Raw genomic sequence first — 57,481 nt, 5'->3', positions numbered from 1 at the left:
GGCTGAGTCAGCCGGCGGTCAGGGCTCGGCGTCGATGACCTTGTGGGGCCGCTCCTCGGCGGTGAGGCTCATCGGCGCGGCCTCGGCCGGCGGCTCGGAGCGGAAGCGGTTGGCGAGCCGGTGCTGTTCCTTCGGCGGGCGGTCGTTGGCCAGCAGCACGGCCAGCCAGGGGATGAGCACCATGCCCAGCGCGACCAGGGGCAGCCAGAGCCAGAGCAGGGGTGCTCGGGCGCCGACCAGGATCGCGCCGACGATCACGCACGCGACCCGGACGCCCATCATCATGATGTACCGCCGTTGGCGGGTGGTCAGTTGGTCGTCCTGGCTACGCGAGGCGTCGGTGATGAGGATCGGTCGGTACGCCTGACGCTTCACCCTGTACCTCCTCGGGAATCGTCCCCATCCTGTCACCGCGACCGGCCGAACGACGAGCTTCGTCGACCCGAAGCCCGTGTTACGTACGTGGTACGCTCTCGGCGTGGGCAGCAGGTTCAGCTTCACCGACGAGGCGTTGGCCAACCTGCGGGTCTACGACGTCACCCCGGGGGAAGTCTGGGCGGCGCTGCACAGCAGCCGGCGGGTCATCCGTCACCTCGGCGACGACGTGATGGTGGTGTACGCCACCACCGCGCACGGCCGCCGGATCGCCGTGCTGCTGGCCGAGGCCGACGGGGCAGACAACGACTGGGACGTCCTGTCCGCCCGCGAGTTGAGTGACGTCGAGGCCAAGCGCTACGACGAGGCCGTACGGAGATCTTCGGAGACCAGGAGGCGGTGACGATGGACCGTCACGACGCGACCAAGCAGTTCCACAGCGGCGGCGAGCGGCTCGCCGAGTTGATCGACGAGAACCCACCCGTGGAACTACCCGTCCCGGACACCGACACCCCGATGGTCAGCCGCTCGGTCCGGCTGCCGCTGGAGACGTACGAGCGGGTCCGGGCGGCGGCCGACGCCCGGGGCATCGGGGTGACCACCCTGATGCGGCAGTGGATCGAGGCCGGCCTCGCCGACCTGGACGACTCGGCCACCGTCTCGCTGGCCGACGTCCGGCGGGCCATCGCCTCGCTGGCCCAGCCGACCGCCGCCTGACGACCCACCCGGGCCAGGTCAGGCGCCGGCGGCCTTCGCCTTCGCCGCCGCCTTCATCTGCTGCTTGTACTCGCGGACCAGGCGCAGCGACTCCGCGTCGGTGACGTCCGCGACGGACCGGTGGACGTCCGCGTCGCCGTAACCGCCCGCCGCCTCCCGCCACCCGGGTGGCTGCACCCCGAACCGCTTGCCGAGCAGGGCGAGGAAGATCTGCGCCTTCTGCCGACCGAACCCGGGCAGGGCGGCGATCCGGGCGAGCAGCTCCCGGCCGTCCGCCGGGTCGGCCCAGAGCCGGGCCGCGTCGCCGTCGTAGTGCTCGACCAGCGCCCGGCACACCTCCTGCACCCGGGCCGCCATCGCCTTGGGGAAGCGGTGCAGGGCCGGCGGCTGGGCGAAGAGCGCCACCAGGGCCTCCGGGTCGTACCCGGCGAGTTCCCGGGCGTCCAGGTCGTGGCCGAGCCGCTGGGTCAGCACGTACGGCGAGGAGAAGGCCTTCTCCATCGACACCTGTTGGTCCAGGACCATCCCGGTCAGCAGGGCCAGCGGACTGTGCAGTAGCAGCTGGTTGGCCGCCGGGTCGATGGGCAACGCGAGCGTCATGGGTTCCATCCTGCCCCTTTCCGGTGGACGGACGTGATCCGGCACGCATTCCGATTCTCAGGTGAGGTTAGGCTGTGCTAACTTCGCTCGGTCGCCCTGACCGGGAGGAAGGAAACACGTGCTAGTCACTCGCCGTACCACCACTGCGCTGCTCGCCGCCAGCCTGCTCACCTTCGGCTTGGCCGCCTGCGGGTCCGGCGGAGACGACGCCACCGACCCCGGCAAGCCGGACGACAAGCAGATCACCGTCTACAGCGGGCGCAACGAGCAGCTGGTCAAGCCGCTGCTGGACAAGTTCACCGAGCAGACCGGCATCACCGTGAAGCCGCGCTACGCGAGCACCGCCCAGCTCGCCGCCCAACTGGTCGAGGAGGGCGACAAGTCCCCGGCCGACGTGTTCTTCGCCCAGGACGCCGGTGCGCTGGGCACCGTCGCCAAGCGCGGCATGTTCAGCACGCTGTCCGAGGCGACCACCGCGAAGGTGCCCGACACCTACCGGGCCGGCAACGGCCAGTGGGTCGGCGTGAGCGCCCGGGCGCGGGTGCTGGCGTACAACCCGGATCTGATCGCGGCCGACCAACTGCCGAAGTCGGTGTTCGACCTGACCGGCCCGCAGTGGAAGGGCAAGGTGGGCGTGGCGCCGACCAACGCCTCGTTCCAGGCGTTCGTCACCGCCATCCGGGTGCAGCACGGCGACGCCAAGGCCGAGGAGTTCCTGGCCGGGCTGAAGGCCAACGACCCGCAGATCCGCGACGGCAACGTCAAGATCGTCGAGGACGTCAACAGCGGCCTGGTTCCGGTCGGCCTGGTCAACCACTACTACCTCGGCGAGGTCGCCAAGGAGCAGGGCACCACCCCGGACGGGCTAAAGGTCAAGCTGCACTTCTTCCCCGGCGGTGACACCGGCGCCCTGGTCAACGTGGCCGGTGTCGGTGTGCTCAACCGTGCCGCCGCCGACCCGGACGTGCAGAAGTTCGTGGACTTCCTGCTCGACACCGAGGCCCAGACGTACTTCGCCGAGCAGACCTTCGAGTACCCGGTGGTGGCCGGCGTGCACGGTCCCGCGTACGTGCCGCCGCTGGCCGACCTGGCGGTGCCGCAGATCGACCTGAACGACCTGGACACCCTGGACGCCACGGTGACCACGATCAAGAACTCGGGGCTGGTCCCCTGACCGCTCCGCCGACCATCACAGGGCCGACCCGCACCGGGTCGGCCCTGTCCGGCGTACCCGCACAGGTGCGGCGGTTGGCGCCCCGGCCGGCGCTGCTCGCGGCCTCGACCGCCGCGGTGGCCGTCGCCCTGATCCCGCTGGTCTACCTCGCGGTACGCACCGCCGAAGCGGGCTGGGACCGGATCGCCGCGGAGCTGTGGACCGACCGGGTGGGTCTGCTCGCGCTGCGCAGTCTCGGCCTGGCCGCGGTGGTCACCGCCGGTTGCGTGCTGCTCGGCGTCGGCACCGCCTTCCTGGTCACCCGCACCGACCTGCCCGCCCGCCGGATGTTCGCGGTCCTGGCGTCGCTGCCGCTGGCCGTACCGACCTATATCGCCGCGTTCTCCTGGGTCTCCGCGATGCCCCGGCTGGAGGGCTTCTGGCCGGCGGCGCTGGTACTCACCCTCTGCTCCTACCCGTACGTGCTGCTGCCGGTCGCCGCCGCGCTGCGCGGCGCGGACCCGGCGCAGGAGGAGGTCTCCCGGTCGCTGGGCCGCAGCGGCTGGCAGACCTTCACGGCGGTGACCCTGCGGCAGATCCGGCCGGCCACCGCCGCCGGGGCGTTGCTGGTCGCCCTCTACGTGCTCGCCGACTTCGGCGCGGTGTCGATCCTGCGCGCCGACACCTTCACCCGGGCCATCTTCATCGCCTTCGACCTGGGCTTCGACCGCACCGGCGCACTGGTGCTCTCCAGTGTGCTGGTGGTGCTGACCCTGCTGCTGCTGACCGGCGAGACCGCCACCCGCCGACGCGGCGCCCGGTACGCCCAGCTCGGCGGTGCCCGGCGCCCCGCACTGCGGCTGTCGCTCGGGGCGGCCCGCTGGCCGGTGGTGGCGGGGCTGCTCGGCGTCGCCGGCCTCGCGCTCGGCGTGCCGGCGGTCAGCCTGGCGCGACGGCTGGTGGCCGGGGTGTCCCGCCCCGGGGCGCTGCCCGAGGTGCTCGCCGCGGCCGGCAACTCGTTGACCGTCTCGCTGGCCGGCGCGGCGCTGACCATGCTGCTGGCGCTGCCCCTCGGCCTGCTCGCCGCCCGCGCACCGGGTCCGCTGGCCACCCTGCTGGACCGGCTGGCGTACCTCTCCCACGCCCTGCCCGGCGTGGTGGTCGGGCTGTCGCTGATCTTCTTCGGCATCAACGTCGCCTACCCGCTCTACCAGACGCGGTGGCTGCTGGCCCTGGCGTACGCCACGCATTTCCTGCCGCTGGCGGTCGGCGCGGTCCTCGGCGCGGCCGCCCAGTCCCCGGCCCGGCTGGAGGAGGTGGCCCGGTCGCTCGGTCGTGGTCCGTGGACGGTGCTGCGCACGGTGACCCTGCCGCTGGTGCTGCCCGGTATCGGTGCGGGGGCCGCGCTGGTCTTCCTGGCGAGCATGAAGGAACTGCCCGCTACCCTGCTACTGCGTCCCACCGGGATGAACACCCTGGCCACCGAGCTGTGGACCAGTACGGCCGTGGGCGCCTACGCTGCCGCGGCACCCTACGCCGCCCTGCTGGTGGCGATCTCGGCACTGCCCACCTGGCTGCTGGTCGCCCGCAGCGGGTTGCTCGACAAGGAGAAGACGGCATGAGCGAGCGTCAGCGAGCGAATCATCGGTTCAGCGCCCTGGTGCCTCATGCCGTCCCGCAGCGCAGCGGAGGGACGGCATGAGCGAGCGTCGGCGAGCGAATCATCAACTCAGCGCGTTGGTGCCTCATGCCGTCCGGGAGCGCAGCGGAGGGACGGCATGAGCGACGTTGTGCTCGGTGGGGTGGTCAAGCACTACGGGCGGGTCACCGCGCTGGCCGGGGTGGACGTCAGTGTGCCGTCCGGCCAGCTGACCGCCGTGCTCGGTCCGTCCGGGTGTGGCAAGACCACGCTGCTGCGCTGCCTGGCCGGCTTCGAGCGGCTGGACGCCGGCGAGATCCACATCGACGGCACCCGGGTGGCGGGCGGTGGACGGCATCTGCCGGCGCATCGGCGCAACATCGCGGTGGTACCCCAGGAGGGTGCGCTCTTCCCGCATCTGAGTGTGGCCGACAACGTCGGCTACGGCCTGGACCGCGCTGCCCGGCGGTCGGACCGGGTCGAGGAGGTGCTGGCGCTGGTCGGGCTCGCCGGTTACGGCGGCCGGATGCCGCACCAGCTCTCCGGCGGGCAGCAGCAGCGGGTCGCGGTGGCCCGTGCGCTGGCACCCCGGCCGTCGGTGGTGCTGTTGGACGAGCCGTTCAGTGCCCTCGACGCGGGTCTGCGGGCGGGGCTGCGTCACGACGTACGCGAGGCGTTGCGCGCCGACGGCGCGACCGGCGTACTGGTCACCCACGACCAGGGCGAGGCGCTGTCGGTGGCCGACAAGGTGGTGGTGCTGCGGGACGGTCGGGTGGTCCAGGCCGCCGCCCCGACCACGGTCTATCGGGAGCCGGCCGACGCGTGGGTGGCCGGGTTCGTCGGCGATGCGGTGCTGCTGCCGGCGGTGGTCGAGCAGGGGGCCGCGCGGACCGCGCTCGGCGTGGTGCCGGTGACCGGTGTGGTGGCCGACGGCCCGGTGACCGTGCTGGTCCGCCCGGAGCAGGTGCGTTTCGCGGCCGGCCCGGATGCGGTCACCGCGACCGTCCTGCGGCACGACTTCCACGGCCATGACGCGCTGGTCGGGCTCCGGCTGGCCGACGGCACCCGGATCACCGCCCGGATCCTCGACGGTGGTGCCGCGGTGCCGCTGGGTGGTGAGGTGACGGTGCAGCTCGACGGTGCCGCGCGGGCGTTCCCCGCGCAGGCCGGTCCCGACCTGGCGACCTCGCCCCTGGTCGACCTGACGGCGTGAATCGGCCCGGCGGATCGGTGATCCGCCGGGCCGGTTCAGGTCACGGTCAGTTGACCACGAACAGCAGGCGGTTCGGCGAGCCCGTACCCGGGCTGGTGACCACGCCGGTGGTGGCGTTGTTGATCAGGTAGGTCTTGACCTGCGCCGGCGACCAGGACGGGTTGGCCGACAGGACGAGCGCGGCGGCGCCGGCCACGTGCGGCGAGGCCATCGAGGTGCCACTCAGCGTGCTGGTGGCGGTGTTGCTGGTGTGGTACGCGGACAGCACGCTCGATCCGGGCGCGAAGATGTGCACGCAGCTGCCGATGTTCGAGAAGGACGACCGGGCGTCGGTGCTGGTGGTCGAGCCGACGGTGATCGCGGTCGAGGTGCGGGCCGGGGAGTAGTTGCAGGCGTTGGCGTTCGAGTTGCCCGCCGCCACGGCGTAGCTGACGCCGGAGGCGATCGAGTTGGCCACCGCGTTGTCGATGGCGCTGCTGGCGCCGCCACCGAGGCTCATGTTCGCCACGGCCGGCTTCACCGCGTTGGCGGTCACCCAGTTCACGCCGTTGACCACGCTGGTGGTGGTGCCGCCGCCGGAGCAGTTGAGCACCTTCACCGCGACCAGCCGGACGGCCTTGGCCACGCCGTAGGTCGCGCCGCCGACGGTGCCGGCGACGTGGGTGCCGTGGCCGTTGCAGTCGGTGTTGTTGGAGTCGACCGTGTTGGTGCCCCAGGTGGCCCGACCGCCGAAGTCGTTGTGGGTGGTCCGGATGCCGGTGTCGATGATGTACGCCCGCACGTTGGAGGCGGTGTTCGGGTAGGTGAAGGTGCCGCTCAGCGGCCGGTTCCGCTGGTCGATGCGGTCGAGGCCCCAGGTCGGGTTGGTCTGGGTGGCGTCGATCGAGACCGCCTTGTCCTGCTCCACGTAGGCCACGGCGGGGTTGGCGGCGAGGCGGGCCGCCTGAGCCGCGGTCATCTTGGCCGAGAAGCCGGTCAGCGCGGCGCTGTAGACGTCGGAGACGTTGCCTCCGTACCGCTTGACCAGAGCGCTGGCCCGGTCCGGAACTGCGGCGCGGGCGGCCGACGAGCCGGCGGCGCCGACCGCGTCGGTACGAAGTACGACGAGGTAGCTTCCGCTGATCGCGGTCGACGCGCCGGCACCGCGGATCTCGCCGGTGGGTGCGGCGACCGCTGCGGTGGTGCTGGCCGCGGAGACGGCCGCCGCGGTGGCGACGACGGCGAACGCCCGGATGAGGCGGCGCCGGGCGGGGGACCCTGAGGACATCGTCTTGCCTCCCTTACCTGGGCGGCCGACCGGGCTTCTGGCCGGACGGTACGCCCGTGGATTGAGTTGCAGGAGATGCTAGCGTTAGATCGATGGATATAACAGAGATGTGCTTCGATTGATTTCTGATGTCACGGGTGGTACCAACCGGCGCCGCCGCGACCAGGCAGGATGACAGCGTGGACGGACACGACATGCTGCTCTCCCCCGCCGGCGTCGACGCGCTACGAACGGCGTTGACCAGCGCCGGCTTCACCGCCAACGGCATCGCCACGCGGCTCGGCTCGACGGCCACCAGCGGGGTGGCCCGCAACGACTTCCGGGCCGCGCTGCGCGCCACCGAGGACCGGGACCCGCTGGCCACCCTGATCCGCGTGTTCATCTGCGAACAGACCGAGCCGGAAGCCGCCGTGGCGGCGGCGCTGGCCCCACTGCCGATCGCCGAGGCGCTGGAGGCGGGGCTGGTCGAGCGGCACGGCGACGGGCTGCGGATGGGCCTGGACCTGGAGCCGTACGGCGACGACTGGTGGGTGTTGGCGGACGTGCCGGCCAGCGCCCGACCCGGCCGACCGCTGCACGCCGAACACGTGCTGGGCATCGGCGGAGCCACCCAGACCATGATCGGCGCCGCCGTTCGCCGGCCCGTGGACACCGCGCTCGACCTGGGCACCGGATCAGGCGTACAGGCGTTGCACCTGGGCACCCACGCGCGGCGGGTCACCGCCACCGACGTGTCGCGGCGGGCACTGCGCTTCGCGGCCACCACCGCCGCCCTCAACGGTCAGGACTGGGAACTGCTGCGCGGCGACATGGTGGCGCCGGTGGCGGGCCGCCGCTTCGACCTGGTGGTGAGCAACCCGCCCTTCGTGGTCGGGCCGGGCACCACCACACACGTGTACCGCGATTCCGGCCGGGTCGGCGACGCCATCGGTGCCGAGTTGGCCGCCGCCGCGCCGGCGCTGCTCACCGAGGGCGGCACCATGCAGTACCTGGCCAACTGGGTGCACGTGACCGGCGAGGACTGGGGCGAGCGGGTGGCCGGCTGGTTCGCCGGTACCGGGCTGGATGCCTGGGTCGTCCAGCGCGAGGTCGCCGACCCGATGGCGTACGTCAACCTGTGGCTGACCGACGTCGGCGAGGCCGCCGACCCGCAGCGGATGGCCGACTGGCTGGACTGGTTCGACGCGCACAAGGTGGAGGCGATCGGCTTCGGCATCGTCTCGCTGCGCCGGGCCGGCCACGACGACCCGGCGCTGCGGGTGGAGGACCTGCGCCAGCGGGTACAGGCACCGATGGGTGACCGGATCGCCACCTGGTTCGACCGGCAGGACTGGCTGCGCGGGCGGGACGCCGACGGGCTGCTGGACGCCCGCTTCCGCGCCGCCGACGGGCTCCGGCTGCACCAGGAAGCCACCATGGGCGCCGACGGCTGGGGGGTGGATCGCCAGGTCCTCACCATGCCGAACGGGCTGCGCTGGACCGAGGAGATCGACCCGCTGGTGCTGGCCCTGGTCGGCGGGGCCGACGGGCGGCTGCCGCTGCGCGACCAACTCGCGCTGCTCGCCGTCGCGCACGACGTCACCGTCGACGAGTTGGCCGAGGCCGCCGGCCCGATCGTGGCGCACCTGGTCGAGCGGGGCTTCGTCGAGCCGGTGGAGGCGTGATGCGATCGACGGCGGCGATCCGGCCGGTGCGGACGTCCGGGGAGCCGACCCGGCCGGCGGTGACGCGCTGATGCGCGCGGTGGTGCAGACCGTCGGACGGGCCAGCGTCACGGTCGACGGCGAGGTGGTCGGTGCGATCACCGACGGCCTGCTGGTGCTGCTCGGGGTGACCCACACCGACACCGCCGAGACCGCCCGGACCATGGCCCGCAAGGTGCACGAGCTGCGGATCCTCGATGACGAACGGTCCGCCGCCGACAACGCCGCGCCGATCCTGGTGGTCAGCCAGTTCACCCTGTACGGCGACGCCCGCAAGGGCCGCCGCCCCACCTGGACCGCGGCGGCCCCGGCCGAGGTGGCCGAACCGCTGGTCGAGGCGATGGTCGAGGCGCTGCGTCAGCGCGGCGCGACGGTTTCCACCGGCCGATTCCGCGCCCACATGCTGGTGGAGAGCGTCAACGTGGGACCTCGCACCATCCTGCTCGACCTCTGACGCTCCCCGGCCCGCCCCGCGGACGTCGGCGGGGCGGGGGCAGCGGACGGCGAGGGCTAGCCGAAGAGGCCGCGGCGTTGCAGGGACTGGCGCAGCCAGCCGTCGAGTTGGGCGGCCCAGTCGGTCTGGTCGAGGGTCGCGTAGTCCACCGTGAAGCGGCCGAAGGCGTCCCGACCCTCGGTGAACAGCCCGCCGCGCTTGTCCAGTTCGAGCACCACCTGCAGTTGCCGCGAGTCGGCGATGAAGGTGACCTCCAGTTGGTTCATCGCGCCGGCGTACTGCCGGGCCGGATGGAACTCGATCTCCTGGTAGAACGGCAGCTTCTGCTGGACGCCGTAGAGGTGTCCCCGTTCCAGGTCGGCCCGGGCGAACCGGAAGCCCAGCCGCAGCAGCGCCTCCAGCAGGCGTTCCTGGGCCGGCAACGGGTGCACCGCCACCGCGTCCAGGTCACTGGAGTCGACGGCCCGGGCCACCTCCAACTCGGTACGCAGACCCATGGTCATCCCGGTGAGGTGCCGCCCGTACAACTCGGTGACCGGGGTTTCCCAGGGCACGTCGAATCGGAACGGGATGTCGTACCGCTGCCCGGCTTCGAGCCGGAAGGCCCCGGTGACGTGCTGCCGGTGGAACTCCTGGTTGGTCGAGTACTCGTGGTCGCCGCTCTCCACCTCGACGCGGGTCAGCAGCCCCAGGGCCACGTACGAGACGTCGACCTGATGGTCTCCTCCGGTGACCGCGATGGTGCCGGCCAGTTCGCCGCCGGGCCGGCAGTTCGGGTTCGCCAGCACCGTCTCCACCGACGGGCCGCCGACCCCCATCGCCTGCATGAGCCGTTTGAAGACCACGGTTGCCTCCGTCGCTTGACCGAATCGGCGTCGCCAGCTGTCAGGTTCTCGATCGCCTCACTCCCGTTTTACGCCCCGACCGCCAAGCTGTGTGTCACCGGCAGAACTTGGCCGGGCAACACGGCACGGACGTGGAACGGGGAGACGGAGATGGCCCTTCAGATGATGGAGCACCAGATGCGCGCCGGCATCGACGCCGAGCCCGGCATGGACACCCTCACCGACCTGGACGCGACCGACGAGCGGGGCGTCTCCACCGACCTGGTTCGGGCCTACCTCAACGGCATCGGTCGGACGAAGCTGCTCACCGCCGCCCAGGAGGTCGACCTCGCAAAGCGGATCGAGGCCGGACTGTTCGCCGAGGAGAAGCTGACCACCTGCACGCCGGTCTCCGTCGAGTTGCGAGCCGACCTGGAGCTGGTCGCGCGGGAAGGCCGGGCGGCCAAGAACCACCTGCTGGAGGCCAACCTCCGACTGGTGGTGAGCATCGCCAAGCGGTACACCGGCCGTGGCATGGCCTTCCTCGACCTGATCCAGGAAGGCAACCTCGGCCTCATCCGCGCCGTCGAAAAATTCGACTACACCAAGGGCTACAAGTTCTCCACCTACGCCACCTGGTGGATCCGCCAAGCCATCACCCGCGCCATGGCCGACCAGGCCCGCACCATCCGCATCCCGGTACACATGGTCGAGCAGGTCAACCGGATGGTCCGGGCCCGCCGCGAGCTGGCCGTGTCGCTGGGCCGCGAGCCCACCGTCGCCGAGGTCGCCCGCGCGCTCGACGTGCCCGAGCTTCAGGTGATCGAGCTGATCTCGTACGACCGGGAGCCGGTCAGCCTGGACCAGGCCGTCGGCGAGGACGGTGAGAGCGCCCTCGGTGATTTCGTCGCCGCCGTCGACCCGTCCGCCGGCGTGAACGACGCCGCCGCCCAGGGCGAGCTGCGCAACGAGGTGAGCATCGTGCTGGCCACCCTGTCCCAGCGTGAGCAGGCGGTGATCCGCCTGCGGTTCGGGCTCGACGACGGCCGGCAGCGCACCCTCGACGAGGTCGGCCGGGAGTTCGGCCTGTCCCGCGAGCGAATCCGGCAGATCGAGAAGGTGACGCTGCTCAAGCTGCGGGCACCGGAGCGGGCCCAGCGGCTGGAGGCGTACGCCTGCTGATCTGGACCACACATGTCGGCCCCGGCGGTTTCGCCGGGGCCGACGGCGTTTCGCCCATCTACCGGGCGGGGCCGCCGCTGCGCTGATACGGTGCGCGCGGCTGGCGGTGCCGACGATCCGCGCGCGGGGTCACCGGCGCGGTGCACCCCGGCGCACGTCGAAAGTGGGCGACGACTTCAGGAGGACAAATCGTGAACTGGACGCTGGAAGTGGTGGTGGTACCGGTCTCGGACGTGGACCGGGCCAAGGCGTTCTACGCCGATCAGGTCGGCTTCACCGTCGACCACGACACCAAGATCAACGACGACGCGCGGATAGTGCAGTTGACCCCACCCGGCTCGGGTTGCTCGATCGTCATCGGCAACGCGGGCGGCCCGCAGATGCCGCCCGGATCGTTGAAGGGGCTCCAGCTCGTCGTGCCGGACCTGAACAAGGCCCGGGCCGAACTGCTCGAACGAGGCGTCGAAGTCAGCGAGATCCAGGTGATGGGCAAGAACCCCCGCCCGGTACCGGACCCGCTGGACAACGTCGGCTTCGTCTACTTCGCAGACCCGGACGGCAACGCCTGGGCGGTGCAGCAGATCTCCAGCCGGGGCTGACCCGGCTGGTCACAGCCGCCGAGGGCCGGTGTCGGGGCGGGCGGCGGCGGAGCCGACCCGGACGTTGGCATGCAGCACCGAAAGGCCGTCCGCACGGGCCAGCACCGGGTTCAGTGTCAGCGTACGGACCCGGGGCTGCTCGTCGGCCAGCCGCCCGACCCGCAGCAGCAGGTCGGCCAGCGCCGCCCGGTCCACCGGATCGGCGCCACGATGCCCGTGCAGCAGCGGTGCGGCGCGCGGCGCCGCCACCAACTCGGCGGCATCCCGGTCGGTCAACGGCACGGCCCGCCAGGCCCGGTCGCCGAGCAGCTCGGTCGCCACCCCGCCGAGCCCGAACCCGACGACCGGACCGAACGCCGGATCCTCCACCAACTCGACCACGCAGGCCACCCCGGGCGGGACCATCGGCTGCACCAGCACGTCCCCGCCGAACGCCGCCGCAAGTTCCGCGTACGTCCGGCGTACGGCGGTGGCATCCGCCAGGTCGAGCCGGACGGCACCGAGGTCGAGCCGGTGCCGCAACCCGCCGGCAGCGACCTTCAACGCCACCGGGAAACCGAGCCGCGTCGCCGCCGCGACCGCCTCCTCGGCCGAGCCGACCGGCACCGACTCGACCACGTCGATGCCGTACGCGGCGAGCAGTGCCCCGGTGTCGACCGGGTCGCCCCGCAACGCCGCCTGCGCCGCACCCGGGTCGACATCGGACAGCTCCGGCAGCACCCCGGATGGCCGGCGCAGCCAGTCGGCGTACGCGGTGACCCGGGCGAGCGCCCGAACCGCCTCCTCCACGCTCGGATACGAGGGCATTCCGGCCGGTGCCCGGCCGACCAGGAAGGTCGCCACCACCGGCTTGTCGGCGGTCAGCGCCACGGGCAGGGCGGCGGCGAAGTCCGCCTCGGTACCGGTGAACTGGCCGGGCAGTGGTGGCGCGAAAAGCGCCACCAACGCGTCGACGCTCGCGTCTTCGGCGGCGGTGGCGAGCGCCTCGGCGAACTCGACCGCGCTGGCCTGCGGTCCGACGTCACGGGGATAGCCCACCGCGACGGTCAGCCCGCCGGCCGCGCAGGCGGTCGCCGCCAACCCGGTCAGCGCCGAGGAGTTGCCGACGATGCCGACCCGGTTGCCGGCGGGCAGTGGCTGGTTGGCCAGCAGCACCCCGACGTCGAGCAACTCGGCGACGGTGTCCACCCGGATCACCCCGGACTGTGCGAACAGGGCGCTCACCGCCGCCTCGTCGGGACCGACGGAGTCGCCCAGCCCGGGTGGACGCGCCGGGGAGGCCAGCGCCACCACCGGCTTGTCCCGGCCGATGCGCCGGGCCAGCCGGGCGAACTTGCGCGGGTTGCCGAACGTCTCCAGATACAACATGATCACGTCGGTGGCCGGGTCGTCCTGCCAGTACTGCAACAGGTCGTTGCCGGAGACGTCGGCCCGGTTGCCCGCCGACACGAAGCTGGACAGGCCCAGGCCGCGCCGATCCGCCTCGGCCAGCAGCGCCACCCCGAACGCGCCGGACTGGCTGAAGATGCCGACCCGGCCCGGCACCGGCAGACGCGGGGCGAGGGTGGCGTTGAGGCGTACGGTCGGGTCGGTGTTCGCCACCCCCAGGCAGTTCGGGCCGATCACCCGCATGCCCGCGGCGTGGGCCGCGCGGACCAGAACCCGTTGCGCGGCGGCACCCTCGACACCGGACTCGGCGAAGCCGGCGGAGATGACGACCAGGCCGTGCACCCCGGCCGCGGCCGCGTCGGCGACCACCTCGGACGCGGCCTCCGGTGGCACCGCCACCACCGCCACGTCGACGGGCAGTCCCGCCTCGACCGCCGACGGGTACGCGGGCAGCCCGGCGACCCGGGTCGCGGTGGGATGCACCGGCACCACCGCCCCGGTGAAACCGCCGTCGCGCAGGTGCCCGAGCACGGCCGCACCGACCCCCTGGCCGCTGGCGCTGGCGCCGTAGACGGCGACACCGCGCGGCGCGAGCAGCCGAGCGATGGACCGGGCCTCGGTCCGGTGTTCCCGGCCGCGCTGCACCTCCAGGGTCGCCTCGGTGGGGGCGATCGGGAAGGTCAGGTGCACCACGCCGTCGGCGAACTGGCGTTGCAGCTGGTACCCGAAGTCGGCGAAGACCCGCAACATGGCGCCGTTGGCCGGCAGCACCTCGGCGACGAAGTTGACGATGCCGGCCCGCCGGGCGGCATCGGCAAGGTGCTCAAGCAGCACCGAGCCGATGCCCCGCCCCTGGTAGGCATCCTCGACCACGAAGGCGACCTCGGCGTCTGGCGCGGCCGGGCCGAGCCGCTCGTACCGCCCGACCGCGACGATCCGCTCGCCGGCCAGCACCACGAACGCCTCGCGGCCGACGTGGTCGACGTTGACGAAACGCTGTAGGTCCCGCTCCGGGATGCGCGGGTACGGGGAGAAGTAGCGCAGGTAGCGGGTGCGCTCGGAGAAGCGGGAGTGCATGGCGACGACCGCCGGGGCGTCCGAGGGATGGATCGGTCGCAACTGGACGGTGCTGCCGTCGCTGAGCAGCACGTCGACGGCTTGTTCGGCTCTGGTCACCTCGGGCGGCCCTCCCCGGCCGGCTCAGTCGCGCGGATCGTACGGATCGAGGCCGAGCAGCGGGAAGACCGCCTTGCGGGTCGCGGCGATCGCCCGGTCCACCGGATTCGGCTCGCCCGTCGGCTGCCACGGCTCGTAACCCGGGTCGACGTCGTCGGTCATCCGCAACGGCACGTCGAGGCCGGGACGCCGGGCGGCGGCCAACTCGCGCCAGGCCAGCGGCGTCAACGTGGCCGGCTCCAGCGGCGCCCCGGTGGCCACCGCCAGCAGATGCGTCCAGGCCCGGGGCACCACGTCGACCAGGGCGTACCCGCCGCCACCGGTGGCCACCCAGCGGCCGTCGCAGAGTTCGTCGGCGAGGGCCCGCAGGGCCAGGTAGGTGGCCCGCTGCCCGTCCACGGAGAGGTGCAGGTCGGCGAGGGGATCCCGGCGGTGCGCGTCCGCGCCGCACTGGGTGAACAGCACCTGCGGGCGGAACGCGCGCAGCACCGACGGGACGACCGCGTGGAAGGCCCGCTGCCAGCCGGCGTCGGAGACCCCGGGTGGCAGCGGGATGTTGACCGCAGTCCCCTCGGCGTCGGGGCCACCGGTCTCGTCCGGAAAGCCGGTGCCGGGAAACAGGGCGAGCGGGGTCTCGTGCAGGCTGACCGTCAGCACCCGCGGGTCGTCCCAGAAGATCTGCTGCACCCCGTCGCCGTGGTGCACGTCCACGTCCACGTACGCGATCCGCTCCGCGCCCAGGTCCAGCAGCCGGGCGATGGCCACCGCCGGGTCGTTGTAGACGCAGAAGCCGGCGGCGCGGGCCGGCATGGCGTGGTGCAGGCCGCCGGCCACGTTGACCGCGCGCCGGGCCGTCCCCCGCCACACCGCCTCGGCGGCGGCGACGCTCGCACCGGCGATCAGGGCGCTGGACTCGTGCATCCCGTCGAAGACCGGGTTGTCGGAGGTGCCCAGGCCGAAGCCGGCGAAGAGCGGTTCGCGCGGGGCGATCCGCACGGCGTCCAGATAACGTGGGTCGTGCACCCGGGTCAGCAGCGCGTCGTCGGCCGGCGTGGGCCGGACCAGCCGCACCCCGGGGCGCCGCAGCACGCCGAGTTCCCGGGCGAGCGCGATGGTCAGCTCCACCCGTACCGGGTCGAGCGGGTGGTCACCGAGGTCGTAGGCGAGCAGCGACTCGTCCCACACCACCACCGTGTCATCGGACATCTGCCCATGGTCGCACGCGGGAAGCCGAGCGGCCGGTCAGGCGTCGAGCGGCAGGTGCCGGGCGGACGGGGGCGACCGGTCAGGCGTCCGCTGGCGGGGCGACGGCGACCGGCCGGTCCGGGTCGGCGACCCAGTTGCTCCAGGAGCCGACGTAGAGCGCGGCGTCCGGCCGGCCGGCGAGGTGCAACGCCAGCACGGCCTGCGCGGCGGTCACCCCGGAACCGCAGTACGCCCCGACCGGCGCCCCGGCGGTGACCCCGGCGACGGCGAACCGGTCGCGCAGCGCCTCCCCGGCCGGGAACCGGCCGTCGGCGACGTACTCGGCCGCCGGCAGGTTCACCGCCCCGGGGACATGCCCGGCGACCGGGTCGATCGGCTCGTGTTCGCCCCGGTAGCGGGGTGCGGCGCGGACGTCGAGCAGGACGCCGTCACCGGCCGAGGCCAGCCGGGCGGCGCCCGCCGCGTCGAGCACCGGCAGGGCGCCCGGCGCGACGGCCACGTCACCCGCCACCGGGCTCGGCTCGTCGGTGCTGACCGGCAGGCCGGCGGCCAGCCAGGCCGGGAAGCCGCCGTGCAGTACGCGGACCGGGCGGTGTCCGGCCCACCGCAGCGTCCACCACGCGCGGGCCGCGGACATGCCGTCGCCGCCGTCGTACACCACCACGGGGTGACCGGCGCGAACCCCGGCGGCCCGCAGCGCGGTCTGCAACGCGGCCGGATCGGGCAGCGGGTGACGGCCGGCCGGGCCGGGCCGGCCACACAGCGCGGTGTCCAGATCGACGAAGACCGCGGTCGGCAGATGCCCCGCCGCGTAGTCGGCACGGCCCGGCGGGCCGATCAGCCGCCAACGCACGTCGAGCAGCGTGGGCGGGTCGGCCGCGTCAAGCTCGGCGGCGAGTGGCCCCGCCTCCACCAGAAGATCACTACCGGACATGGCGTCCAGTCAACACCATCGGTGAACTCCGGCTGCGGTTCGACGGCGGTCTTCGCAGGTGCGGCAGGGTACCATCGATCACTGGAGGGCCGCTGACACCATGAAGTCTCACGACCTGGTCGATACGACCGAAATGTACCTGCGCACGATCCTCGAACTAGAGGAGGAGGGCGTGCCGCCGTTGCGCGCCCGGATCGCCGAACGGTTGCGCCAGAGCGGCCCCACCGTCAGCCAGACCGTCGCCCGGATGGAACGCGACGGGCTGCTCACCGTCGAGGGTGACCGGCACCTCAGCCTCACCTCGCTCGGCCGCAGCACCGCCGTCTCGGTGATGCGCAAGCACCGGCTCGCCGAACTGCTGCTGGTCAACGTGATCGGGATGCCCTACGAGGAGGCCCACGAGGAGGCCTGCCGCTGGGAGCACGTGATGAGCGACGCGGTCGAGAAGCGGGTCTACGACCTGCTCAACCGGCCGACCCGCTCGCCGTACGGCAACCCCATCCCGGGCCTGGAGGAGCTGGGCTCGCCCGGTCAGGCCGAGCCGGTGCCGGCCGACGGCGAGCGCAACCTGGCCTTCCCCGGCCTGACCGGCAAGGTGATCGTCCGGCGGATCTGCGAGAGCGTGCAGACCGACGCGGAAGTGCTCCGACAGTTGCACGCCGCCGGCGTCGACCCGGGGGCCACGGTGACCGTGGCGCAGGAGCGCGACGCCGTCGCCATCGACCGCTCCGGGGAGAGCATCCGGCTGCCCCGCGAGGTCGCCTCGCGGGTCTTCGTCGCCGCCGCCTGAGGCTCAGGTCACGTACGGACAGTGCCGGCAGCCTCGGCCGCAGCAGGTGCCGCGACGGGCCAGAAAGCCGGCGGTGAGCACGAACAGGCCGGTGGCCGGGTCGAGGTATCCGGCCTCCCCGGCGGAGAGCGCGGCGGCGTGCGCGGCCAGGATCCGCTCCCGGTCCGGATGCTCCGGCGCCAGCCGGGACCGATGGGGCTCGGTCAGGGGCCGCGCCGCCAGGGGTCGTCGCTCTCCGCTCATCGCGGCAGTGTAGGAGTAGGGGTCCGCCGCCTGTCGAGCTGAGAGCGCAACCGGCTCAGCCGAAAATTCTCCCCGGACCCTGTCGATTCGCGCTGGCCTGGTCCGTCGGTTGAGCAGAGGATGACAGCGATCCGAGGAGGACTCCCATGGCCCAGTACGCGGTTCTGATCTACTCGCCGGCGCCGGCCGACCCGATGGAACTCACCCCCGACTACGTCGCGCTGCTCGACCGGTATCCGGCACAGGTGGCCGAGTTGGGCGGTCAGATCGTCACCGGGTTCGCGTTGCAACCGAGTACCACGGCCACGGCGGTGCGCGGCGATCTCGTCACCGACGGCCCGTTCATCGAGGCCAAGGAGGTCGTCGCCGGGTTCTTCGTGCTGGAGGCGCCCGACCTGGACGTCGCGCTGAAGATCGCCAAGCTCAACCCGGCCACCATCCACGGCGGCGTGGAGGTCCGGCCGCTGTTCGTACCGCCGACCGAGTGATCGGCGGCGACCAACCGGCCGCACCCGGCGCCGCCACCTGCGGCGACGAGCCGGCCTTGCCCGACGCCGCCACCTGCGACGCGGCCGGAGTCGACGCCGGCCGAGATTCCGTCGGCCGGCACGTCAATCCCACCAACGCCCCCGCCGACTTCGTTGCCAGCGGGGCGGGGCAGCACGGCGGGGCGGGGCAGCACGGCGGGGCGGGGCAGCACGGCGGGGCGGGGCAGCACGACGCGGCGGGACAGCACGACGCGGCGGGACAGCACGACGCGGCGGAGCGGGCGCTGGTCGACGCGCATCGGCGCGAGTGGGCCTTCGTGCTCGCCGCGACCGCGCGCGTCGCCGGTGATCTCGACCTCGCCGAGGAGTGCGTTCAGGAGGCGTACGTCGCCGCGCTGGGCGCGTGGGCGCGCGACGGCGTACCGGATCGGCCTGGTGCCTGGCTCACCGCCACCGCCCGCCGCAAGGCCCTCGACGTGCTGCGCCGACGGCAGGTGTTCCGCTCGAAGCTGCCCCTGCTCGTGGAGCCGGACGAAGTCGAGATGGACGAGCCCGACGAGGTCGCCGTACCCGACGACCGGTTGCGCCTGGTCTTCACCTGCTGCCATCCGGCGATCGCCCGCGAGGCGCAGGTGGCGCTCACCCTGCGCCTGGTCTGCGGAGTGAGTACCGGGGACATCGCCCGCGCCTTCCTGGTCTCCGAGCCGACCATGGCAGCACGGGTCACCCGGGCCAAGAAGAAGATCTCGGTGGCCCGGATCCCGTACCGGGTGCCGGACTCCGCCGAGCTGCCCGAACGGCTGGACGCGGTGCTCACCGTCGTACACCTGCTCTTCACCACCGGACACACCGCGCCGTCCGGCGGTGACCTGGTCCGCGCCGACCTGGTGGACCGGGCCCTGCACCTGACCCGGATGCTGCGGGAACTGATGCCGGACGAGCCGGAGGTACGCGGGCTGCAAGCCCTGCTGCTGCTCACCGACGCCCGCCGCGCCACCCGCACCGACGACCAGGGCCGACTGCTCCGGCTGGAGGATCAGGATCGTTCCCGCTGGGACCGCGCCGCCATCGACGAGGGCCACCGGCTGGTGGTCGACGCGTTCCGCACCGGTCGGGTCGGCCGGTACGCACTCCAGGCCGCCATCGCCTCGCTGCACGCCCTCGCGCCCAGCTACGCCGCGACCGACTGGCCGCAGATCGTCCGCCTCTACGACGCGCTGCTGGCCCGCTGGCCGTCCCCGGTGGTCGCCCTGAACCGGGCGGTGGCCGTGTCCATGGTGGACGGACCTGAGGCGGCGCTGGCCGAGGTCGACGCCCTGGCCCAGGACCCCCGACTAGCCGGCTACCACTACCTACCGGCGATCCGCGCCGACCTGCTCCGCCGCCTGAACCGCCCAGCAGAGGCCGCGCAGGCGTACCGGGCAGCGCTGGAACTGGTCGACAACGCCGCCGAACGCGCCTTCCTCACCACCCGCCTAACCAATCTCACCTAACCCTCCCCCACCCCACCCTCACCACGTCGCCCCCCTCACCACGTCGATCTTGCACTTTCGGTCGCCAAGACGCCCCTTGTACGGCTTTTGTCGAGGCAGAAAGTGCAAGATCGGCGGGGTGAGGGGCGGGGCGAGGGGCGGGGCGGGGGGCGGGGTGAGGGGCGGGGCGAGGGGCGGGGTGAGGGGCGGGGCAGGGGTTGTTGCTGGGGCGGGGCGTTGGTTATGGGGGGTGACGGCGCTGCGGGATCGGCAGGTGGCGGGGCTACGGTATGTGAGTGGAGTGTTACGTGTGCCGTCGAGAGGAGCGGTTCGCGTCGTTGCCGCCTTGGGAACGGATTGGGTTCGACCAGTGGTGGCGGGTGACGCACGCGTTCGACAGCCGACTGCTGGGCTGGCTGGTGTTGGTGCCGCGAAGGCACGTCACGTCGATCGCCGAGTTGACCGACGACGAGGCTGCCAGCCTCGGCATCTGGCAGGTCCGGCTGTCTCGCGCCCTGACCGCCGTGACGGGCTGCGCGAAAACCTATGTCATGCAGTACGCCGAGCAGGACGGCTTCGCGCACGTCCACTTTCACGTCGTGCCCCGGATGGCCGACATTCCCCGCGACCACCGGGGCCCGCTCGCCTTCGCCTACCTCAACGCCACTCCCGACGCCCGCATCCCCAAGTCCCACCTGGACGCCCTAGCCGCCCGGCTAACCACGCACCTCACGAGCCCCTAGCCCCAGCAATCTTGGTACGGATGCGCCCCTGGAGGGGCAGTTTCGTACCAAGATCCAGGGAGTGACGCGAGCGGCCCCGGGCGGTGATCCGCCCGGGGCCGCTCGCGTCACTCGGGTCAGCTGCAGCCGCTGGTGGAGCCGCAGCCCTCGCAGACGTAGCAGCTGCCGGCCGGGCGCATCTTCGTACCGCAGGTGAAGCAGAGCGGTGCGTCGGCGGCCTTACCGATCACGGCCTCCAGCAGTTCGGTGCTGGAACCGACCGACGGTGCCGGCTTGACGGCGGCAACCTCGGCCAATTCCTGGGCCGGCTGGGCGATCGGGCCGGCCTTCGGCTCCTCCGGCCGGGTCTCCAGCGGGGCGGAGGCGGCCATCGCGGTCAGGTCGGTGCCGTTGGCCTCGGCCTCGGCCTCGGCGGCCAGCTGGGCGGCCCGCTCCTTGGCGGTGAAGATGCCCAGTTCGGCGCGGCGCTCGTACGGCAGGAAGTCCAGCGCCAGGCGACGGAAGATGTAGTCCATCACCGAGGCGGCCATCCGCACGTCCGGGTCGTCGGTCATGCCGGCCGGCTCGAAGCGCATGTTGGTGAACTTGCTGACGTACGTCTCCAGCGGGACGCCGTACTGCAGGCCGATGGAGATGGCCACCGAAAAGGCGTCCATCACCCCGGCCAGGGTGGAGCCCTGCTTCGACATCTTGAGGAAGACCTCGCCGAGGCCGTCGTCCGGGTAGGACGAGGCGGTGAGGTAGCCCTCGGCGCCGCCGACGGAGAAGGAGATGGTCTCCGAGGGGCGCTTCTTCGGCAGCCGCTTGCGCACCGGGCGGTACTCGACGACCTTCTCCACGACCTTCTCGACCTCGGTCGTGACCGGGGCCGGCTCGACGGCCTTGTTGGGCTTCGCCACCGACAGCGGCTGGCCGACCTTGCAGTTGTCCCGGTAGATCGCCAGCGCCTTCAGGCCGAGCTTCCAGCCCTCGAAGTAGATCTTCTCGACGTCCTCGACGGTCGCCTGCTCCGGCATGTTGACCGTCTTGGAGATGGCGCCGGAGATGAACGGCTGGACCGCCGCCATCATCCGGACGTGGCCCATCGGCGCGATGGAGCGCTCGCCCATGGCGCAGTCGAAGACCGGGTAGTGCTCCGGCTTGAGGCCGGGGGCGTCCACCACGTGGCCGTGGTCGGCGATGTGCTCGACGATCGCCTCGACCTGCTCCTCGGGGTAGCCGAGGCTGCGCAGGGCGCGCGGCACGGTCTGGTTGACGATCTGCATCGAGCCGCCGCCGACCAGCTTCTTGAACTTGACCAGCGCCAGGTCCGGCTCCACGCCGGTGGTGTCGCAGTCCATCATCAGGCCGATGGTGCCAGTCGGGGCGAGCACGCTGGCCTGCGAGTTGCGCCAGCCGAACTTGTCACCGATCTTGTTGCCCTGGGTCCACTGCTTGGTGGCCTCGCGGACCACGGCGGTGGCCACCGTGCCGGTCGGCTTGATCTCGTCGTTGGCGGCGGCGTGCTTGCGCATGACCCGCTTGTGCGGCTCGGCGTTACGGGCGTAGCCGTCGTACGCGCCGACGATGCCGGCCAGCTCGGCCGAGCGACGGTACGCGGTGCCGTTCATCAGCGAGGTGATCGCCGCCGCGAGGGAACGCCCCTGTTCCGAGTCGTACGGCAGGCCGGAGGCCATCAGCAGGGCGCCGAGGTTGGCGTAGCCGATGCCGAGCTGCCGGTACGCCCGGGTGGTCTCGCCGATCTTCTCCGTCGGGAAGTCGGCGAAGCAGATCGAGATGTCCATCGCGGTGATGACCAACTCGACCGACTTGACGAACTTCTCCACCTCGAAGCCGCCGTCGGCGCGGAGGAACTTCATCAGGTTCAGCGAGGCCAGGTTGCACGAGGAGTTGTCCAGGTGCAGGTACTCCGAGCACGGGTTCGACGCGGTGATCCGGCCGGTCTCCGGGCAGGTGTGCCAGTCGTTGATGGTGTCGTCGTACTGCAGGCCGGGGTCGGCGCACTCCCAGGCGGCCTGGGCGATGGTGCGGAACAGCCCCTTGGCGTCGATGGTCTCGATGGTCTGCCCGTCGAGCCGGCCGCGCAGGTCGAAGCCGCCACCGCTCTCCACGGCGGTCATGAACTCGTCGGAGACCCGCACCGAGTTGTTGGCGTTCTGGTATTGCACGCTGACGATGTCGGCGCCGCCCAGGTCCATGTCGAACCCGGCGTCACGCAGCGCGCGGATCTTGTCCTCCTCGCGCGCCTTGGTGACCACGAACTCCTGGATGTCCGGGTGGTCGACGTCGAGGATGACCATCTTCGCCGCGCGTCGGGTGGCACCGCCGGACTTGATGGTGCCGGCGCTGGCGTCGGCGCCGCGCATGAAGCTGACCGGACCGGAGGCGTTGCCGCCGGAGGAGAGCAGTTCCCGGGAGGAACGGATGCGGGACAGGTTCACCCCGGAGCCGGAGCCGCCCTTGAAGATCAGCCCCTCCTCCTTGTACCAGTCGAGGATGGAGTCCATCGAGTCGTCGACGGCGAGGATGAAACACGCGCTGACCTGCTGGGGCGACGGCGTACCGACGTTGAACCAGACCGGCGAGTTGAAGCTGAACACCTGGTGCAGCAGCATCCAGGTCAGCTCGTGGGCGAAGACCTCGGCGTCGGCCGGGCTCGCGAAGTAGCCGTACTCCTCACCGGCGGTGCGGTAGGTGGTGACCACCCGGTCGATCAGCTGCTTGAGCGACCACTCCCGTTCCGGGGTGCCCACCGCGCCCCGGAAGTACTTGGTGGTCACGATGTTGGCCGCGTTGACGCTCCAGCTCTGCGGGAACTCCACCCCGCGCTGCTCGAAGTTGATCGAGCCGTCCCGCCAGTTGGTCATCACGACGTCGCGCCGCTCCCAGGCGACCTCGTCGTAGGGGTGGACACCCTCGGTCGTCCAGACCCGCTCGACCTTCAGGCCCGCGCCCGCCTTGCTCCGTGCCCTGCTCGTTGTCACGCCATCCCCCGGCATCTCATCCGCCCCCTCGTCCGCGCGGCCCGCGCGATCCGACTGTCACTACCACTGAAGAAAGTTCACTGTGCGGAGCCGGCGGCGCTGGCCGCCTCGGCCCCGGCGCCCGCCCGGGCGCGTGCGGCGGCCCGCAGCATCTCGATCTCCTGCTCGAAGTCAGCGAGCGAGTCGAACGATCGGTACACGCTGGCGAACCGCAGGTAGGCGACCTCGTCCAGGTCCCGCAGGGGACCCAGGATGGCCAACCCCACCTCGTGGCTGGGGATCTCGGCGGCCCCCTTGGCCCGGATGGTCTCCTCGACCCGCTGCGCCAGCAGCGCGATCGAGTCCTCGTCGACCGGCCGGCCCTGGCACGCCTTGCGCACCCCGCCGATGATCTTCGTACGGCTGAACGGCTCGGTCACCCCGCTGCGCTTGACGACCGCGAGCACCGCCTCCTCGACGGTGGTGAACCGCTTGCCGCACTCCGGGCAGGAGCGCCGCCGACGGATCAGCTGGCCGTCGTCGGCCTCCCGCGAGTCGACCACCCGGGAGTCGGCGTGCCGGCAGTACGGACACCGCATCGCCCGACCTCCTCGATCGACCACTGGTACGCCTCCGGCCGCCTCCGGGCACGCTTCAGCCCGGCGGAGCCATCTCCGAAGATGGCCGCCGACCTGACGGTACGGGAGTGCGGTCGGTAGTCGAACCCAACCTGTAGGCGACTTACGCCCGTGTGACTACTACATCTAGGGGTTGACCGTATGCCGCTGGCGATCCGAGGTCAAGTTGGCCGGCGTGTCCGGCGCGTCACCTGACAGCCCAGCCGCATCCCGACTCCGACGCAACCCGAGAGCCCAACGCGGACCGCCGACGCCGGTTACCACCCGAGCGGATCCGATCTCGGAAGAACCACGCCTGATCGAACATTCGTTCGACCCGACGTACCATTTACCAGAACAGGCGTACGAGTGTCACCGTTTTGCGTGTCGACACGCGGAGAACGTCGTACAGATGTTTGAAAATGGCCGATCTCACCTATACGGTCGTGAACAGCCGGAGGTGACCATGGTCGACCTGCTGTCCGGCAGACCACCGCATGCACCACGAGCCGCCAAGGCACTAAAGCGCCGACCAGGGAGGACGGACGTGACCCAGGACCGGGCCAACCGGCCACACAGCCCGCAGCAGAGCAGCGAGGCGGGGCCGCCGCCCACCCGACGCCGCAGCGTCACCCGCGCCCGGGCCGGCCAGCCCGCCGTGCGTCCGGTGACCCCGGTGACCAACGCCTATCCGGACCCGGCGACCGCCGACCTCACCGCCCGGCAGCGGCGCATCCTGGAGTTCATCCGGACCTGGGTGGAGCGGCACGGCTACCCGCCGAGCGTGCGCGAGATCGGCGAGGCCGTCGGACTGGTCTCCCCGTCCAGCGTCGCCTACCAGCTCAAGGAGTTGGAGAAGAAGGGCTTCCTGCGGCGGGACCCGAACCGGCCCCGGGCGGTCGACGTCCGCTCCCCCAGCGACGTCGACGACGAACTGAGCCGCTCACAGCGCCCCACCCCGGCGTACGTGCCGATGCTCGGTCGCATCGCCGCCGGTGGGCCGATCCTCGCCGAGCAGTCGATGGAGGACGTCTTCCCACTGCCCCGCGAGCTGGTCGGCGAAGGCGAGGTCTTCATGCTCCAGGTCAAGGGCGACTCGATGCTCGACGCGGCGATCTGCGACGGCGACTGGGTGGTGGTCCGGCAACAGCCGACCGCCGACTCCGGAGAGATCGTCGCCGCCATGCTCGACGGCGAGGCGACGGTGAAGACCTACCGGCGGCGCGACGGCCACGTCTGGCTGATGCCGCAGAATCCGGCATTCGACCCGATCCCCGGCGACGACGCGACCATCATGGGTCGGGTCGTCGCGGTGCTACGCCGGATCTGAGCCGGCGCACCGACCGGTGCTGGCCACCAGGTCAGTACCGGTCACCCCGGTAGCCATAGTTGCCGCCGGGCGGCTGACCGTACGGCTCCGGTGCGTCCTCCCGGTACCGGCCCGAACGGCGCCCCCGGTAGTCGGACTCCGCCGGACCACCACCACCCCGCCGAGGCGGCTCGGCCGGTCCACCGCCACGCCGCGGCGGCTCCGCGCGGCCTCCACTGCGGGGCGGCTCGGCACGACCGCCGCCGGGCGGCCCACCGGCCCGGCCCCCACCGCCGTAGACACCACCACCGCCACCACCACCGGCCGGCCGGCCGGCGCCAGACCGGCCGCCGTAGCCCGGTGCAGCCTCACCGGAGCGGCCTCCGCCACCGTAGACACCACCACCGGCCGGGCGGCCACCCCCGCCGCCGTTCGCCGGGCGAGCCCCGTAGACCGGCCCGGATCGGGCCCCGCCGGGGCGTTCACCGTTCGGCGAACCGCCGTAGACGCCGCCGGAGGCGCCACCGCCGCCGTACACGCCGCCACGCGCCCGGTCCGTCGCCGGGTCGGCTTCGTCGTCCTTGCGGGCCGAGCGCGGGCCGTCGTCGCCGTTCTTGCCGGCCGGCGTCGGCCGTTTGCGGGCGCGCAGGATGCCGAAGATGCCCGCGCCGACCAGCAACGCGCCGAGTACGCCAACGGAAGCGATCAGGTAGGTGATGTCGTTGAGGGTCAACCCGTCGAGGAACGACTGGCCGGCCGACTTCTTGGCCGCGTCCGGATCTTCGGCCAGGTTCTTCGGCCCCTCCGTGGACGGGGTGTAGCTGAGGATGTCGACCGGATCCTCGTCGTCCAGGTGACCGGCGTCCGAGACGGTCAGGAACGTCTTCCCGTCGGTGGAGTACGCGATCGCCTCGCCGAACGGGTCGGCCAGCGCGGTGACCCGGGGCGTGCCGGTGGTCAGGGCGCCCACGATGTCACCGTTCTGCACGTCGTACTCGAAGGCGTCGGCGTAGGTGCGCAGCACCACCCGGTTGCCGTCCGGGGACCGGGCAGCGCCGGTGATCGCGACGCGGCCGAAGGTGCTCAGCGGGTTCTCGGTGTCCGTCTTCGGCAACTCGACATCGCCGAGCTTCTTCATCGGCACCGGCTCGGTGGCGCCGGTCTTCAACGGCCCGTCAGGGGTGAAGATCTCGGCCTTGCCGGCGGTCACCTTGGTAATGATCAAAGGCAGGTTGTCGTCGCCGATCAGCAACGCCTCGGCGTCGCGCGGCTTGCCGTCCGGGTACGACAGCCGGTGCAGCACCGGCTGCTTGCTGGCGTTGACCGGCATGCTCCAGACCGCCACCCGCTCACGGCGCTGCCGGCTGGTGACGTTGTCACCGGTGTCGGCGATCCACAGCGTCTTGCGGTCCGGCGAGAGGGCGAGATCCTCGGTGTCGAACGGCCCCGCGCCGGAGTACGGGATGTCGCGGGTGACCTGGCAGTCCTTGTCGAGATAGAAGACCCGCTTACGGGAGTCCTGATCGGTGCTGTCGTTGATCACGATGTAGCCGTCGCGGGTGACCACCAGACCGGACAACTCGCGCAGCCGGGAATCGGTGACCGTGCACTGCTTCTTGCCCGCCTTCGCCAGCGCCGACCCGAGCCCCGCCGACACAGGCCCCAGCGCCACCGCCGACCCGGGCCCCGACGCCGCTGCCGACTGGCCGGAGAGCGCAACGGGACCCGCCGCGGAGGCGGGCGAAGGGGCCGCCACCGCGGCACCCGTGAATGCCACGGTGGCCCCGAGCAGGCCGAGCGCAACCGTGACCGAGGAAACAGTGCGGAGCATGAAAGAAGTGTCGCATGCCCGAAGTTTCCGTCGGGTGACGCCGCATGAGCGTTACCGGGCGGTATGGACCGGCTCCGCCGTGTCGCGGTACGCGAACAACTCGCCGGCAAGTGCCTCGTTGACCCTTACGTGCAGCATCGTCCCCTCGGGCAGGTGGGCGGTGCTGAGCACCTCGCCCTGCCGGTGCACGCGGGCCACCAGGTCACCCCGGTCGTAGGGCAGCACCACCCGCACCTCGACCGCCGGGCGGGGCAGTCGCTGCTCGATGGTGGCGCGCAGGTCCTCGATGCCGAGGCCGCTGTGCGCGGAGACGAACACCGCCTCCGGCCAGATCCGCTTGAGGTGCAGCAGGGTTTCCTCGTCGGCCGCGTCGGTCTTGTTGACCACCAGCAGCTCGGGCAGCCGGTCGGCGCCGACCTCGGCCAGCACCTCGCGTACGGCTCGCACCTGCTCCTGCGGGTCCGGGTGGGTGCCGTCGACCACGTGCACCACCAGGTCCGCCTCGGCGACCTCCTCCAGCGTCGAACGGAACGCCTCGACGATCTGGTGCGGCAGGTGCCGGACGAAGCCGACGGTGTCGGAGAGGGTGTAAACCCGGCCGTCGGCGGCGGTGGCCCGGCGGGTGGTCGGATCCAGCGTGGCGAACAGCGCGTCCTCCACCAGCACGCCCGCTCCGGTGAGCCGGTTGAGCAGGCTCGACTTGCCGGCGTTGGTGTAGCCGGCGATGGCCACCGCGGGGACGGCGTTACGGGTCCGACGGGACCGTTTCGTCTCGCGTACGGTGCTCATGGCCTTGATTTCCCGGCGCAGCCGGGCGATCCGGTGGCGGATCCGCCGCCGGTCGGTCTCCAGCTTGGTTTCACCCGGGCCACGCACGCCCACGCCGCCACCGGCGCCGCCACCGCGACCGGAACCACCGGTCTGCCGGGACAGCGTCTCGCCCCAACCGCGCAGCCGGGGCAGCAGGTATTGCAGTTGGGCCAGCTCGACCTGCGCGCGGCCCTCCTTGCTCTTGGCGTGCTGGGCGAAGATGTCGAGGATCAGCGCGGTGCGGTCGACCACCTTGACCTTGGTGCGCTGTTCCAGGTTGCGCAGCTGGGACGGGGAGAGTTCACCGTCGCAGATCACCGTGTCGGCGCCGGCGGCGAGCACCACCGAGCCGAGGTCGTCGACCTTGCCGCGACCGATGTAGGTGGCCGGGTCGGGCCGGGTACGCCGCTGGATGAGCCCTTCGAGCACCTGTGAGCCGGCGGTTTCGGCCAGCGCGGCCAGCTCGGTGAGGGAGTTCTCCGCGTCGGCCTGGGTGCCCTCGGTCCAGACACCGACCAGGACCACCCGCTCCAGTCGCAGCTGGCGGTATTCGACCTCGGTGACGTCGGTCAGCTCGGTGGAGAGGCCGGGGACCCGTCGCAACGCCTGCCGCTCGGAGAGTTCGTACTCACCGGTGGTGGTGTCTGGTTCGTCGTTGGGAACGTAGGTCTCCTGGTCTCGCAAGCGTCTCTCCTGTCCGATCTGTGCATGTACCGAGCAATCCTGTCATGTGTCAACGCACGTCGCACCCGCTATATGCCCTGCGCACAAAGAGGCAAAAACGGGGGTGGCTGCTGGGCGTCCGGGCGGAGCGAGTAGAAATGCGAACTAGCCGTTCAGCGCCGACGGAGGGACCCGCGTGGCCACCACCCGACTGCCCAGTGCCGGATTCTCGATCACGATCCGGATCGCCGTGCCCGCCGATGCCTCCTCGATCGGCCGCCTCACCACGTCGGTGGGTGAAGCCGGGGCGATCGTCACCGCACTGGACGTGGTCGACTCCGACCCGAACCACGTGATCGTGGACCTGACCTGCGACACCGCCGACGCCGGCCATGCCGAGCAGGTGGTCGACGCGCTGCGTGCGCTCGACGGCGTGGACGTCCGCAAGGTGTCCGACCGCACCTTCCTGCTGCACCTCGGCGGCAAGATCGAAGTGAGCCCGAAGGTCACGCTGCGGACCCGTGACGAGCTGTCCCGCGCGTACACCCCGGGGGTGGCCCGGGTCTGCCAGGCGATCGCCGACAACCCGGCCGACGCCCGCCGGCTGACCATCAAGCGCAACACCGTGGCCGTGGTCAGTGACGGCTCGGCGGTGCTGGGGCTGGGCAACCTCGGCCCGGCCGCGTCGCTGCCGGTGATGGAGGGCAAGGCGGCACTGTTCAAGCGCTTCGGCGGGGTGGACGCCTGGCCGGTGGTCCTCGACACCCAGGACACCGACGAGATCGTCGCGATCGTGAAGGCGATCGCGCCCGCGTACGGCGGGATCAACCTGGAGGACATCGCCGCGCCGCGCTGCTTCGAGATCGAGGCGCGGCTGCGCGCGGCGCTGGACATCCCGGTCTTCCACGACGATCAGCACGGCACCGCGATCTGCGTGCTGGCCGCGCTGACCAACGCGCTGCGGGTGGTCGGCAAGCAGCTCTCGGACGTACGGGTGGTCGTCTCGGGCGCCGGCGCGGCCGGCACCGCGATCATGAAGCTGCTGCTGCGCCAGGGCGTCGGCGACATCATCGCGTACGACCGCCAGGGTGCCCTGCGCCGCGGCCAGCCCGACCTCAACCCGGCCTGGCAGTGGCTGGCCGAGCACACCAACCGGGACGGCTACTCGGGCGACCTGCCGGGGGCGCTGGAAGGCGCCGACGTCTTCATCGGGGTGAGCGCACCGAACCTGCTCACCGGTGACGACATCGCCCGGATGGCGAAGGACGCGATCGTCTTCGCCCTGGCCAACCCGGACCCGGAGGTCGACCCCCGGGAGGCACGCAAGCACGCCGCCGTGGTGGCCACCGGCCGCTCCGACCAGCCGAACCAGATCAACAACGTGCTCGCCTTCCCCGGCGTCTTCCGGGGCATGCTCGACGCGCACGCCGAGGAGTTCACCGAGGAGATGGCGCTCGCCGCCGCCCGGGCCATCGCCGACGTGGTCGGCGAGGAGAAGATCAACCCGACGGTCATCGTGCCGAGCGTCTTCGACTCCCGGGTGGCCCCGGCGGTCGCCGCCGCCGTCCGCGCCGCCGCCCAGAACCCTGCGGCCACGCCCCCACCCGTCACCGACCCCGGCCCCGCCGACCTCCCCGAAATCGCCGCCACCGCCTCCGCCACCCCCTAACCCCCACACCCCCGGCCTCCCGGTCGTATGCGCGGATCTTGGTGCGGAACGGCCTCCAGGGGGGTCGTTTCGTACCAAGATCCGCGAGACAGAACCTAGGGGGTGGGGAGGGTGAGGGTGCCGGTGGCGACGAGGAGGGCGGGGCCGGAGAGCCAGCAGGAGTCGTCGGTCACGGTCACGGTGAGGCGGCCGCCGGGGACGTCGACGGCAATCGTGCCGACCTCCCGGGTGCTCTCGCGCAGGGCGACGGCGGCTACCGCGCAGGCGCCGGTGCCGCAGGACAACGTCTCGGCGGAACCTCGTTCGTAGACCCGCATCAGGACGTGCCCGTCGACGTCGTCGAGCGGTTCACCGGGGGCGGTGAACTCGACGTTCACCCCGGCCGGGAAAAGCGCCGGGTCGAAGCCGGGGGCCCGGGTCAGGTCCAGTCCGGCCAGTTCCAGCCCGGCCGGGAGCGGACAGACCAGATGGGGGTTGCCGACGTCGACCGCGGTGCCCGGCAGGGTCAACCCGCCCAGGGCGGCCGTCGAGGCCGCGTACAGCCGGGGTCGGCGCATCTCGACGGCGATGTCCGGCCCGTCGAGGCGGGCGCGTACGAGGCCGGCCCGGGTGGCCACCGGCAGGGCGTCGGCGACCGGCGTGGCCAGCCCGGTTTCCAGCAGGTAGCGGACGAAGACCCGCGCGCCGTTGCCGCACATCTCGGCAAAGGAGCCGTCGGAGTTCCAGTAGTCCATGAACCACTCGGCTTCGCCGGCCAGGGCGGCGCCGTCGGGATGCTTGGCGGCGTGGACCACGCGGAGCACGCCGTCCCCGCCGAGGCCCCGCCGCCGGTCGCAGATCGCGGCCACCAGCTCGGGTGTCAGGTCGAGCGCGCCGTCCGGGTCGGGCAGGATCACAAAGTCGTTGCCGGTGCCGTGGCCCTTGGTGAACTTCACGCCCCCATCATCGCGCAGCGTCACCGAGGATCCGCAGGGCCGCCTCGACCAGCCCGGGTTCGGCCGAGTCCAGCCAGTGCACCCGGGGGTCACGCCGGAACCAGGAACGCTGCCGGCGGACGAACCGGCGGGTCGCCCGGATGGTCTCGTCGCGCGCCTCCGCCTCGGTCAACTCTCCGGCCAGCAGGCGCAGTACCTGCTGGTAGCCGAGCGCCCGGCTGGCGGTGCGCCCCTCGGGCAGGCCATGTCCCACCAGCTGCCGGGTCTCGGCGACCAGCCCGTCGGCCCACATCCGGTCCACCCGTACGGCGATCCGCTCGTCGAGCTGGGCGGTGTCCAGGTCGACTCCGATCTGCACGGCGGGGTAATACGGCGTCGGCTCGGGCAGCGCCGCGGTGAACGGGGCGCCGGTCAGCTCGATCACCTCCAGGGCCCGCACGATCCGCCGACCGTTGCCGGGCAGGATGCCGGCCGCCGCGACCGGGTCCGCCTCGCGCAGCCGCGCGTACAGCGGTGCCGGCCCGACCGTGGCGAGTTCGCTCTCCAACCGCGAGCGCACCAGCGGGTCGGTGCCGGGGAACTCGAACTGCTCCAGCACCGCCCGCACGTACAGCCCGGACCCGCCGACCAGCAACGGCACCCGCCCCCGGGCGAGGATGTCGTCGACCGCCGCCCGTGCCAGCGCCTGATATTCCGCCACGCTGGCCGGCTCGCTGACCGCCCAGATGTCGAGCAGGTGGTGCGGCACGCCCTCCCGTTCGGCGACGGTGAGTTTGGCGGTGCCGATGTCCATCCCCCGGTAGAGCTGCATCGAGTCGGCGTTGACCACCTCGCCGTCGAGGGCGTGCGCCAGGGCGATGCTCAGCGCCGACTTGCCCGCCGCCGTCGGCCCGACCACGGCGACCACCGTGCCCGGGGCGGTCACGCCCGCTCCCAGCTGGCCACGAAGTAGGCCACCCCGTAGGGCGCGGCGTGATAGCTCAGCTCGCCCCGCCAGTCGCCGCCAGCGGCGCGCACCGCGCCGGCCAGCGCCTGCCACGGCGCCCGCCCGGCTACCTGCAACTGCGCGGAGAGATCCGCGTCCAGGCCGAGCAGGGCGTCCAGGTCCACGTCGGCCAGGGCCCGGGCAACCCCGCTGTCGTACGCCTCGGCGCGCGGGTCGGTGTAGCCGGGCGCCCGCTCACCTCGACAGGCCGACCCGTCGCCCAGCACCAGCAGCGCCCAGTCCCGGTCGTCGGCACCGTCGGCACCGAACGCCACGGCCGCCGCCGGGTCGGTCTCCCGGGCCAGGGCGTACATGCCCGACACCGGCGGTACGGGGTGTGCCGCGCCCGGCCGGACGCGCCCCAGCAGCCAGGTGCCGATGGTCAGGCTCAGCGGCAGTTCGGGCCGACTGTCGGGGCGGAGCGCGCCGATGGCCACTTCGACGGGCAACCCGTACGGCGCCAGTGAGCCGTGGAAGGGCGGGTCGTAGCGGCGCGTCTGCGGGCCGGCTCCGACGACCAGCACCTCGGCGGCACCCGAGTCGAGCAGACGGGCGACCGCCACGTCGCAGGCCCGGCGGAGGTCGTCCAGTTCCATGGCGGCGGCACCCGCGACCTCGGGAACCAGCAGTGGTGGGTGCGGGCAGACGGCGGCGGCGACCAGTGGCACCCGGCAACCGTAACGGTCGGGCGGCGCCGGCTGTGCACCCGAGGTCGCCGGCGGGGCCGCTGAGCAGCCACCGCACCCGCGTCGCCGCGGCTTGGCCGGACGCCAGCGGGTGGCTCGCCGCCACACCGACGGCAGCCAACGGCACGCCGTCCGGATGATGCCGGCGAGGGGCTAGGACACCGTATGGTCACGGTCGGCGATAGGCGCTCGACGCGGACCGGGGCGGACCTGTGACAATGCCCGGAGAAACTTGGCTGCGCCGTGGCGGGGCCCGGGAGAGTTCTCCCAGGGCACCGGGAGAACGAGGATGGGCACATGAGCGACTGGACTGCCTTCGGACGGGTGGACGCGGACGGCACCGTTTACGTCAAGACCGCCGAAGGCGAGCGGGTGGTCGGATCCTGGCAGGCGGGAGCACCGGAGGAGGGGCTGGCACACTTCGCACGCCGCTTCGCCGACCTGGTGACCGAGGTGAATCTGACTGAGGCACGGCTCACCTCGGGCGCGGCGGACGCCAACCATTCCCTGGCCACCGTCCGGCGGATTCGTGCCTCGCTGGCCGAGGCGCACGTGGTCGGTGACATCGACGCCCTGGCTGCCCGGCTGGACAAGCTCGCCACGGTGGCCGAGGAGAAGGCCGGCGAGGCCAAGGCCGCGAAGGAGGCGGCCCGCAGCGAGGCGTTGGCCCGCAAGACCGCCCTCGTGGAGGAGGCGGAGAAGCTGGCCGCCGAGTCGACCGGTTGGAAGACCGCGGGCGATCGGCTCAAGGAGATCCTCGACGAGTGGAAGACCATCCGGGGGGTCGACAAGAAGACCGACGGTGAGCTGTGGAAGCGGTTCGCCGCCGCCCGGGACGGCTTCACCCGCCGTCGGGGTGCGCACTTCGCCTCGCTCGACTCGCAGCGCAAGCAGGCGCAGACGGTCAAGGAGGAGCTGGTCGCCGAGGCCGAGAAGATCAAGGACTCCACCGACTGGGTTTCGACGGCCAACCAGCTGAAGAACCTGATGAACCAGTGGAAGGCCGCACCGCGTGCCTCGAAGGAGGCCGAGCAGAAGCTGTGGGAGAGGTTCCGCGCCGCGCAGGACGCCTTCTTCACCCGACGCAGCGAGGTCTTCTCCGCGCGGGACAACGAGCAGCGCGCCAACCTGGAACGCAAGCAGGCGCTGCTGGTCGAGGCGGAGGCGCTGGACGTCGAGGGCGACCCGAAGGGTGCCCAGGCCAAGCTGCGGGACATCCAGGCGCAGTGGCACGAGGCGGGCCGGGTCCCGCGCGAGGCGGCCGCCGGGTTGGAACGCCGGCTGCGCGCCATCGATGACAAGGTCCGCGAGGTGATGGACTCGGCGTGGCGGCGGACCAGCCGGGAGGACAACCCGCTGTTGGCGCAGATGCGGGCCCAGGTCGCCGAGGCCGAGGAGCGGCTGGCCCGGGCGCAGGCCGCGGGCGACGCCCGGCGGGTCAAGGAGGCCGAGCAGGCGCTCGCCTCGAAGCGTCAGTTCCTCCAGCTCGCGGAGCAGGCCGGCTGAGCTGAACCCCGGAAGCCCTCGGTTCCCACCGGAACCGAGGGCTTTTCCGTTCCTCCCGCCGCTGGTCACGGCGATGTTAACGTGCGACATTTACATCGACGCCGATCTGTGATTATCTGAGGAAAGCGCTTGCCCTTGGCAGGCGTGGGAGCCGCTCCGACCAGTTCATCCGACGGCAGGGCGCACCTGCGCGCACCGCCACCGCATCGCTGCCACTGGGCACGGCAGCCTCCGATGCCGAGGCGCACTCCTGCCGACCGCACGTGATGACGCATCCAGGCGTACGCCGCGGCATATCACCACCATCCATGTCGCCGTGGCCGCCCGCGTCGCGGACACCTCCGGGCCGGTGCCGGCAGCCGGTCCGCGACGGCCGACGCGTCGTCCGACCCGTTCCGCGTACCCAGAGGATGAGGAGATTGACCGTGCTTGCAATCGTCAAGCGTCGCCTGACACGGCGACTGGCGGCACTGGCCGCGACGGCGGTAGCACTACCGGCGGCGTTGGTCGCCGTGACGGTGGCCCCCGCATCGGCGGCGACCGTCGACACCAGCGCCCAGTACGTCTTCGTGAACCGCAACAGCGGCAAGGCGATGGACCTGTGGAACTGGTCCACCGCCGACGGCGGTGAGATCCGGCAGTTCACCCGAGGCGACGGCAACAACCAGCAGTTCCAGTTCGTCGACGTGGGTAACGGCTACTACCAGCTGCGCAACCGGCACTCCGGCAAGGTCGTCACGATTCCGAACTCGAACGACGGGGTGCAGGTCACCCAGGTCACCGCGAGCAGCGACACCAAGCAGCACTGGCGGCTCGCGGACTCCGCCAACGGCGACGTCCGGTTCATCAACCGGCACAGCAACAAGGCCCTGGAGGTCTGGCAGTTCTCCACCGCCGACGGCGGCATCGTCTCGCAGTACGCCAACGTCGACGGCACCAACCAGCGGTGGCAGCTGATCAGGCTGGGCGGCGGCACCACTCCCCCGCCCAACCCGCCCACGCAGACCGGGCTGGTCGGCTGGGCCACCCAGAACGGCGGCACCACCGGCGGCGGCAACGCCGGCACCACCACGGTCACCAGCGCCTCGGCGCTGACCAGCGCGCTGAACTCCACCAGCGCGGCGGTGATCCGGGTCTCCGGCACCATCAACTGCTCGGGGATGCTGCGGGTCCGGTCCAACAAGACCATCCTCGGCAACTCCGGCGCGACCATCGCCGGCTGCGGCTTCACCATCAACGGTGACCGCAACGTGATCATCCGGAATCTGACCTTCCGGAACTGGGGCGACGACGCGATCAACATCGAGCAGTCGGCCACCAACGTCTGGGTCGACCACAACACCTTCAGCGCCGGGTACGACGGCGCGGTCGACATCAAGCGTGGCTCCGACTTCATCACCGTGTCGTGGAACCGGGTCTTCAGCCACGACAAGACGATGCTGCTCGGGCACAGCGACGACAACGCCAGCCAGGACGTCGGCCGGTTGCGGGTCAGCTACCACCACAACTGGTTCGACGGCAGCAACCAGCGCAACCCGCGGGTCCGCTTCGGCAACCCGGTGCACGTGTACAACAACTTCTACAGCAACGTGCGCGGCTACGGCGTGGCGTCCACGATGAACGCCGGAGTGCTGGTCGAGGGGAACTACTTCGAGAACACCCCGGACCCGTTCCACCGGGGTGAGGGCAGCTCCGGGCCGGGTGGCCTGGTGGCCCGCAACAACCACTTCGTCAACTCGGGCAGCGGGCAGACCGGTGGCAGCGTGGCCGGCATCCCGTACTCGTACACCCTGGACAGCGCGAGCAGCGTCAAGTCGATCGTGACGGGCGGCGCGGGCGCCGGCCGGATCTCGGTCTGACCGTACGAACAGGGCCTGTGTCGAAGTCCTCGGTCGAGCCGAGGCGGAGTCCAAGCGGTGTCCAGCCAGGCGTCGCGCGAGCCGCCGCAGGCCGGCCCGGGACTTCGACACAGAGCCCAGGGCCGCATAGCGCAGCCGCCACCGGGTTCCGCCGGGTGTGGGTGGGCCCTGCCCCCTGAATACCGTGCCAATCAGGCAGCCCAGGGCGGCCCCGAGTAGGGGTGGTGGGCCCTTTGCTCTGCTTCACTCCACGCAATGGTTTGGCCGGTTCACTCCACGCAATGGTTTGGCCGGCTCAGCGATGCGTGGGTTGAAGCAGAGCAAAGGACGCGCGGTGGTGGGTGGTGGCTCGGCCGGACGCTGCCGGGCAGCAGCACCCGGAAGCGGCGAGTGGCGAGGTCAGGGTTGTCGGGTCAGGCCGACGATGGTGGCCAGGCGCGCGACGTCGGCCGCTGCGGGTCCGCGTTGGATGAGCTGGGCGAGGAAGGTACGAACGGCCGGGCGGTCACGGACTTCGGCCGGCGCGATGCGGTCGGCGTGGAGCAGGGCTTGCCCGGCCTGGGTGGCGTCGCCGGTGTCGAGGAAGGTGTGGGCGGCGTCGATGAGGTGGGCAGCCCGATGTTCGGGCGGCAGTCGCCGCCAGCCGTCGCTGTTGATCGCGTGAACGTGGTGCTGAATGGCCTCGGTGGTGTCGCCGAGGTGATGGGCGGCAACGAATCGGGCCACCTGGACAGCGGCCGGCCCGAAGCCGGTGTGATGCGGGTCGGTGTCGCTGGTGTGCCGGTCGGCGAGGGCGGCGGCGTGGTGGAGCAGGTCGTCGGTGTTGCGGCGGTCGCCGCTGCTGGCGGCGGCGAGTCCGGCTTGGAGGTACAGGGTTCCGCGTACGGCAGGGTCGTCTGCGGTGTCCGCGGCGGTGAGGGCGGCGGCGAGGGCAAGCGGGTGGTGACCGAGGGCGCGCAGCGCTTGCGCGACGGAGATCGTGGCGGTGGCGGTGAGGGTGGGGCCGGCGGCGGCGGTGACGGCCCGGTCGGCGGCGAGCCAGGCGAGGTCGGGGTGGTCGAGTTTGATCAGTACGGCGGCGGTGATCCGGTAGGTGGACACCAGCAGGCTGCGGGTGCCGCGAGCGGCGTCGAGCAGGGCCGGTAGGGCATCCAGGAGGTGCGGGTAGCGGGCGTGTTGGTAGGCCATCCAGGCGTACGCGACCTGCCGGCGCGTCTGGTCGGCCGTGCCGGTCCGCTGGGGCCGGTCGTGGTAGCGGGCGAGGGCGGCCCGAACCCCGTCGACCCCGTCCAGGCTGGGTGCGGTTGGTGGGGGTTGGCGAGGGCCCAGGAGCAGGTCCGGGTCGAGGCGCAGCACGTCGGCGATCTCCCGGATGACCGAGTAGCGGTCGAGCCGGCGTACGCCACGCTCGATCTTGTCGACCCAGCTCTTCGACTTGCCGAGCCGGTCGGCGAAGGCTTGCTGGCTCATTCCCCGGCGGGCCCGCAACTCCGCCACCCGCCGTCCGATGGGTACGGAGTTGTGGTCGCGTCGGTGCGGGCGGTTCATCGGTCCCCCTGCACCGGCGGCGCGGCGTGCGTGGACTCCCCGCAGCGCGGACACCACCGCGACTTCACCCGAAACGCGAACAGCCCGAGCAGGAAACCCGGCAGCACGCCACTGAGCACCGTCATCACCACGTCGACACCCACGAGCCCGGAGCTTCCGTCGAGCCCGCGATTCGGGCCACCTCCGGCGGCCTCGGACACATCGGACGGAGGCGACCTGCGCGGATTCGGCGTCGCGCATTGGGAGTGACGAGCATCTCGATCCCTTCGGGAGTCGGGCTCCCACACGGATACTCGCTGGTCGGACGACCGGTGTGGGGTTATCCCTACAGGACCAAGCGTGACGGATTGTCAGCAGACAATCAAGGTTTCTAAGGGCAATCTTTCCGGTTTCATCCCTCGGCCGGGAAGGCATACACCAGTTCGTACGCCTCGGCGTCGAGCACCATCAGCGAAACCTCGACGCAGCGGTCACCCGCGTAGGCGCACCTGGTGATCTCGAAGACCAGGCTCCCCTCTCGACGCAGGCCCAAGCCGTCGCGTCCGCCCACCCCGTCAATCTCCTCCGGGGTAGGGGCGCGGCTGATGACCCGTTCCACGAACCTCGTTGGCCCGACTCCCTGCTCGGCCAGTCGAGCGAACGTTCCGCCCAGCCCGGTGTCGGTGTGCTCGATGCGAGTGCCACGGGTCAAGTCTGTTGGCAGATAGGCAGTGGCGAGCTGAACGCAGCGCCGGTCCCGCACATACCGGCGATACCTCGACAGCACCACCTCGCCGGGCGGCACCCCGAGCGCCTCGGCAACATGCGCCGGCGGCACGGTATCGCCGACCTCAATATCCACCACCTTTGGCGGGTTCGCTGCATCGTGCGCCTGGATCGACAACCCGCGCCCCCACTGCTCCAGCGACAGTCGGCCGGGGGAGGTGCGAGGGATTCGGCCTGCCCGAACAAAGCTACCGGAACCGCGACGCGACTCGATCAACCCTTCAGCGCGAAGGCGATCGATCGCCTTCTCCGCGACGCCCCGCGCCACCCCGACTTCGGTGGCAGCGAATTCGCGCAGCGTGGGGAGTTTCGCGCCAGCCTCGTAGCCCTTGACGCCCTCCCTGATCCGGCGCCTGAGTTCGGCGGCGAAGGTCTCGGCGCTGTGCTTCTTCGTCGGGTCGCTCGCGTTGTCCACCGGATCTCCAACTGTCGTCTGACAGCAGGCTACTTGCGGGCCCGGTTGCGACATGAAGCGGGCGGGCGGGTCAGCAAATCCCACAGATTACCGTGAGGCACCTCGACCGTCTACTGACAATTTGTCCTCTCGCCACCCAACATGATTTTCCCTCCGCAGCCCCGCCCGTCGGGGCGAGGCCGCGCAGCAGCCGGCTGTTCGCCGATCGCCACCACCTGAACGTCGGCGCCGTTCAGTCCCGGCCAGGGCTCGGATCAGCTCGCTGAACAGTTGCTCGTTCCTGGCGTAGTTGTTCGAGCATGGCAGTGTCGGATGCGAGGTCCGGGTGGCCTACCTGGCGGTCGAGGTCGACGACGAGTTCGAGTTCGCCGATCGCCTTGTCGAGATGCCCCTCACCGCGATGGATCATCGCGATGTTGTATCGGGTGACGGCTTCGCCGGCACGGTCACCGACCTCCCGCCGGATCGGCAGAGCCTGCCCGAAGTAGGCGAGAGCCCGCTGCCGATCCCCCAACCCGTCATACACGCCGCCGATGTTGTTCAGGGTGACAGCCTCGCCAGCACGGTCACCGACCTCCCGCATGACGGGCAGCGCCTGCCCGTAGTAGGTGAGAGCCTGCTGCCGATCCCCCAGCCCGTCGTACACGAGACCGATGTTGTTCAGGGTGACAGCCTCGCCGGCACGGTCACCGACCTCCCGCCGGATCGGCAGAGCCTGCCCGAAGTAGGCGAGAGCCTGCTGCCGATCCCCCAACCCGGCGTACACGCCGCCGATGTTGTTCAGGGTGACAGCCTCGCCGGCACGGTCACCGACCTCCCGCCGGATCGGCAGAGCCTGCCCGTAGTAGGCGAGAGCCTGCTGCCGATCCCCCAGCCCGTCATACACGCGGCCGATGTTGTTCAGGGTGACGGCCTCGCCGGCACGGTCACCGACCTCCCGCACGATGGGCAGAGCCTGCCCGTAGTAGGCGAGAGCCTGCTGCCGATCCCCCAACCCGGCGTACACGCGGCCGATGTTGTTCAGGGTGGCAGCTTCGCCGGCACGGTCACCGACCTCCCGCACGATGGGCAGAGCCTGCCCGTAGTAGGCGAGAGCCTGCTGCCGATCCCCCAGCCCGTTGTACACGCGGCCGATGCTGGTGAGGGTGGCGGCTTCGTTGCCGTGGTCGTCGACCTCGCGATACAGGCGCAGGGCCTGCTCGTAGCTGTCCAGGGCAGGCCGAGGCCGCCCGGTGACGAATTGCGCCCACCCCAGGTAATAGCAGGCACCGGCGTCCGGACCAAGGGTCAGAGTCGCGGTCGCGAGCGCCTCGACATCCGCGAACCGCGACGTGCGCAGCCACACCCTCGCCACCACGCGGCCGACGTGCCGGGCGATCACCGGCTCCCGGCCCGCCACCGCCAGCCGATGCACCTCCACCCACTGGGCGACGGTGGTCATGACGCGGGTTCGGGCGTTGCCGGGTCGGTGATCCAGAGTTCGTAGAGGGATCGGGCGGCGGCGGCGCATGCCTCGGTGTGTTCGTCGTCGGTGAGCAACGGGCGGATGAGGGGGCGTAGGACGTTGGAGACGTAGTAGCGGGGTTGGCGGGTTTCGGGGTCGGTGCCCTGTTCCATCAGGCCGAGTTGGACGGCGCGTTCGATGTGGACGGTGGCGTCGGGGTGGTCGTGAACAGCGCGGACGGTGCCGGCGGGAACGGGGAGTTCGACGACGTTGACCCTGGCGAGCATCTTCTGCAACTCGGCGGGTTGGGAGCTGAGGAGATTCTTGGCGAGGATGGTTTCCCGGCGGAACCGGTCGGCTTCGGCTTCGATGGCGGTGATCAGGCCGTCGATGTCGAGGTCGGGAGCGGCGACGATCAAGTCGAGCCAGTCGAGCAGGCGGGGGTTGCCGGCCGCGGCCTCGACGGCGCGTCGGCGGATGTCGGGGTCGATCGGGGAGTCGGGGCGCAGGTTGGGCAGGTTCGCAAGCTTCTTGGCCCGCTCGATGTCGGTGAGGGTTTCCAGCGACTCGACGACGATGCTGGTGCCGGCGGGTGCGGGGAAGCGGTAGCGGCTGGTGATGATGACCCGGCTGGGGCTATCGGTGTCGCGAATGGCTGTCAGCAGGGCCGGGAGGATGTCGGCCATCTCCGGGGACAGCAGGTGCCCGCCGTCGCGTTCGTCGAGGTTGCCGTCCTCGAAGTCGTCGAACACGAACAGGCACCGCGTCTGCCCGAGGGGACCATCGACGTGCAGCAGGCGACGCAGGCGTACGACGAGGGGAGCCTGGTCGTTGTTGAGCAGCTTTTCTGCTTCGCTCTGTTGGTCCTGGGTGGGGAAGTGGACCTTGGTGGTGAGTTCTCGGAACTTGGGCAGATCGACGCGGCCATACCAGACGGCACGCTGGTGGGTGGGCATGCGTTCCAGCAGCCGGGAGGCGAGGCTGCTCTTGCCAAGACCGCCCATACCGGCCAGGACCAGGGCCTCGGCCGCGCCGTCACCGCCGGGTTGTTTGAGGGTACGCAGGCAACGCTGGATGACCCGCCGTCGTCCGACGAATGCGGCACGGGAGGCGACCCGCGACAGTTGGGTCTGCGGGTCCAGGAACTCCCGATCGGCGGGCCGAACCTGGATCCGGGCACGTCCCGGCTCATACAGGGGCGTGACCATGGGTGCGAGTGGGGATCTGTCGGCGTAGACGCGCAGCAGGTGCCAGTTGGCGCGCTTGTTCGCGTACAACTGCTGGCGGGCCTCGACGACGGCCCGGTCGAGGGCCTCCCCGGCAGCCAGAAGCTGGTAGAGCTTGGCGGCGAACTCGGTCGCGGAGACGTCGCCGACCGGCAGCGCCCACCCCAACACGGCCGGGGCTCCGGCACGGACCAGGCTTTCACTCATCGACGGGAATGCGCCGGAGTCGGGGGCGTTCGCGGTGAGGCAGCCGGAGACGAAGACCAACCGGGGCCAGCGTCCGCCCACCGCTTGGGCGATCTGGTCAGCGGTGGCATAGGCGCGCCCACCGAACTCATTCTCGATCAGAAAGACCGGTTGACCGTCCGCGCCGATAGTCGCGTGACCACTCAGATGCAGGACGTCGAAGTATCCCGCGCCGTAGTCGAGGCTGACGAACCGAAGCCCGTCCAGGGTGCCGCTCTCCTCCACGACCAGGTCGGTCCCGGTCCGGCGGGTGGCAGCCAGGATGGCCGCTTCCTCCGCCTCATAGCCGAGCACCGGCTCGACACCCTCCGGGGATGTGGCCATGAACAGCACCCGCAACGGCCGGTTCTTGGGCTCGACCGGGTCCTTGAGGGCTGTGTTGGTGCCGATGGCCCGCACCGGCAGCAACGGCGCGTGACTGGAGACGGTCAGATGCACGTCGTCTGCGGCGAGCAGTTCCCACGGCAGGTGCCGCAGCCGTTCCACAGCGGTGATGCGCAGCGTGGCGCCGGGAGGGCGATCCAGCACCGGGGTCAGCCATCGCTCATCACCGTCGAGGAAGGCAGCCAGCTTCGCGCCGAGACCACGCAGCTGCGGCGCATTGAACACCCTCTGCGCGACCGCATGCTGACTGTAATCGCGTTCAACCACCTCAATCAGCCGGTCGATAGCTGCCTTGTCCAGGCCACGGGTCTTCGGCGGGCCGCCACCGGTCGACAGGCGCAGTTCGGAGAAGTCGGAGGTCTGCTGGAAGACCTCCAACTCGTACGTCCTCATCTCACCCACGGTGGTCCCCACCCTCAGCTTGCCGCGATTCGACCTGCTGGAAGGCGATCTCCAGCTCGCCACTGCTGACATTGGACAGCTCGACCCGGGTACCGTCGCTGAGCAGGATCGTGACGCTGACGCCGTCCGTACGGCGGGAATGCCACCAGTCCCAGATCGTCTTGGCCGTGCCGACCCCGGCGAACACCAACCCGATGACGGCGATCACCAGCTCGGCGGAGCGCTGCACCTCGACCGGGGACACCTCATCGCCAGGCCCGGCGTTCGCGGCGAGCGCGCCGCGCAGCTCCGCAGCCCAACGGGCGGCCTCCGGTCCCGACACCTCAAGTACGGCAGTTCCCACCGACTATCCCTTCTGTTCTTGCTCAAGCTGAACGAGGAACGCTCGCATCTGATCCAGCGCCGGATCGCCCGTCTGCTCGGCCAGCGCCACCGCCCGGCGCTGGAACTCGATGGCATCGTCCACTCGGTCCATCCGCAGTAGCAGGGAGGCCATGTTGAAGCTCGCCGTGGCTTCGGATCCGCGATCACCGATGGTGCGGAAGACCTCGAGAACTTCATCGAACGCCTCCTCCGCCCCAGCGAGATCGCCCTCCTGAAACCGGATTGAACCGATGTTGTTGAGGGTGACGGCTTCGCCGGCACGGTCACCGACCTCCCGCAGGATCGGCAGAGCCTGCCCGTAGTAGGTGAGAGCCCGCTGCCGATCCCCCAACCCGGCGTACACGCCGCCGATGTTGTTCAGGGTGACAGCTTCGCCGGCACGGTCACCGACCTCCCGCCGGATCGGCAGAGCCTGCCCGAAGTAGGCGAGAGCCCGCTGCCGATCCCCCAGCCCGTCGTACACGCGGCCGATGTTGTTCAGGGTGACAGCCTCGCCGGCACGGTCACCGACCTCCCGCCGGATCGGCAGAGCCTGCCCGAAGTAGGCGAGAGCCCGCTGCCGATCCCCCAACCCGTCGTACACGAGACCGATGTTGTTCAGGGTGACAGCCTCGCCGGCACGGTCACCGACCTCCCGCATCATGGGCAGAGCCTGCCCGTAGTAGGCGAGAGCCCGCTGCCGATCCCCCAACCCGGCGTACACGCGGCCGATGTTGTTCAGGGTGACAGCCTCGCCGGCACGGTCACCGACCTCCCGCACGATGGGCAGAGCCTGCCCGTAGTAGGCGAGAGCCTGCTGCCGATCCCCCAGCCCGTTGTACACGCGGCCGATGCTGGTGAGGGTGGCTGCTTCGTTGCCGTGGTCGTCGACCTCGCGATACAGGCGCAGGGCCTGCTCGTAGCTGTCCAGGGCAGGCCGAGGCCGCCCGGTGACGGATTGCGCCCACCCCAGGTCATAGCAGGCACCGGCGTCCGGACCAAGGGTCAGAGTCGCGGCCGCGAGCGCCTCGACATCCGCGAACCGCGACGTGCGCAGCCACACCCTCGCCACCTGGCGGCCGACGTGCCGGGCGATCACCGGCTCCCGGCCTGCCACCGCCAGCCGATGCACCTCCACCCACTGCGCAACCGTGGCCGCCGGCCCAACGCGAGTCAACGAATTCTCCACACCGGCCAGCACGATACGGCCGACACCGATCCGGCAGACCGCAACGACCAAGATCTGACAAAGACCGCACCAGCACCGTCGAGTTAGGACGGTGGTGGTGGAGTCGATACAGGTCAGTGCGGGGCGGCGCAGCCGGTCGTCGGCGCGGGCACCGCGGCCGGCGCACCGATGGTGGGCAGGCCGAGCAACACCCCGGGGGTACGCGCAGCCCGCCCGGCCTCGGCCGCGTCACCAGCCCGGGTACGGCGGTGCGACAGCGGCTCGCCGTCGGCGTTGAGGTGGTGCGGCGCGGCGTAGGTGACCGTGGTGTGCACGATGTCGCCCGGCCGGATCGACCCGGCGTAGGAGCCGGCGTCGAAGTGCACCAGGCGGCCGTCGCGGGCCCGGCCGGACAGCCGGCCGGTGCGCTCGTCCTTGCGGCCCTCACCGACGGCGACCAGCACCTCGACGCTCTCGCCGACCAACTTCTTGTTCTCCGCCCAGGTGATCTCCTCGACGCAGGCGATCAACCGCTCGTAGCGTTCCTGCACGACCTGCTTGGGCAGTTGGCCGTCCATGGTCGCGGCCGGGGTGCCGGGGCGCTTGGAGTACTGGAAGGTGAAGGCGGAGGAGAACCGGGCCGCCCGGACCACGTCCAGGGTGCGCGCGAAGTCCGCCTCGGTCTCGCCGGGGAAGCCGACGATGATGTCGGTGGTGATCGCGGCGTCCGGCATCGCCACGCGGACCTTCTCGATGATGTTGAGGTACCGCTCGGCCCGGTACGACCGGCGCATCGCGCGCAGCACGTCGTCGGAGCCGGACTGCAACGGCATGTGCAGCGAGTGGCAGACGTTCGGCGTCTCGGCCATCGCCGCGATCACGTCGTCGGTGAAGTCCTTCGGATGCGGGCTGGTGAACCGCACCCGCTCCAGCCCGTCGATCTCCCCACAGGCGCGCAGCAGCTTGCCGAAGGCGTACCGGTCACCGAACTCGACACCGTAGGAGTTGACGTTCTGCCCGAGCAGGGTCACCTCCAGCACGCCCTCGTCGACCAGCGCGCGTACCTCACTGAGGATGTCGCCGGGGCGGCGGTCCTTCTCCTTGCCGCGCAGCGCGGGCACGATGCAGAAGGTGCAGGTGTTGTTGCAGCCCACCGAGATCGACACCCAGCCGGCGTACGTCGACTCCCGGCGCGTCGGCAGGGTCGAGGGGAACACGTCGAGGGATTCGAGGATCTCCACCTCGGCGGCGGCGTTGTGCCGGGCCCGCTCCAGCAGCACCGGCAGCGAACCGATGTTGTGCGTGCCGAAGACCACGTCGACCCAGGGCGCCTTGCGGACGATGTCGCCCCGGTCCTTCTGGGCCAGGCAGCCACCCACCGCGATCTGCATCCCCGGATGCCGGTCCTTGACCGGACGCAGATGACCGAGGTTGCCGTACAGGCGGTTGTCGGCGTTCTCCCGGACCGCGCAGGTGTTGAACACCACCACGTCCGGGGTCTCGTCGGCCTCGCCCGCGCGGAGGTAACCGGCCTGCTCCAGCAGGCCGGAAATGCGCTCGGAGTCGTGGACGTTCATCTGGCAGCCGTACGTTCGCACCTGGTAGGTGCGCGGGCCGCCCGCCGCTGCGGTAGTCATGACGTGCACAGCGTATCCGGCACCATGGGATCGGACGGAACGAGGAGGAGCCGTGTGCCGAAGCATCAAGACCCTGCGTGAGCCGTACACCCCGCAGGTCACCGACGCGGACGTGGAGGCCGCGGCGTTGCAGTACGTACGGAAGATCTCCGGCTTCCGGGCGCCAGCGGCACACAACGCCGCCGCGTTCGACGCCGCGGTGGCCGCAGTCGCCGCCGCCACCCGCACCCTGCTCGACGACCTGGTGGTCCGCACCACCACCCGCCCGGTGTAGGTGTTAGGTGTTAGGTGTTAGGTGTAAGGAAGGGCACCTTATTAACGTCTCCGGTAGAGCAGGGGGCCCCTGTTAACAAGCGGCAGAGCCGCTCGGTTAGTAGGGGGCCCCTGCTATACGCGAGGCGTTAACAGGGGGCCCTTCCTTACACCTCAGGCGGCGGCGAGGGCGGGGTTCACCGAGTCGGGAGCCCAGCGCGAGCGGTGACAGCGCGACCAGCCTCGACAGCGGGGGTCCGCCTCGGTGCACAGGCGCCGGTCGCTGAGCACCTCACCGTCGTCGGTTTCCCGCACGTCGAAGTGCACCGGGCGGATGCTGCCGTCGGGTGCGACCAACAGGTGCCGGGTGTCGTCGAGCGTGTCGTCACGCAACAGGCAGTTGCGGTCCAGTAGCCGGGCCAGTGCCGCGATGCTGGGTAGCTCGGGCAGGCCGTCGGGCACGCCGTAGCAGTCCACGATCGTGGCGAACTCGCCCGGCGCCTGCCAGACGTCGCAGACCACCGCGTACGCGGGCAACCGCGCCGGGTCGGCGACGGCCAGGGGCATCACCACCCGACCGAGCGCGTCGGCCAGCGCCGGGTAGACCTCCACCGGTCGTACCTGGTCGATTCTCCAGTTCCACAGCTCGGTCATGCCGCCTCCTCGCTGTGCTCGTCCATCGGCCTCGGGAGCGGGCCTTACCCACGATGGTGGGGGGCATTTGCCCCCAGGCGGGGGCAAGTTACCGGTCTGTGACCATTCTGGGCAAATTTCCCCCCGGACCATCGCCGCCAGTAGCGGGAAGGTGACAGTTTATCGGGTATGGTGCGCGCTCCACGCCACGGCTCGCCGCAAGCCGAGCGGCGCGGAGGCCACGTGAAGGATGGTCGCGGCCCCTGGTCCCGGCGAGCGGGCCAGCGACTCCGGTCTACCGGAGTACGACCAGGTGATCGCCGCGGGGCAACAACTCACCGATGACGGGCGCGCCGGCAATCTCCCCGGCCACCAGCAGACCACCCGAGGTCTGCGCGTCGGCCAGCAACAACCGGTCGACCTCGCCCGCCGCGTCCAGGTCCGACCACGGGGTCACCCAGTCCAGGTTGCGGCGCGAGCCACCGCTGACGTACCCGTCGCGGGCCGCCTCCCGTGCGCCGGCCAGATAGGGCACCCGGTCGATGTCGATGGCCACCGTGAGTTGACTGGCGCGGGCCAGCTTCGAGGCGTGCCCGAGCAGACCGAATCCGGTCACGTCGGTGCCGCACCGCACCCCCGCCGCCACCGCCGCCCGGGCCGCGTCCCGGTTCAGCGTGGTCATCGCCGCGACCGCCTCGGGAAAACTCTCACCGGTGCTCTTGTGCCGGGTGTTGAGTACGCCGATCCCGAGCGGCTTGGTCAACGACAGCGGCAGTCCGGCCCGCCCGGCGTCGAGGGTGATCAACTCGTCCGGCCGGACCAGCCCGGTGACCGCCAGGCCGTACTTCGGACCGTCGTCGTCGACGCTGTGCCCACCGGCCAGGTGGCAGCCGGCGGCGCGGGCGACGTCCAGCCCACCACGCAACACCTCCCGGGCCAGTTCCAGCGGGAGCACCTCACGCGGCCAGCAGAGCAGGTTCAGCGCGACCAGCGGGTCACCGCCCATCGCGTACACGTCCGACAGGGCGTTGGTCGCGGCGATCCGGCCCCAGTCGTACGCGTCGTCGACCACCGGGGTGAAGAAGTCGGCGGTGGTCACCACGCCGGTCCGCTCGTCCAGCCGGACCACCGCGGCGTCGTCGCCATGCTCCAGACCAACCAGCAGGTCGGCCGGGCCGGCAGCCGGGCCGAGGCCGGCCACCATCGCCTCCAGCTCACCGGGCGGAATCTTGCACGCGCATCCGCCACCACGGGCGTACCTGGTCAGCCGCACCGGCTCGGTCATACCTGACATGATCTCCGTCACCTGCCGAGGGCGCCACCCGGAGCGGGCAATTTCGGACGCCAGGACTCGATCCGCCACGGTGTTACCGCTCCGTGACCATCTGAGTTGTGTTCTGCCACGTCGCCCCGCCTACAGTGGCCGCTATCCAGGGGTCGAGCGACCCCGAAAGTAACGAGGGGGACGGTGGACGACGTGACGACGGGCGAACCGCTCATCGTGCTGGACTCGGTCAACAAGTGGTTCGGGCCGCTGCACGTGCTGGACGACGTCTCACTGTCGGTGGGTCGAGGCGAAGTGGTCGTGGTCATCGGCCCGTCCGGCTCCGGCAAGTCGACCCTGTGCCGCACGATCAACCGGCTTGAGCCGATCAACTCCGGCACCATCACGTTCGACGGTCAGGCGCTGCCGGCCGAGGGCAAGGCGCTGGCCAAGCTGCGCAGCGAGGTCGGCATGGTCTTCCAGTCGTTCAACCTCTTCGCGCACAAGACGATCCTGGAGAACGTCACTCTCGGCCCGACCAAGGTGCGCAAGGAAAAGGTGGCCACCGCCCGTGAACGGGGCCTGGCCCTGCTCGACCGGGTCGGCATCGCCAACCAGGCTGACAAGTTCCCGGCCCAGCTATCCGGCGGCCAGCAGCAGCGCGCCGCGATCGCCCGCGCGCTCGCCATGCAGCCCAAGGCGATGCTCTTCGACGAGCCCACCAGCGCGCTCGACCCGGAGATGGTGGGCGAGGTGCTGGACGTGATGACCTCGCTCGCCCGTGACGGCATGACCATGGTCGTGGTCACCCACGAGATGGGTTTCGCCCGGCATGCCGCCAACCGGGTCATCTTCATGGCCGACGGCAAGCTCGTCGAGGACGCGGCCCCGACCGAGTTCTTCGCCAACCCGCGCAGTGAGCGCGCCAAGGACTTCCTCTCCAAGATCCTCACGCACTAGGCGTCTAACGGAGCGAGCCGCGACCCGGCGGGCTCCAGTCGAAGAAGGAGAACAAGTATGCGAATGAAGCGGATGGCGGCTGTCGTCGCCGTTGCCGGCCTCGCGGTCGCGATGGCGGCCTGCGGCGGGGACAGCGACGAGGGCGGCAACGGCGCCGGCGGCGTCGTGGGCAAGGCCGAGAGCCAGAAGAAGCTGATCATCGGCGTCAAGGCCGACCAGCCGGGCCTGGGCCTGCAGACCGGCAGCCAGTACGAGGGCTTCGACATCGAGATCGGAAAGATCATCGCGAAGGGCCTCGGCGTCGAGGAGAGCGGCATCGAGTGGAAGACCACCGTGTCGGCCAACCGTGAGCCCTTCATCGAGCAGGGCACCGTCGACCTGGTGGTGGCCACCTACACCATCAACGACGAGCGCAAGCAGAAGATCAACTTCGCTGGCCCGTACTACGTCGCCGGCCAGGACCTGCTGGTCAAGACGGACTCCACCCTCACCGGCCCGGACCAGCTGGCCGGCAAGACGGTCTGCTCGGTCAGCGGCTCGACCCCGGCCAAGCGGATCACCGAGAACCACCCGGACGCCAAGCTGGAGCAGTTCGACTCGTACTCCAAGTGCCTGCCGCTGCTGGAGAACGGCCAGGTTGACGCGGTCACCACCGACGACATCATCCTCGCCGGCTACGCCGCGCAGGACCAGTACGCCGGCAAGTTCAAGGTCGTCGGCAGCACCTTCTCGGACGAGCCGTACGGCATCGGTCTGAAGAAGGACGACACCGCCGGCTGCGAGAAGATCAACGAGATCCTCAAGGCCGCCGCCACCGACGGCAGCTACAAGGCCGCCTGGGACGCCACCCTGGGCAAGAGCGGCACCCCCGCGCCCGAGCTGGACACCACCAAGCTGACCCACTGCGGCGCGGTCTGATCAGTCCTGGAGCCGGCACCCCGAGCGGGTGCCGGCTCCGGTCTGTCATCGGCCGCCATCACGTGCCCTGGGAGCCGAAGCATGCACGTATTCACTGATCCGAAGAACTTCGACGCGTACGTGTCGGGCTTCCTCTGGATCCTCAAGCTGACCGGCGCGTCGGCGGCCTGCGCGCTGGTGCTCGGCGTGTTGCTGGCCGCGATGCGGGTCTCCCCCGTACCCGTGCTGCGCGGCTTCGGCGCCGGCTGGGTCAACATCTTCCGTAACACCCCGCTCACGCTGGTCATCTTCTTCTGCTACTTCGGCCTGTACTCGACCCTCGGGCTGAGCCTGTCGCAGGAACTCGACCTCAACCGCTACTGGCTCGGCGTGATCGGCCTGTCGACCTACACCGCAGCGTTCGTCTGCGAGGCGATCCGCTCCGGCATCAACACGGTGCCGACCGGACAGGCCGAGGCGGCCCGCGCGATCGGCCTGTCCTTCGCGCAGACCCTGCGGATCGTGGTGCTTCCGCAGGCCGCCCGGTCGGTGATCGCACCGTTCGGCAGCATCCTGATCGCGCTCTGCAAGAACGCCACAATCGTCGGCACCATCGGGTTGATGGAGTCCTCCAACGTGATGAAGGACCTGATCAACAGCTACGGCAACGCGGTCATCCCGATCTTCCTGGTCTTCGCCGGCACGTTCGCCGCGCTCCTCATCCCCACCGGCTACTTCTTCGGCTGGCTGGCCAACAAACTGGCGGTGAAGCGCTGATGAGCACCAGCAGCGTCCTCTACGACCACCCGGGGCCCCGCGCGCGGATCCGCAACACGGTGCTGAGCGTCATCTTCGGCGTCGCCGTGCTCGCACTGCTCTACTGGCTCTACCGCAAGTTCGACCAGGCCGGCCAGTGGGAAGCCTGGCTGTGGAAGCCGTTCGCCGACCCGAAGACCTGGACGCAGTTCGTCCTGCCGGGCCTCTGGGCCACCCTCAAGGCAGCGTCGGTCGGCATGCTGCTCTCGCTCGCCTTCGGCATCGTCTTCGCGGTCGGGCGGCTCTCCAACCACTGGTGGATCAGCGTCCCGGCCGGCGCGGTGGTGGAGTTCTTCCGGGCCGTACCACTGCTGTTGATGATCTTCTTCGTCTTCTACGGCCTGCCGTGGGTGCTCAAGCAGCCGGTGAGCGCGTTCTGGGCCGTGGTGATCGGCCTGACCCTCTACAACGGGTCGGTGCTGGCCGAGGCGTTCCGGGCCGGCATCCGGTCCGTACCCGGCGGGCAGTCCGAGGCGGCGTACGCCATCGGCATGCGCAAGACCCAGGTCATGCAGTTGATCCTCATCCCGCAGGCGGCCCGGGCCATGCTGCCGATCATCGTCAGCCAGCTGGTGGTACTGCTCAAGGACACCGCGCTCGGCTACATCGTGGCCTACCCCGAGCTGCTCCAGCGCGGCGTCAACGACCTCGCCGCCAACTACGGCAACATCATCCCCGCGGCGATGGTGATCGCGGTCATCTACATCGTGATCAACTCTCTGCTCACCGCCTTCGCCGGCTGGCTCGACCGGCGCAGCCGCATGCGGGCCTTCCGGGTGCCGAAGCAGACCGCCCCGGCCGGTGCCGCCGACTCCACCCCGGAGGGTGGCGCCACGGTCTCCGAACCCCAGGGCTGACAGAGCGGAACGTAAGCGGCGCCGGCCAAGTTTGGCCGGCGCCGCTTACGTGTTCTCTGCCCACCGGCGCTTCGCCGGACGCCCCACCGGCGCTTCGCCGGACTGGTGTTAAGAGGGGGCCCTTCCTATGCACGAGGCGTTAGTAAGGTGCCCTTCCTTACACCTCAGCGGGCGATCTCGGTGACGCGGGACTCGCGGACCACGGTCACCCGGATCTGCCCCGGGTAGGTCAGCTCCTCCTCGATCTGCTTGGCCACGTCCCGGGCCAGCACCGCCGCGCCGATGTCGTCGACATCGTCCGGCTTGACCATCACCCGGATCTCCCGACCCGCCTGCATGGCGAAGACCTTCTCCACACCGAGCTTGCCCGCCGCGATCTCCTCGATCCGCTCCAACCGGTTGACGTACGCCTCCAGGCTCTCCCGCCGCGCCCCCGGCCGACCGCCCGAACAGGCATCCGACGCCTGGGTCAGCACCGCCTCGACGGTCTGCGGCGGCACCTCGTTGTGGTGCGCCTCGATGGCGTGCACCACGTCCTCGGTCTCGCCGTACTTGCGGGCCACGTCCGCGCCGATGATGGCGTGACTGCCCTCCACCTCGTGGGTGAGCGCCTTGCCGATGTCGTGCAGAAACGCCGACCGTTTGATCAACGGCACGTCCAGCCGCAACTCTGCGGCCATCACGCCGGCGATGTGCGCGGTCTCCACCAGGTGCTTGAGCACGTTCTGCCCGTACGACGTGCGATAGCGCAACCGCCCCAGCAACGTGACCAGCTCCGGGTGGATCTCGGTGATGCCGACCTCCACCAGAGCGTCCTCGGCCGCCCGCTGGCACAACTGGTCCACCTCCTGCCGGGCCAGCTCGTGCACCTCCTCGATCCGGTGCGGGTGGATCCGCCCGTCCAGCACCAGCTTCTCCAGCGTCAGCCGGCCGACCTCCCGGCGTACCGGGTCGAAGCAGGACAGCAGCACCGCCTCCGGCGTGTCGTCGATGATCAGGTTGACCCCGGTCACCGACTCGAAGGCCCGGATGTTGCGGCCCTCGCGGCCGATGATCCGCCCCTTCATCTCGTCGCCCGGCAGATGCAGCACACTGACCACGCTCTCGGCCGTCTGCTCGCTGGCCACCCGCTGGATCGCGTCGACCACGATGTGCCGGGCCCGCTGCTCCGCGGTGGACCTGGCATCCGACTCGATGTCCCGCACCAGCAGCGCCGCCTCCCGCTTGGCCTGGCCCTCGATCGCCTCCACCAGCTCGGCCCGCGCGGTGTCGGCGGTCAGCCCCGCGACCCGCTCCAACTCACGCCGCCGCTGGCTCTCCGCCTCGGCCAGTTCCTCCTCCCGGACCGCCAACGCCGCCTCCCGGGCGGCAAGGGCGGCACTGGCCGCGGTCAGCTGCCGCTCCCGATCGGCGAGCCGCTCCACCTCCTCGGTGTGCAGCCGCTCCCGCTCGTCCATCCGGGCCGCCCGCCGCTCCACCTCGGCGGCCTGCTCACGGGTGGTCGCGGCGAGCACCGCCACCTCCCGCTCACCGCTGCGCCGGGCCGCGGTCCGCAGTTGCTCGGCATCCGCCTCGGCCTGCTTGTGTGCCCGTTCGAGCACCGTGTCCGCCTCGGCGCGGGCGTCGTCGAGCACCCGGCGAGCCTCCGCCCGAGCCGCCTTCGCCTCCGCCGTGGCCCCGGCCGCCTCGGCCCGGGCCGCAGCCGCCGCCGACTTCGCCACGTCGATGGTGCTGTTCGCCTCGTCGGCGGCCGTCCGCAGCGCGGCCAGGGACTGCTCCTGGCGATCCTTCTCGGCGATGTACGCCGGATCCTCCGGCGCCGGCCGCGTCTGCAACCCCCGCAGCACCCGCGCCCCGAAAACCGCCGCGCCGAGCACCACCAGGGTCAGCACCAACACGGCGATCAGAAGTACGACGTCGAAGGCCCTCATGCCGGTGCTCCGCTCCGCCGAGCACCGCCCCGAGCCGCCGCCGGACCCAGCTGCCCTAAGCCCTGCTCACCCTCGTCGGCGGCGCCAGAATCCGCACCATCCCGCTCGCTCATGCCGGCACTCCGCTTCGCTGCGTGCCGCCACGAGGCACCAAAACCCCGAACCTGATGATTCGCTCGCAACGCTCGCTCATGCTGGCCACCCGGTGGACCCCTGTCGCCTCGCCATGGCGCGCCTCCCCTGAACGTCGCGCCGTAGGAACCCGCCGGTGGGCGCGCTCCTACGGCTCTGGACGCCCGACCGGAGCGCAGGCCGTGAGATAGCTCTCCCTGCCGACGGTGTCCCTGGGACCGTCGGCAGGCCAGGTGCAGTTGTCGCCTCGGCCCCGGACCGGCCTGTCCGAAGCTGGCGTCAGCGGCCGTTGCTGCTGGCCAAAGTGATGCTGTTCTGTTACGCGATCTATGTTGTGCGCTTAGCCTGCGCTTGGTCGGGCAATGTGAGCCTTTATGGCGAGGCTAGGTCTCCGCGGGCCTCCGGTCAAGAAGTCATGATCAAACCACCCGGACGGAGAGAAGTTGAACCGTAACCCTGAGCTGAAGACGAGTCGGGCACTTGGGGGCAAAAAAGACTTTCATCCGCCTGACTGAGGCCGTGCCCCGCCGACGACCGGGGTCAGCAGGCACCCAGCGCGACGGCAGCAGCCACCAGAGCGGCGTTGTCGGGCGCCAGCGACCCGTCCGGCAACCGAACCGTGTCCTCCAGCCCGATCCTGGTGTCGAGCCCACGCCGGACCGCCTCCGCCAGCACCGCCCACACGCCAGCGCCCTCGGCGTGCAACAGCACCGGCGGCCCCTGCGGCGCGAGGGCATCGAGCATCGCCGCCGCCTCGGCCAGGGCCGCCTCCGGGTCGGCCGTCATGCACTCCACCAACACCCGCCCGACCGGCACCCGCCACCTGCGGTACGCCCCCACCGCCGCCACCGTCCAGAGCCCGGCCTCCACCATGACGCCCCGCTCGTACAACGCCTGCGCCACCGCCTCCGCCCCCGGCTCGTGGGCGTTGACCGAGGCGAAGTCCGGCAGCACCGTCCACGCCCGTACCACCGCCACCCGGGCCAGCGGATCCGGCTCGATCCACGCCCCGGTGCTCACCCCCACCGGCAGGGCCGGCGCCGCGTCGCGGATCGCCACGACCGCGTCGGCGATCACCGCCGGACGCAACGACTCGACCCCGTCGGCGGTACGCGGATGCACGTGCACCGCACCGACACCCAGCCCGGCACACCGGGCCGAGTCGGACGCCAACTCGACCGGGCTCAGCGGCACCCGAGGGTGGGCGTCGCGGCCACGGTCACCGTTGAGGCACGCCTTCAACATCGCCCTCCCCCTTCCGGTCGCCGGACTCGCCACCACCGACGCCACCGGTCAGCCGAGCCGGCCACCCGCGGCGGGGTCGTCCTCGGCGTCGGCCAGGGCGTCGGCGTCGATCTGCTCGGCGAACTCGGCCGCCTCGGCGCTCTGCGCCGCCAGGGCCTCCTTCACCGCCCGGATCGCCACCCCCGGCGGGTAACCCTTGCGGGCCAGCATGCCGACCAGCCGCCGGAACACCGCGTCCGGCTCACCCCGGGCGGTACGCAGCTTCCGCTCCACCAGGACGCGGGCGGTCTCCGCCTCGGTGGTCTCGTCCAACTCGCCGAGCGCCGCGCTGGCCGTGTCGCCGTCCACCCCGCGTTGCCGTAGCTCGTTGGCCAACGCGCGGCGGGCCAACCCACGGCCGGTGTGCCGGCTGCTCACCCAGGCCCGCGCGAACGCGGCGTCGTCGATGATGCCGACCTCGTCGTAACGGTCGAGAACCGCGCTGGCGGTCTCCTCGGAGATGCCCCGCCGGGCCAGCGCGGTGGCCAACTCGGCGCGGGTACGGGGGCGGACCGCGAGTTGCCGCAGACAGATCTCGCGAGCCACCTCAGCCTCGTCCCGAGGCGCGGTAGCCGCCGGGCCCACACCGACACGTTCGGTGGAGCCAACGTCAGCGCCCGGGTCGGATCCGTCCCCGGGGACACGCCGGCCTCGGCGGGTACCCGGGGTGGGATCGCCCGTGCGGGGCGGACTGGCATCCCAGCCCCGCCCCGTACGGGCGCGTCGTCCGGTCACGGATCTTCGATCAGAAGTCGACCGGCGGCAACTCCGGGCCACCGGCGGCATCGCCCGCACCGACCCCGACGCCGAGCTTCTCCAGGATCTTCTTCTCGATCTCGGCGGCCACGTCCGGGTTCTCCCGCAGGAACTCGCGGGCCTTCTCCTTGCCCTGGCCGAGCTGGTCGCCCTCGTAGGTGTACCAGGCACCGGACTTCCGGATGATCGCCTGCTCGACGCCCACGTCGATCAGCGAACCCTCGCGGGAGATGCCCTTGCCGTACATGATGTCGAACTCGGCCTGCTTGAACGGAGAGGCGACCTTGTTCTTCACGACCTTGACCCGGGTGCGGTTACCGACCACGTCGGTGCCGTCCTTCAGGCTCTCGATCCGCCGCACGTCCAGCCGGACCGAGGCGTAGAACTTCAACGCCCGACCACCCGTGGTCGTCTCGGGACTCCCGAACATGACCCCGATCTTCTCGCGGAGCTGGTTGATGAAGATCGCGGTGGTGCCGGTGTTGTTGAGCACACCGGTGATCTTCCGCAGCGCCTGGCTCATCAGCCGCGCCTGCAGACCCACGTGGCTGTCGCCCATCTCGCCCTCGATCTCGGCGCGCGGCACCAGCGCGGCGACCGAGTCGATCACGATGATGTCCAGCGCGCCGGAGCGGACCAGCATGTCCGCGATCTCCAGCGCCTGCTCACCGGTGTCCGGCTGGGAGACCAGCAGGGCGTCGGTGTCGACGCCGAGGGCCTTGGCGTACTCCGGGTCGAGCGCGTGCTCGGCGTCGATGAAGGCGGCGATGCCGCCGTTGCGCTGGGCATTGGCCACCGCGTGCAGGGCGACCGTGGTCTTACCGCTGCTCTCCGGGCCGTAGATCTCGATGACCCGGCCGCGCGGCAGGCCGCCGACGCCGAGGGCGACGTCGAGGGCGATCGAACCGGTGGGAATGATCGCGGTCTGCACGACCGGCCGCTCCCCCAGCCGCATCACCGAGCCCTTGCCAAACTGCTTGTCGATCTGAGCGAGAGCAAGGTCGAGCGCCTTCTCCCGGTCAGGCCCTGCCGCCATCGTTGCCACCCCTGCCTTCGCCGGCGTCTTTCCTGAGCTTCGCGTCACGCGGGACACGCTAGGCGCTGGGTCCGACAGAAAACCAGCCGACGGGCCGTGGCCTGTGGACGAGCACCCGCTGTGGACAATAGCCGAACAGGTGTACGAGTCGGCAACAGACACGCGGAAGTAACGAATCGGCTGCTCAGCGTAGCCGGGTCGGCACCCGATCGGGATATGCGGCGACGACCGCCCGCCAGACCACGTGCGTCGCCTCACCGGCGGCGAGTGCCTGCTCGATGGTCCGCCCGCCGAGCTGCGACAGCACCTGGTCGGTGGCGATGCTGGCCGCGTAGCCCGGCCCGAACGCCTCCTCCAGGCGCGTCCAGAAGTCGGTCAGCCGCACGATGCTCGATCCTCCTCGTCCGGTGCGCCCAGCCGCACCGGCCGCAACGCTAGCGCCAGCAACGGTGTCACCGCGACCGCGGCAAGCAGCGTCAGCACGGGATAGCCCGCCAACTCCATGACAAACCCGCTGGCGGCCCCGGCCACCGCTCCGGCCAACCCCATCAGCAGGTCGGACAGGCCCTGGGCGTTCGGGCGGATCGCGTCGGGCACCGACTCCGACAGCAGGGTGGAGCCGGCCACCATGGTCGCCGACCAGCCCAGCCCGAGCAGCACCAGCCCGACGGTCAGTCGGGGGGTGTGGTGCCCGGCGGTGCCGGCGACCGCGCAGGCGGCGAGCAGGGTGCCGATCCCGCCGAGGATGACCGGACGCCGGCCGAACCGGTCGGCCAGCCAGCCGACCACCGGCGCCAGCGCGTACATGCCGGCGATGTGCAGGCTGAGCACCAGGCCGACCACCGGGAGCACGTCCTCGACGGCGTAGTGGTCCCGCAGGTGCACCGGGGTCATCGCCATCACCGCCACCATGACCAGGTGTCCCACCGCCACGGCGGCGATGCCGAGCCGGGCGGCGGGCTGGGCGCGTACCACCGGCCAGGCGGCGCGCAGGCCCGCGCCGCGCCGGGCCGGCGGTGCCGGTGCGGCGACCGGCTCGGCCGGTACCGGAACAGCAGCCCCCAC

General features: G+C 71.1%; 54 protein-coding genes (2 of these 54 only partly in view). 23 read left to right on the top strand and 31 right to left on the bottom strand.

All coding sequences use genetic code 11. The annotated features are described in order from the left end of the window. Positions 1-6 carry the final stretch of a carbohydrate kinase family protein gene (locus E0H26_RS17040; RefSeq protein ID WP_131304697.1) on the top strand. The gene continues 918 nt to the left of window position 1, outside the view, so only the last 6 of its 924 coding nucleotides appear in the window; its start codon lies beyond the left edge, outside the window; it ends in the stop codon at positions 4-6. A 12-nt stretch (positions 7-18) separates the two neighbouring features. On the opposite strand, the gene E0H26_RS17035 is transcribed toward E0H26_RS17040, so the two are convergent. Continuing rightward, positions 19-375 carry a DUF3099 domain-containing protein gene (locus E0H26_RS17035; RefSeq protein WP_131304622.1) on the bottom strand — a complete coding sequence of 119 codons (357 nt, stop codon included), beginning with the start codon at positions 373-375 and terminating at the stop codon, positions 19-21. 103 nt (positions 376-478) lie between these two features. Here E0H26_RS17035 and E0H26_RS17030 point away from each other — a divergent pair, with 103 nt between their 5' ends. Continuing rightward, positions 479-778, top strand: coding sequence for a hypothetical protein (locus E0H26_RS17030; protein ID WP_240742221.1), 300 nt, complete (start codon positions 479-481; stop codon positions 776-778). Between the two features lie 2 nt (positions 779-780). Next, the gene (locus tag E0H26_RS17025) at positions 781-1,092 is read left to right on the top strand and encodes a hypothetical protein (protein WP_131304620.1); all 312 of its coding nucleotides are present in this window, start codon (positions 781-783) and stop codon (positions 1,090-1,092) included. Between the two features lie 18 nt (positions 1,093-1,110). Here E0H26_RS17025 and E0H26_RS17020 read toward each other — a convergent pair whose 3' ends face one another. Continuing rightward, positions 1,111-1,692, bottom strand: coding sequence for an HhH-GPD-type base excision DNA repair protein (locus E0H26_RS17020; protein WP_240742220.1), 582 nt, complete (start codon positions 1,690-1,692; stop codon positions 1,111-1,113). 118 nt (positions 1,693-1,810) lie between these two features. Here E0H26_RS17020 and E0H26_RS17015 point away from each other — a divergent pair, with 118 nt between their 5' ends. The 3 genes from E0H26_RS17015 (at position 1,811) to E0H26_RS17005 (ending at position 5,697) form a co-directional block, all read left to right on the top strand. Further along, complete coding sequence (locus tag E0H26_RS17015; RefSeq protein WP_131304618.1) at positions 1,811-2,866, top strand: iron ABC transporter substrate-binding protein; 1,056 nt, start codon at positions 1,811-1,813, stop codon at positions 2,864-2,866. Positions 2,867-2,931: 65 nt separating this feature from the next. Then, positions 2,932-4,467: an ABC transporter permease gene (locus E0H26_RS17010; protein ID WP_131304617.1), complete on the top strand. Its 1,536-nt coding sequence runs from the start codon at positions 2,932-2,934 to the stop codon at positions 4,465-4,467. A 156-nt stretch (positions 4,468-4,623) separates the two neighbouring features. Continuing rightward, positions 4,624-5,697, top strand: coding sequence for an ABC transporter ATP-binding protein (locus tag E0H26_RS17005; RefSeq protein WP_131304616.1), 1,074 nt, complete (start codon positions 4,624-4,626; stop codon positions 5,695-5,697). A 46-nt stretch (positions 5,698-5,743) separates the two neighbouring features. Here the strand turns inward: E0H26_RS17005 and E0H26_RS17000 are convergent, their stop codons facing one another. After that, the gene (locus E0H26_RS17000; RefSeq protein ID WP_131304615.1) at positions 5,744-6,964 is read right to left on the bottom strand and encodes a S8 family peptidase; all 1,221 of its coding nucleotides are present in this window, start codon (positions 6,962-6,964) and stop codon (positions 5,744-5,746) included. A gap of 179 nt (positions 6,965-7,143) precedes the next feature. Between E0H26_RS17000 and E0H26_RS16995 the strand changes: the two genes are divergently transcribed. Further along, the gene (locus E0H26_RS16995) at positions 7,144-8,628 is read left to right on the top strand and encodes a DUF7782 domain-containing protein (protein WP_206025180.1); all 1,485 of its coding nucleotides are present in this window, start codon (positions 7,144-7,146) and stop codon (positions 8,626-8,628) included. Positions 8,629-8,698: 70 nt separating this feature from the next. Beyond that, positions 8,699-9,121, top strand: coding sequence for a D-aminoacyl-tRNA deacylase (gene dtd, locus E0H26_RS16990; RefSeq protein ID WP_131304614.1), 423 nt, complete (start codon positions 8,699-8,701; stop codon positions 9,119-9,121). A gap of 56 nt (positions 9,122-9,177) precedes the next feature. Here the strand turns inward: dtd and E0H26_RS16985 are convergent, their stop codons facing one another. After that, positions 9,178-9,966, bottom strand: a complete 789-nt coding sequence (locus E0H26_RS16985; RefSeq protein ID WP_131304613.1) for a sporulation protein — start codon at positions 9,964-9,966, stop codon at positions 9,178-9,180. A gap of 150 nt (positions 9,967-10,116) precedes the next feature. Between E0H26_RS16985 and sigB the strand changes: the two genes are divergently transcribed. After that, complete coding sequence (gene sigB, locus E0H26_RS16980) at positions 10,117-11,127, top strand: RNA polymerase sigma factor SigB (RefSeq protein ID WP_131304612.1); 1,011 nt, start codon at positions 10,117-10,119, stop codon at positions 11,125-11,127. 191 nt (positions 11,128-11,318) lie between these two features. Next, complete coding sequence (locus E0H26_RS16975) at positions 11,319-11,726, top strand: VOC family protein (protein WP_131304611.1); 408 nt, start codon at positions 11,319-11,321, stop codon at positions 11,724-11,726. Positions 11,727-11,735: 9 nt separating this feature from the next. On the opposite strand, the gene E0H26_RS16970 is transcribed toward E0H26_RS16975, so the two are convergent. The 3 genes from E0H26_RS16970 to E0H26_RS16960 all read right to left on the bottom strand — a co-directional run bounded on the left by E0H26_RS16970 (position 11,736) and on the right by E0H26_RS16960 (position 16,431). Then, positions 11,736-14,291, bottom strand: a complete 2,556-nt coding sequence (locus E0H26_RS16970) for a bifunctional acetate--CoA ligase family protein/GNAT family N-acetyltransferase (protein WP_131304610.1) — start codon at positions 14,289-14,291, stop codon at positions 11,736-11,738. 24 nt (positions 14,292-14,315) lie between these two features. Then, a complete protein-coding gene (locus tag E0H26_RS16965; RefSeq protein ID WP_131304609.1) occupies positions 14,316-15,497 on the bottom strand; it encodes an acetoin utilization protein AcuC in 1,182 nt (393 codons plus the stop codon). 79 nt (positions 15,498-15,576) lie between these two features. Beyond that, the gene (locus E0H26_RS16960) at positions 15,577-16,431 is read right to left on the bottom strand and encodes a sulfurtransferase (protein WP_131304608.1); all 855 of its coding nucleotides are present in this window, start codon (positions 16,429-16,431) and stop codon (positions 15,577-15,579) included. Between the two features lie 100 nt (positions 16,432-16,531). Here E0H26_RS16960 and E0H26_RS16955 point away from each other — a divergent pair, with 100 nt between their 5' ends. After that, a complete protein-coding gene (locus E0H26_RS16955; RefSeq protein WP_131304607.1) occupies positions 16,532-17,221 on the top strand; it encodes an iron-dependent transcriptional repressor DtxR in 690 nt (229 codons plus the stop codon). A 3-nt stretch (positions 17,222-17,224) separates the two neighbouring features. On the opposite strand, the gene E0H26_RS16950 is transcribed toward E0H26_RS16955, so the two are convergent. Then, positions 17,225-17,464: a C1orf53 family protein gene (locus E0H26_RS16950; protein WP_131304606.1), complete on the bottom strand. Its 240-nt coding sequence runs from the start codon at positions 17,462-17,464 to the stop codon at positions 17,225-17,227. A gap of 146 nt (positions 17,465-17,610) precedes the next feature. On the opposite strand from E0H26_RS16950, the gene E0H26_RS16945 reads away from it, so the two are divergent. From E0H26_RS16945 to E0H26_RS29980, 3 genes are all read left to right on the top strand, one after another. Next, a complete protein-coding gene (locus E0H26_RS16945; protein ID WP_131304605.1) occupies positions 17,611-17,952 on the top strand; it encodes a YciI family protein in 342 nt (113 codons plus the stop codon). Positions 17,953-18,269: 317 nt separating this feature from the next. Beyond that, entirely contained in the window at positions 18,270-19,445 is a 1,176-nt protein-coding gene (locus tag E0H26_RS16940) for an RNA polymerase sigma factor (protein ID WP_131304693.1), read from the top strand. 359 nt (positions 19,446-19,804) lie between these two features. Next, positions 19,805-20,167: an HIT family protein gene (locus E0H26_RS29980; RefSeq protein ID WP_240742219.1), complete on the top strand. Its 363-nt coding sequence runs from the start codon at positions 19,805-19,807 to the stop codon at positions 20,165-20,167. Between the two features lie 116 nt (positions 20,168-20,283). Here E0H26_RS29980 and E0H26_RS16925 read toward each other — a convergent pair whose 3' ends face one another. Continuing rightward, the gene (locus E0H26_RS16925) at positions 20,284-23,166 is read right to left on the bottom strand and encodes a vitamin B12-dependent ribonucleotide reductase (protein ID WP_131304604.1); all 2,883 of its coding nucleotides are present in this window, start codon (positions 23,164-23,166) and stop codon (positions 20,284-20,286) included. Between the two features lie 62 nt (positions 23,167-23,228). Continuing rightward, positions 23,229-23,729 carry a transcriptional regulator NrdR gene (gene nrdR, locus E0H26_RS16920; RefSeq protein WP_131304603.1) on the bottom strand — a complete coding sequence of 167 codons (501 nt, stop codon included), beginning with the start codon at positions 23,727-23,729 and terminating at the stop codon, positions 23,229-23,231. A 565-nt stretch (positions 23,730-24,294) separates the two neighbouring features. On the opposite strand from nrdR, the gene lexA reads away from it, so the two are divergent. After that, a complete protein-coding gene (lexA, locus tag E0H26_RS16915; RefSeq protein ID WP_131304602.1) occupies positions 24,295-25,077 on the top strand; it encodes a transcriptional repressor LexA in 783 nt (260 codons plus the stop codon). A gap of 31 nt (positions 25,078-25,108) precedes the next feature. Here the strand turns inward: lexA and E0H26_RS16910 are convergent, their stop codons facing one another. After that, positions 25,109-26,887 carry an SMP-30/gluconolactonase/LRE family protein gene (locus E0H26_RS16910; RefSeq protein ID WP_131304601.1) on the bottom strand — a complete coding sequence of 593 codons (1,779 nt, stop codon included), beginning with the start codon at positions 26,885-26,887 and terminating at the stop codon, positions 25,109-25,111. A 51-nt stretch (positions 26,888-26,938) separates the two neighbouring features. Continuing rightward, positions 26,939-28,381 (bottom strand): GTPase HflX, encoded by a 1,443-nt coding sequence (gene hflX, locus E0H26_RS16905; RefSeq protein WP_131304600.1) that lies wholly within the window; start codon positions 28,379-28,381, stop codon positions 26,939-26,941. A 175-nt stretch (positions 28,382-28,556) separates the two neighbouring features. On the opposite strand from hflX, the gene E0H26_RS16900 reads away from it, so the two are divergent. Further along, a complete protein-coding gene (locus tag E0H26_RS16900; RefSeq protein ID WP_131304599.1) occupies positions 28,557-30,029 on the top strand; it encodes an NAD-dependent malic enzyme in 1,473 nt (490 codons plus the stop codon). 95 nt (positions 30,030-30,124) lie between these two features. Here E0H26_RS16900 and dapF read toward each other — a convergent pair whose 3' ends face one another. From dapF to E0H26_RS16885, 3 genes are read right to left on the bottom strand one after another with little or no spacing between them, the layout of a single operon-like run. Continuing rightward, on the bottom strand, positions 30,125-30,964 hold the full coding sequence (gene dapF / locus E0H26_RS16895) for a diaminopimelate epimerase (protein WP_131304598.1): 840 nt from the start codon (positions 30,962-30,964) through the stop codon (positions 30,125-30,127). A gap of 7 nt (positions 30,965-30,971) precedes the next feature. Further along, a complete protein-coding gene (gene miaA, locus E0H26_RS16890) occupies positions 30,972-31,901 on the bottom strand; it encodes a tRNA (adenosine(37)-N6)-dimethylallyltransferase MiaA (RefSeq protein ID WP_240742232.1) in 930 nt (309 codons plus the stop codon). After that, positions 31,886-32,617, bottom strand: a complete 732-nt coding sequence (locus E0H26_RS16885) for a class III extradiol dioxygenase subunit B-like domain-containing protein (RefSeq protein ID WP_131304596.1) — start codon at positions 32,615-32,617, stop codon at positions 31,886-31,888. Before E0H26_RS16885 ends, miaA begins: the two co-directional genes overlap by 16 nt. A gap of 315 nt (positions 32,618-32,932) precedes the next feature. On the opposite strand from E0H26_RS16885, the gene E0H26_RS16880 reads away from it, so the two are divergent. Next, positions 32,933-34,141 carry a DUF349 domain-containing protein gene (locus E0H26_RS16880; RefSeq protein ID WP_131304595.1) on the top strand — a complete coding sequence of 403 codons (1,209 nt, stop codon included), beginning with the start codon at positions 32,933-32,935 and terminating at the stop codon, positions 34,139-34,141. 425 nt (positions 34,142-34,566) lie between these two features. Then, positions 34,567-36,000, top strand: coding sequence for a pectate lyase family protein (locus tag E0H26_RS16875; protein WP_131304594.1), 1,434 nt, complete (start codon positions 34,567-34,569; stop codon positions 35,998-36,000). A 399-nt stretch (positions 36,001-36,399) separates the two neighbouring features. Here the strand turns inward: E0H26_RS16875 and E0H26_RS16870 are convergent, their stop codons facing one another. The 8 genes from E0H26_RS16870 to miaB form a co-directional block, all read right to left on the bottom strand. Further along, positions 36,400-37,548: a helix-turn-helix domain-containing protein gene (locus E0H26_RS16870; protein WP_131304593.1), complete on the bottom strand. Its 1,149-nt coding sequence runs from the start codon at positions 37,546-37,548 to the stop codon at positions 36,400-36,402. Next, complete coding sequence (locus E0H26_RS29350) at positions 37,545-37,691, bottom strand: hypothetical protein (RefSeq protein WP_165521894.1); 147 nt, start codon at positions 37,689-37,691, stop codon at positions 37,545-37,547. The genes E0H26_RS16870 and E0H26_RS29350 overlap by 4 nt, the downstream gene beginning before the upstream one ends. 248 nt (positions 37,692-37,939) lie before the next feature. Then, positions 37,940-38,728 (bottom strand): GntR family transcriptional regulator, encoded by a 789-nt coding sequence (locus tag E0H26_RS16865; RefSeq protein ID WP_165521893.1) that lies wholly within the window; start codon positions 38,726-38,728, stop codon positions 37,940-37,942. Positions 38,729-38,960: 232 nt separating this feature from the next. Then, positions 38,961-40,169 (bottom strand): tetratricopeptide repeat protein, encoded by a 1,209-nt coding sequence (locus E0H26_RS16860; protein ID WP_165521892.1) that lies wholly within the window; start codon positions 40,167-40,169, stop codon positions 38,961-38,963. Next, positions 40,166-42,421 carry a CHAT domain-containing protein gene (locus tag E0H26_RS16855; RefSeq protein WP_131304591.1) on the bottom strand — a complete coding sequence of 752 codons (2,256 nt, stop codon included), beginning with the start codon at positions 42,419-42,421 and terminating at the stop codon, positions 40,166-40,168. The genes E0H26_RS16860 and E0H26_RS16855 overlap by 4 nt, the downstream gene beginning before the upstream one ends. Before the next feature lies 1 nt (position 42,422). After that, the gene (locus tag E0H26_RS16850) at positions 42,423-42,773 is read right to left on the bottom strand and encodes an effector-associated constant component EACC1 (protein ID WP_131304590.1); all 351 of its coding nucleotides are present in this window, start codon (positions 42,771-42,773) and stop codon (positions 42,423-42,425) included. 3 nt (positions 42,774-42,776) lie between these two features. After that, positions 42,777-43,994: a tetratricopeptide repeat protein gene (locus tag E0H26_RS16845; RefSeq protein WP_240742218.1), complete on the bottom strand. Its 1,218-nt coding sequence runs from the start codon at positions 43,992-43,994 to the stop codon at positions 42,777-42,779. A 101-nt stretch (positions 43,995-44,095) separates the two neighbouring features. Continuing rightward, complete coding sequence (miaB, locus tag E0H26_RS16840; protein WP_131304589.1) at positions 44,096-45,598, bottom strand: tRNA (N6-isopentenyl adenosine(37)-C2)-methylthiotransferase MiaB; 1,503 nt, start codon at positions 45,596-45,598, stop codon at positions 44,096-44,098. A gap of 52 nt (positions 45,599-45,650) precedes the next feature. On the opposite strand from miaB, the gene E0H26_RS16835 reads away from it, so the two are divergent. After that, on the top strand, positions 45,651-45,872 hold the full coding sequence (locus E0H26_RS16835; RefSeq protein WP_131304588.1) for a DUF2277 family protein: 222 nt from the start codon (positions 45,651-45,653) through the stop codon (positions 45,870-45,872). Positions 45,873-46,024: 152 nt separating this feature from the next. Here the strand turns inward: E0H26_RS16835 and E0H26_RS16830 are convergent, their stop codons facing one another. After that, complete coding sequence (locus tag E0H26_RS16830; protein WP_131304587.1) at positions 46,025-46,504, bottom strand: hypothetical protein; 480 nt, start codon at positions 46,502-46,504, stop codon at positions 46,025-46,027. A gap of 274 nt (positions 46,505-46,778) precedes the next feature. Then, positions 46,779-47,768, bottom strand: coding sequence for a selenide, water dikinase SelD (gene selD, locus E0H26_RS16825; protein ID WP_131304586.1), 990 nt, complete (start codon positions 47,766-47,768; stop codon positions 46,779-46,781). Positions 47,769-47,951: 183 nt separating this feature from the next. Between selD and E0H26_RS16820 the strand changes: the two genes are divergently transcribed. The 4 genes from E0H26_RS16820 to E0H26_RS16805 all read left to right on the top strand — a co-directional run bounded on the left by E0H26_RS16820 (position 47,952) and on the right by E0H26_RS16805 (position 51,277). Beyond that, positions 47,952-48,707 (top strand): amino acid ABC transporter ATP-binding protein, encoded by a 756-nt coding sequence (locus E0H26_RS16820; RefSeq protein ID WP_131304585.1) that lies wholly within the window; start codon positions 47,952-47,954, stop codon positions 48,705-48,707. Positions 48,708-48,764: 57 nt separating this feature from the next. Further along, complete coding sequence (locus tag E0H26_RS16815) at positions 48,765-49,625, top strand: glutamate ABC transporter substrate-binding protein (RefSeq protein ID WP_131304584.1); 861 nt, start codon at positions 48,765-48,767, stop codon at positions 49,623-49,625. An 81-nt stretch (positions 49,626-49,706) separates the two neighbouring features. Beyond that, a complete protein-coding gene (locus E0H26_RS16810) occupies positions 49,707-50,381 on the top strand; it encodes an amino acid ABC transporter permease (RefSeq protein ID WP_131304583.1) in 675 nt (224 codons plus the stop codon). Further along, positions 50,381-51,277, top strand: a complete 897-nt coding sequence (locus E0H26_RS16805) for an amino acid ABC transporter permease (RefSeq protein WP_131304582.1) — start codon at positions 50,381-50,383, stop codon at positions 51,275-51,277. The genes E0H26_RS16810 and E0H26_RS16805 overlap by 1 nt, the downstream gene beginning before the upstream one ends. A 164-nt stretch (positions 51,278-51,441) precedes the next feature. Here E0H26_RS16805 and rny read toward each other — a convergent pair whose 3' ends face one another. From rny to E0H26_RS16775, 6 genes are all read right to left on the bottom strand, one after another. Further along, positions 51,442-53,208: a ribonuclease Y gene (gene rny, locus E0H26_RS16800; protein ID WP_131304581.1), complete on the bottom strand. Its 1,767-nt coding sequence runs from the start codon at positions 53,206-53,208 to the stop codon at positions 51,442-51,444. A 672-nt stretch (positions 53,209-53,880) separates the two neighbouring features. Next, positions 53,881-54,585: a 3-keto-5-aminohexanoate cleavage protein gene (locus tag E0H26_RS16795; RefSeq protein ID WP_131304580.1), complete on the bottom strand. Its 705-nt coding sequence runs from the start codon at positions 54,583-54,585 to the stop codon at positions 53,881-53,883. Between the two features lie 48 nt (positions 54,586-54,633). Beyond that, a complete protein-coding gene (locus E0H26_RS16790) occupies positions 54,634-55,359 on the bottom strand; it encodes a regulatory protein RecX (protein WP_131304579.1) in 726 nt (241 codons plus the stop codon). A 10-nt stretch (positions 55,360-55,369) separates the two neighbouring features. Next, complete coding sequence (recA, locus tag E0H26_RS16785) at positions 55,370-56,416, bottom strand: recombinase RecA (RefSeq protein WP_119573308.1); 1,047 nt, start codon at positions 56,414-56,416, stop codon at positions 55,370-55,372. Between the two features lie 184 nt (positions 56,417-56,600). Next, complete coding sequence (locus E0H26_RS16780; RefSeq protein WP_131304578.1) at positions 56,601-56,801, bottom strand: DUF3046 domain-containing protein; 201 nt, start codon at positions 56,799-56,801, stop codon at positions 56,601-56,603. Beyond that, positions 56,792-57,481 carry the 3' end of an MFS transporter gene (locus E0H26_RS16775; RefSeq protein WP_131304577.1) on the bottom strand. Its footprint extends 723 nt past the window's final position, so 690 of the gene's 1,413 nt are visible here — the last part of the coding sequence; the start codon falls outside the window, past its right edge; it ends in the stop codon at positions 56,792-56,794. Before E0H26_RS16775 ends, E0H26_RS16780 begins: the two co-directional genes overlap by 10 nt.

This window comes from Micromonospora zingiberis (genome assembly GCF_004331455.1).
GTDB lineage: Bacteria > Actinomycetota > Actinomycetes > Mycobacteriales > Micromonosporaceae > Micromonospora > Micromonospora zingiberis.
Note: the sequence above shows the minus strand (reverse complement) of the source record. Positions and strands in the feature narration are given on the sequence as shown.

Coding starts and splice junctions, on each gene's coding strand:
- nrdR (WP_131304603.1), bottom strand. CDS start 23,729: ATGCGGTGTCCGTACTGCCGGCACGCCGACTCCCGGGTGGTCGACTCG.
- E0H26_RS17000 (WP_131304615.1), bottom strand. CDS start 6,964: ATGTCCTCAGGGTCCCCCGCCCGGCGCCGCCTCATCCGGGCGTTCGCC.
- E0H26_RS16925 (WP_131304604.1), bottom strand. CDS start 23,166: ATGCCGGGGGATGGCGTGACAACGAGCAGGGCACGGAGCAAGGCGGGC.
- E0H26_RS17005 (WP_131304616.1), top strand. CDS start 4,624: ATGAGCGACGTTGTGCTCGGTGGGGTGGTCAAGCACTACGGGCGGGTC.
- E0H26_RS16870 (WP_131304593.1), bottom strand. CDS start 37,548: ATGAACCGCCCGCACCGACGCGACCACAACTCCGTACCCATCGGACGG.
- E0H26_RS17025 (WP_131304620.1), top strand. CDS start 781: ATGGACCGTCACGACGCGACCAAGCAGTTCCACAGCGGCGGCGAGCGG.
- E0H26_RS16855 (WP_131304591.1), bottom strand. CDS start 42,421: ATGAGGACGTACGAGTTGGAGGTCTTCCAGCAGACCTCCGACTTCTCC.
- E0H26_RS16860 (WP_165521892.1), bottom strand. CDS start 40,169: ATGACCACCGTCGCCCAGTGGGTGGAGGTGCATCGGCTGGCGGTGGCG.
- selD (WP_131304586.1), bottom strand. CDS start 47,768: ATGACCGAGCCGGTGCGGCTGACCAGGTACGCCCGTGGTGGCGGATGC.
- E0H26_RS16960 (WP_131304608.1), bottom strand. CDS start 16,431: ATGTCCGGTAGTGATCTTCTGGTGGAGGCGGGGCCACTCGCCGCCGAG.
- recA (WP_119573308.1), bottom strand. CDS start 56,416: ATGGCGGCAGGGCCTGACCGGGAGAAGGCGCTCGACCTTGCTCTCGCT.
- sigB (WP_131304612.1), top strand. CDS start 10,117: ATGGCCCTTCAGATGATGGAGCACCAGATGCGCGCCGGCATCGACGCC.
- E0H26_RS16805 (WP_131304582.1), top strand. CDS start 50,381: ATGAGCACCAGCAGCGTCCTCTACGACCACCCGGGGCCCCGCGCGCGG.
- rny (WP_131304581.1), bottom strand. CDS start 53,208: ATGAGGGCCTTCGACGTCGTACTTCTGATCGCCGTGTTGGTGCTGACC.
- E0H26_RS16965 (WP_131304609.1), bottom strand. CDS start 15,497: ATGTCCGATGACACGGTGGTGGTGTGGGACGAGTCGCTGCTCGCCTAC.
- E0H26_RS16880 (WP_131304595.1), top strand. CDS start 32,933: ATGAGCGACTGGACTGCCTTCGGACGGGTGGACGCGGACGGCACCGTT.
- E0H26_RS16815 (WP_131304584.1), top strand. CDS start 48,765: ATGCGAATGAAGCGGATGGCGGCTGTCGTCGCCGTTGCCGGCCTCGCG.
- E0H26_RS17020 (WP_240742220.1), bottom strand. CDS start 1,692: ATGACGCTCGCGTTGCCCATCGACCCGGCGGCCAACCAGCTGCTACTG.
- E0H26_RS16795 (WP_131304580.1), bottom strand. CDS start 54,585: ATGTTGAAGGCGTGCCTCAACGGTGACCGTGGCCGCGACGCCCACCCT.
- E0H26_RS16810 (WP_131304583.1), top strand. CDS start 49,707: ATGCACGTATTCACTGATCCGAAGAACTTCGACGCGTACGTGTCGGGC.
- E0H26_RS16830 (WP_131304587.1), bottom strand. CDS start 46,504: ATGACCGAGCTGTGGAACTGGAGAATCGACCAGGTACGACCGGTGGAG.
- miaB (WP_131304589.1), bottom strand. CDS start 45,598: ATGACTACCGCAGCGGCGGGCGGCCCGCGCACCTACCAGGTGCGAACG.
- E0H26_RS16955 (WP_131304607.1), top strand. CDS start 16,532: ATGAAGTCTCACGACCTGGTCGATACGACCGAAATGTACCTGCGCACG.
- E0H26_RS16910 (WP_131304601.1), bottom strand. CDS start 26,887: ATGCTCCGCACTGTTTCCTCGGTCACGGTTGCGCTCGGCCTGCTCGGG.
- dtd (WP_131304614.1), top strand. CDS start 8,699: ATGCGCGCGGTGGTGCAGACCGTCGGACGGGCCAGCGTCACGGTCGAC.
- E0H26_RS16945 (WP_131304605.1), top strand. CDS start 17,611: ATGGCCCAGTACGCGGTTCTGATCTACTCGCCGGCGCCGGCCGACCCG.
- E0H26_RS16950 (WP_131304606.1), bottom strand. CDS start 17,464: ATGAGCGGAGAGCGACGACCCCTGGCGGCGCGGCCCCTGACCGAGCCC.